Here is a 54,718-nt window from a genome sequence, read left to right on the forward strand (position 1 = left end):
GCTCCAGCCCGGCCGCATCGACGTCGGTTTCCTCGGTGCGGCCCAGATCGACCGGTACGGCAACATCAACACGACGGTGATCGGCACCGACTACCACCGCCCGAAGGTGCGACTGCCGGGCGCCGGCGGCGCGCCCGAGATCGCCGCCTCGTGCCGCGAGGTGTTCGTCGTCGCGCGCCACCACCGGCGTGCCTTCGTCGAACGCGTCGACTTCGTCACCTCGGTCGGCCACGGTCAGGGGCCCGGTGACCGGGAGCGACTCAACCTGCGCGGGCGCGGACCCGTACGCGTGATCACCGACCTCGGTGTGCTGGAACCCGATCCGGTCACCCGCGAGCTGACCCTCACCCAACTGCACCAGGGGGTCACCGTCGAGCAGGTACGCGCCGAGACGGGGTGGGAGCTGCGCGTGGCCGACTCCCTGGAGACCGTGCCGGCGCCGACGCCGGTCGAACTCGCGACGCTGCGCGAACTTCAGACGACGGCCGGACCGGGCGCCGACCAGGGCTGACCGTGGGGCGGCGCCCGCGACCATCGGGTGCGGCGGTTGACCGGCACACCCCCGGCTACGCTGATCCGGATCAGCAGGACTGCATGGAAGGGCATCGATGACCGACTCCGCCCGCGAGCCGCACTTCGTGCAGTCCCTGGAACGTGGGCTGGCGGTCATCCGCGCCTTCGACGCCGCACATCCCGAGTTGACGCTGAGCGAGGTGGCCCGGGCCTGCGACCTCACCCGGGCCGCCGCCCGACGCTTCCTGCTCACCCTCACCGATCTCGGCTACGTCCAGAGCGACGGCCGGATGTTCCGGCTCAGCCCCCAGATCCTGGAACTGGGTTACGCGTACCTGTCCAGCATCGGCCTGCCGGAGATCGCGCAACCACACCTGCAACGGCTGGTCCAGGAGGTCCACGAGTCCTCCTCCGTCTGCGTGCTCGACGGCGACGCCGTCGTCTACGTCGCCCGGGTGCCGACCAGCCGGATCATGACGGTGTCGATCACCGTCGGCACCCGCTTCCCGGCCTACCTGACCTCGGTCGGCCGAGTCCTGCTGGCCCACCTGCCAGAACAGGAACTCGAACTGCACCTCAAGCGTGTCCCCTTCGAACGGCCCACCTCCCGCACCATCGCCTCCGCCACGATGCTCCGCAACGAGCTGACCCGGATTCGCGACCAGGGATACGCCATCGTCGACCAGGAGTTGGAAGAGGGATTGCGCTCAGTGGCCGCACCGATCCGGGACCGCAACGGAAGCGTGGTCGCAGCGGTCAACATCCCGGCACACGCCAGCCGCAACTCCATCGAGTCGATCCGACGCGACCTGATACCGCCGCTGGTGGCCGCCGCGTCCCGCATCGAGGCCGACCTCCGCCTGCTACCACCGCAGGCCGGCACCGCTCGCGGCTGAGTCGGCGGCGGTCGGCGTCAGGGCAGGATCTCGACGTAGCCGTCGGTGCCGTGCACCCGGATCCGTTGCCCGTCCCGGATCAGCCGGGTGGCCCCCTCGACGCTGACCACGGCCGGCAGGCCGTACTCGCGGGCGATCACCGCGCCGTGGGTCATCAGACCGCCCACCTCCGTCACCAGGCCCGCGACGCCGAGGAACAGCGGCGACCAACCGGGATCGGTGTAGGCGGTGACCAGGATGTCGCCCGGTGCGAGGTCGGCCTGCCCGAGGTCCAGGACGACCCGGGCGCGCCCCTCGACGGTCCCGGTGGAGACCGGCAGGCCGACCAGGGCACCGGCCGGCACGTCGTCGCGCCGGTACGCCCCGCTCAGGGCCTCACCGTCGGAGGTGAGCACCCGGGGCGGAGTGAGCGCGTGGTACGACCGGAACGCCTCCCTGCGCTGCCGGATCAGCCCGGCGTCCACCCGGCGCGTGCGTGCCACCTCGTGGAACTCCCCGAACGTGAGGAAGAAGACATCCTCCGCCTCGGCGAGCACCCCGGCCCGCACCAGGCGCTCGGCCTCGCCCAGTAGGGCCTGCTTGTAGACGAGGTAGCGGCTGACGATGTCGTACTTCGGGTACTCCCGGTACCCGACGAAGGTGCGGACCCGGTCGATCATCCGCTTGGTCTCGGCGGCCCTGTCCTCCCCGTCGGGCAGGATCCGCAACCGGGACAGGATCTCCTGCTCCTTCTGCCGCGCCTGCTGCCGCCCGTTCGCCACGCGTCGCCCGGCCTCGCCCGCAGCGAAGTTGCGGACGTTGTCCAACAGCACCGGCAGCAGGGTGTTCGGGCGCTCACGCCACCGTGGCCGGGTGATGTCGATCTCGCCGACGCCCCGCATCCCGTACCGCTCCAGGTACGCCTCGATCGCGGAGCGGGCCTCTCCGCCGCCCTCGACCTCCGGCAGCCCGTCCAGGAAGCCGTCGTCGTCGACACCCTCCAGGAACGCCACCACCTGCGGGTACGGGCGGATCACGTCCGCGACGTCGAGCAGCGCCAGGCCCATCTCCGAGGTGACGTTGTCGGGTACGGACAGCGTGAGCGTGTCGGCGGCGTTCTTCTCACCCAGCCACTCCCACAACCGGTCGTTGAGCCACCAGGTGGCCTCCATCCCCGCCATGATCGCCTGCCCGCTCACCGGGTCGGCGAGGACACGCTTGTGCTCCTCGAAGGCCGCCAGCAGGAAGTCGAACAGCTCGGGTCCGGTCTTCGTCGCGATGTCCCGCCGCAGCGTCGCGATCGACGCCTGGCTGCGCTCGACCAGCTCGGCGACGACGGCCGGGTCGGTCGGGATCGGGGCGGGCGCTGCGCCGGCCGGTGGAGCGGCGACAGCGGCGTCCGGCGGCGTGGGGACGAAGTCGCCCCGGTCCAGGACGGTCTGCAACGCGTCCCGGGTCAACGGGTCGGACCTGCCGATCATGTCCAGGAACGCGGCGCGGCCCGGGCCGGCCAACAACCGGATCGCGTCGACGAACAGCCGGCCACCGGCTTCGATCATCGGGGCCATGGCCGTGCGCTGCCACACCGAGATGCCCAACGGCTTCATCGGGTCGGTCATCATCTGCTGGTGACCCACCGAGACGTAGACGTGGTTACCGCCCTCGTCGCGGTCGGGAACGGGGAACAACGTGGTGATCGGTCGGCTCTGCACGACGTGCAACCGGTCGTCGGCCAGGCACCACTCGATGTCCTGCGGCCGACCGAAATGCGCCTCGATCCGTCGCCCGAGCCGCACCAGCGCCACGACCTGCGGGTCCGTCAGCGCCGGCTGCGCGCGCCGTGCCGCGTCGACCGTCACCTGCGCGGTCCCGCCGGTCGGTAGGGCCTGCACGGCGAACTGCTTCGCGGCGACCGACCTGCCGACGACCTCGTCGGCGCGTACCCGGTAGACGTCCGGGGTCACCAGCCCGGCGACCAGGGCCTCACCGAGACCGAAGCCGGCGTCCACCGTGGCGACGGTCCGGTCGCCGCTGACCGGGTCGGCGGTGAACAGGACGCCGGACGCCTGCGGGAAGACCATCTGCTGCACCACCACCGCCATCCGCACCGACCGGTGGTCGATGCCGTTGCGTCGGCGGTAGGCCACGGCCCGCTCGGTGAACAGCGACGCCCAACAGCGCCGGACGTGCGCCAGCACCGCCGTCGGCCCCACCACGTTCAGGTACGTGTCCTGCTGCCCGGCGAACGACGCCGACGGCAGGTCCTCGGCCGTCGCGCTGGACCGCACCGCGTAGGCGGTCTGCTCCCCGTACCACGCCAGGGCGCCGGTGATCGCGGCCGTGACCTCGGCCGGGACGCTGACCCCCTCGATGATCCGGCGGATCCGCGCGCTGTGCGTACCGATCACCTCCCGGTCGTCCGCCGCCGGGTCCGCCAGATCGTCGAGCAGCGTGCCGACCGGTGCGTCCGCCATGATCCGCTGGAAGGCGTCCGTGGTCACGCAGAACCCGGCCGGCACCCGGACGCCGTCGACGCGGGACAACTCACCCAGGTGCGCGCCCTTCCCGCCGACCATCGCGATCTGCGTCGCGTCCACCTCCTGGAGATCCACCACGTACTGCTCGGTCATCGCGACACCTCCGACACCGTCGGGCACCCCGGCCCGACCTCCCCGTGACTGCCGTCAGTCGACATCAACACCCGCACGTCTGCCCCCGTTTCCGCAGCTTGTGGGCTCGGCCGGCCGATTCTGCGGCATACCCGGGGCCTTGCCGCAAGCCCCCCGGTGCGCTATATCTTTAAGAAGGGCAGGGAGAGATCTCCTTGCCCTTCGTCGTCGGTAGGGCCAGGTGGGCGGGCGCCGGACTCACCGCAGCCGGGTACGCACGCCGAGCACCGCGAGGTCCGTCTCCAGGGACCGGTCCGCATCAGGTCGAGCCCGGTGAGAAGTACCCGCAGTGTGTCGGCGCTTATCGCAGGTTCCTCTCCCGGACGGCGGTGAGCAGACGGTCCACGGCCGTCCGGTCGGGCTGTTCCGGCAGCGCGGTGGCGACGGCCGCGTCGGCGAGGGCCGCCTGCAGATCGGCGGCCCAGGCGGTGGCCGACTCCCAGGCGAGGTCGCCGCGCCGCACCGCGAGGAGCTCCTCGCGCAGATGCCGCACATCGACCAGGACCTCACCGGTACGCAGGACGTGCGCTCCGGCGACCAGTAGCCGGATCATGTGCATGGCCTGTTTGTGGTTGGTCTGGCCGGTCCGCTCCCGCCGTGCCGTCACCCGGTCGAGCTGGTCCCGGGCATAGTTGCCGTAGGTCTGGGCCACCCGCTGTGACAGGAACGCCCGCCGCGTCGCCAGCAACGCCTCCCCGTCGACCGTGATCGCCTCGATCAGCGGGGACCAGAGCACCTCCAACACCGTCGGATTGCCCTGCAGGGCCAGGACGCAGAACCGCTCGATCTCCCAGGAGAACTGCTCCTCGGCCGGTCCGTCCAGGTGGGTGGGCGGCTTGTCCAGCGGCCAGAACGCACGGGTGGGTGCCACGAACACCCCACGCCGGTCATGGTCGGAGTCCGGGCCGTGCAGTCCGTACGCGCGCGACCCGACCACGACCGCGAGGACGGTGTGCCGTGCGACAAGATCGATCACGACGGCAGGCTACCCATGAACTATGCTCCGGTGAGCGTCGCGTGCCGGTGGCAGACCGTGTCAGGCATGGAGGCGCCCTACCGAGGGAGGCCGACGGTGTTCACGTCGCATCCTTCGTCTTCGCGTGACTGAGCGCGAGACGACCAGGCTCGTCGCCTGGAGCTACGAGCTTCGCCAGGTCCACACCCGTCTCCGTGAGGCGCTCGACCTCGTTCGCACCGCAGTCGCCGACGGGACATCCGGCGAGGCGGCCACCCGTGACCTCCTGCTGTACTGCCACGGGTTCTGCGCCGCGCTCGACGGACACCATCGGGGCGAGGACGCCACCCTGTTTCCGGCGATCGAGGCGGCCCACCCGGAGCTGGCGCCCGTGCTGCGCTATCTCCGCCAGGATCATTCGATGATCGCGCACCTGCTCGGCGGCCTGCAGGCCGCCATCGAGCGGGCCGCGCCGGTCACCGAGCTCGATCGTCACCTGGAGGGTGTCGCCGCGATCATGGAGAGCCATTTCCGGTACGAGGAGCGACAGTTGCTCCAGGTGCTCGAAACACTCTCCCTGGACGCCTCACCCGACGAGGTCCTGGGTCCCCTCTGAGCCGACGTCGCAGCGGACGCCGCACGCCCGTCGTGGAAACCCCGTGGCCGTTCGGTGTCCGCTGGGACGACAATGCTCGACGCGAGGTCGGCGAGCGACGGAGAGGCTGGCGTGGGTCGACGGTTGGATGGACACCCCTGGCGGGTGCTGGTCAGTACGGTCCGGCTCGGGCGCCAGCAGTACCGCATCGTGCGCCCGGCGAGGGTGCCGGGCTCCGCAGTCCTCTACGAGGGCCGTCTCGGCGCCCAGTTCTGCCTCGATGCGCCCACCGCAAGGATGTTCGCCCTGGCCTGGGGGCTGGCCGCCCGATCGCCGTACACGATTGTCTTTCTTCCGCTGCGCCGTACCGGCTCGCACGACGATCGCGGATGGGGACGTCCGCTCGACCTGATACTGGTGCACCACCGGCTCGCGTTCCCGCCGTCACGCTGGAAACAAGTCCGTACGCGGCTGGGCCCGGGACGGCCGCACACCGTGGACCTGCCCGGCGATGCGTGGCCCTCGTTGTCGACCAGCGAGCATTCGCGAGGCTGGCATCAGGAGTTCCGTGATCATCTGCGGTGGGACATTGCCGCCGAGACGCTGGTGCTCACCGGCAGCCGCGCAGCGTTCGAGCGGGAAGCCGAGCAGGTACGCGCCCTGGCCGAGGAATGCCCGGCGCATCAAGCCCGCGTACCAAGGACGCACTGCTGCGCCGAGATCGGCATGGGCAGACTCCGGTGGCATCCCGACCGGCGTCGACCCTACGCCGAACTGCACGCCGAGTATTCCGGGTAGCGCCGGATCAGCGCCGGTGCGCATCGTCCTCAAGTAGCCCACGGGCGGCCATGAAGGCTTGCAACGTCTCGGCGTCCCCGGCGGACATCAGGCGGCGGGGGATCACCGTCGCCGGCATCCGGTCGACGTACACGACCCAGAACTCCGGGGTGTCCTTCACCCGCGAGACACCCGCCCAGGCGATGCCACCGGACTCCGAGCCGCTGCGCATCATGATGTTCTCGTCGGTGATGTCGTAGCTACCGTCCACGGCGTAGCCGCCGGAGCGGCGCCGGGCCCGCCACTGCACCCACGGCCAGTACAGCATCGCCAGCAGACCACCGATGGCCATCGCCATCCACAACGGCGTGATCTGCGCGCCCCACGACGACCCCCGCGTGACCACCAGACCGATCACGCCGACCGTCAGCAGCACCGCGCCGACGGAGGCGTACCTGCGCAGTTGGTCACGGCTCATCGCGGCGGCCACGCGGCCGGGGTAGGCGGGATCGGCGGGGATGTCGAAACGGATGTGCACGCCGCAACGATAGTGCGCCCGGCCGTCAGCCACCGCCAGCAGGCGCTCAGGCGGACGCCGACTGCGGCGGCTTGGCCTTCTGCGGATAGAACGTCTCGTGCCGGGCCAACATCGCGACGAACTCGACGATCTTCCGTTCCCGGGTCCGCGCCTGCTTCACCGCGTTGAGGCGGTGCACGAACGCGTACCGGTTGGTCTTGGTGAGTACGTCGAACATGGCCTGGGCGGCGGGCTCGGCGGCGATCGCGGCGAGAAGGTCCTCGGGCACCTCGGCCTCCGAGGACGGGGCGTACGCGGCGGCCCACCGCCCGTCCGCCTTCGCCGCCTCCACGGCGGCACGCCCGGCGGGCAGCATCCGCCCCTGCTCCTCCAACCGTGCCACGTGCGCCACGTTGCGTTGCGACCAGATGCTGCGCGGCCGGCGCGGAGTGAACCGGATGCAGGAGCTCTCCTCGTCCCGCTTCTTGGCCTGCCCGTCGATCCAGCCGAAGCACAGGGCCTCGTCGACCGCCTGCTGCCAGGTCAGGGTGGTGACCGTGCCACCCTTCTTGGTCAGGGCGAGCCAGACACCGGGTGACGTGGCGTGGTGGGCGGACAACCACGCACGTAACTCCTCGGCGTCCGCCACGATCAACTCATCCAGCTCAGCGCTCGCCATGTCAGCAGGCTAGCCCCTTCGCCGGAGTGACACCGTCACCTACCGTCGCGTCGGGCCGGCCGGCACCGCCGCGAGCAATCGCGGCGGCGGCTCACCGGGCATCACCGGTCAGCGTCTTTCGCATCTGTTGCGTGACCACCCGGTAGCCGGAACTCTGGTAGAGCCGCCGAGCACGGTCGTTGTCACCGAACACGTTCAGTTCGAGGGCCGAGACGCCGTGCCGGCGGACGACGTCCTCGCCGGCCGCCAGCAACTTGCGCCCGTATCCGGCACCACGGTGCGTCGGCTCGACCTCGATGTCGTAGAGGAACGCACAGTCAGAGATGCCCCGAGGATGGGTGAGCCCGATCCACAGCACCCCGATCGTGGTCCCGTCGTCGAGTTCGCCCTTGAGGAACAGCATGCCGGCGGTGGCGAAGCCGTTCGGCAACAGAGTCTCGTTGTTGTGGCGGGCCATCTCCAGGGCATTCTCGGCGGACCAGTTCCCGGCCGCCACCTGCTCGTCGGCGTAGGCGCGGACGAGGCCGGAGTACCACTGGCCGAACTCGATCTCGGTCATGCTCCGGACGGTCAGCTCAGACATGGAAGTGATGCTGGCACGTGGCCGCTGGAGACGGAGACCCTGTATCCCGCCTGTCGGCGGGGCAGGACCGGGCGCGGGGGGACCGGGCCGGCGGGAGTCCGCCGAGGCCCGTGGCATCCCGAACGTCACGTCCGCCCGCCCAGGACGTCCCGCAGGTCGTCGGGCAGGCCGTCGATCGCCAGGAGCGTGGGCACCAGTTCCGGCTCGGTCATGTAGGCGCGGAAAGCGTCCGCGATCGTCACGCCGTGGGCCGGCCGGTCCGTCACGGTCACCGCATCACCGGCACGGACCTCGCCGGGCTCCAGGACGCGCAGGTAGGCGCCGGGGCGGTTCTCGCGGGTGAACGTCTTGAGCCAGTGGGGCTCTGCCATCTTTGCCTGGAACGTGGCGCACGGGATGCGCCCGAAGGTCGGTTGCAGCACGAGGTCGTCGCCGATGAGCCATCTCTCGCCGATCACCGCGCCGTTCACGTCGACGTCGACCGTCGTGAGGTTCTCGCCGAAGATTCCGCCGGGCAGCACCCGGTCGAGTCGCGCCTCCCACCAGTCGTAGTCCTCGCGGGCGTACGCGTAGACGGCCTGGTCGTCACCGCCGTGGTGCGCTATGTCGAAGATCTGGTCGCCGACCAGTCCACTGTGCAGTCCGGTGGTCTTCGGTCCGGGGGCGCGGACCGCCACGGGACCGTCGACGGGTTGTTTGTTGATGCCGGTGATGCCGACCGCTTTGGCGGTGCTGCGCTCCGGCACGGCCAGGTTGACAGAGAGGATTCTGCCCATGGGCTGCAACCTATCGGCTGCCCGGGGCTCACCGCGCCGGATATTTCTCGCGTACGCGCCGAGGTCGCCGCAGTGCCCGCGACGGGCGTCGCCGGTCGTGTGTCGCGATCCTCCGGACGGACCCGGGTGTCGGGCGAACATCGCCGCCGACGACCCGACCGAGTGGCAAGCTGACATCCGTGGACAGGAAACAGGTGGCCGGTTGGCTCGCGGCCTACGAACAGGCGTGGCGGACGCCGGGGACGGACGTACTCGCGACGATTTTCACACCGCAGGCGAGCTACCAGCAGGGACCGTACCGGACACCGGTCGTCGGCCTGGAGGCCATCGCCGCGATGTGGGAGGACGAGCGAACCGGCCCCGACGAGGTGTTCCATGTGGCCAGCGAGATCGTCGCCGTGGAGGGCGACACCGCGGTGGCGCGGCTGGAGGTCCGCTACGGCGACCGGGACCCCCAGGAGTACCGCGATCTGTGGATCATGCGTTTTGCCGAGGACGGTCGCTGCGTCGCGTTCGAGGAGTGGCCCTTCTGGCCGACGCAGTCGACCGCCGACCCGGCCGCCGAGAGCTGACCGGGGGCTGCTCAGCGTCCGGTGATGCCGTCGACGAGTTCTCGCAGGATGTCGGCGTGCCCGGCGTGCCGGACGGTCTCGCTCGTCATGTGGGCCAGCACCCAGCGCAGGGTGCGCGGCCCGTCGTCCACCGGCTGGGCGGTGCGGCTGTCGATGCCGTCCGCCGCGCGGATGTGTGCGTCGCTCTCGGCGATCGCGCGGCGGTAGTCGTCGACGATCTGCGCCCCGGTGAGGTCCGGGTCGACCACCATGTCGAAGTCGACGTCGGCGTGGCGGGTGTCGCCGGCCAGGGTGTACCCGAACCAGTATCGTTCGGCGTCGGTCAGGTGTCGGATCAGTCCCAGCAGCGTCGTGTCGGAGACGACCAGACGGCGTCGTAGCTGTTCGTCGTCCAGACCGTCGACCTTCTTGAGGACGCAGGACCGGGCGAAGGCTAGGAACGCCAGCGCCGTGTCCAGCTCGCCGCCGTCGTTGAGGGGGACACCTTCGCGTTGCGACTCCAGCATGGATCCGACCCTACGTCGGGGCGGCGACCGGCGGGAGTCGGCGCAGCGCGCGCAGCGCCAGCACAGCGAGGGGTACGCCCACTGCCAGGACGGCGACGACCTCTACGGATGCGATCGTGGTGAGTGCGGTGCGCTGGACCTGGTGGTGGTAGTCGGGCAGGGTCGCGGCCCGTAGGGCGACGGTGGCCGTGGCGAGCAGGGTGAGCGCCAGTGACCATGGCAGCGTACGGGCGGGACGGTGCGGTCCGCGTACGGTCAGGTGGACGGCGATGGCGACGGTGACCGCGGCGCAGGACAGGCCCGGCCAGTCCAGCAGTCGTAGCGCGGGTTCGACCGCCTGGAGGGTGAACAGTGGTACGGGAACCAGGAGGATGCCGATCGGCAGGGCGAGCAGCCACGGTCGGCGCGACACCGGTGGGGCACCCTGGTGGAAGGCCGTCATGCCCAGGAGCAGCAGCACGTCGACGAGCCGCATCGCCCAGGGGGACACGGACAGTGGGGTGTCTCCGGCGGCCTGGGTCACGACGGTGGTGATCGCGGGAGGCACCACGGCGATCAGGGCGATGGCCTGGGCCACGCGCCGCTGCCCGAGGACCAGTGCGAGGTAGGCGGGCAGCCAGGCGTAGCCGGCGAGATTCCAGGTGGTGAGCCAGACGCTCGACGACGTGGCGAGTGTCCAGTCGGATGCCGGTACGGGCAGCCAGGGGATCTTCCCGGTGAGCCAGAGCGTGACGCCGATGCCGGCGGTGACCATGACGGCGTGGGTCAGCATCGTCATCAGGGTCGCCAGGCGCACGGCCTGACCCCAGGCGTACGAGCGGGGTGACGCGTCCGCGCCGCCGAGGCGCAGCCGGGCGGCCAGGGACACGATGCTGGCGACCTCCGACAGGCTCGGTCGTCCGTAGTCGGCCAGGTACTCGGTGGTCTCGGGGTCGCCGGTGTCCATGCTGTCCAGGAAGGCGGCGACCATGTCGTCCTCCCATTCCTGCCGGTACGCGGTGGGCAGCAGCCGCAGGACGCGCCGGTAGCGCTCCTCCAGCCGGCTCACGAGGACGTTCCTGTGATCGGGTTGCGTCGGTCGCGTAGCCGGGTCGAGGCGAGGCGCGCGTTGGCGGCGAGTCGCTGGGCCTCCGCGTCGAGGGCGTCGTGGCCGGGCTCGGTCAGCCGGTAGTACCGGCGCAGTCGTCCCTGCCATGCCTCTTCGCGGTCCAACTCGACCAGGCCGTCGCCGACCAGCCGGTCCAGTGCCCCGTACAGCGAGCCGATCTTCAGCTGCACCCGTCCCTGGGACAGTTCGGCGACCTCCGCGACGATCCCGTAGCCGTGACGGGGGGCGTCCAGCAGTGCGGTGAGGATGAAGAAGGCCGGTTCGGTCATCGCCCGAGAACTCATCCACCTAATATAGTGGAAGACAAGATATGATGGAACAGGAATCGACGACGTGCGGGAGTGGTCATGGGCGACGGTGACGCGGCAGACGCCGGAGACCTCGGCGGACCGGACTTCGCTCCGGTGGTACCAGCGGTGCAGAGCAGCGCCTTCGGCGCCCCACCAGATCATCGGGCGACCATCGTCGTGCTCGGCCCCGGATACCAGGGGTACGCCGTCCTGACCCGGACCCCGCCGCAGCCCGACCCCGACCCGCCTGCCTGACACCTCCGGGGTGCACGCCCCGGCCATGCCCTCGGCGAGGGTCTCGGCATCGAGTAGTCCCTGCTCGTCGAGGTCGTCCAGGCGGGACATCGTCGTTCGCAGCACGCCGAGGAAGTAGAGCAGTGCGGCGATGTCGGAATTGATCACACGGGTGTGGCGCGCTGCCGCAGCGGCGAACTCGAACGCCCGCTCGGACGACAACTCGACGGCGAGGCAGATGTGCGAGTGGTCGGCGGTGACGACGAGGAACTGGAGCTGCCCTTGGCGTGCCGGGTCAGGGAGGTGGCCACCTCGCTGACCCGCTCATTCGTCGACCGCCTGCCGTTCAGGGGGCCTGTGCGGGCTAGGCCGGCCCGCTGCTGGCGTTGTACGCGTTCTTGGCGGCGACCACGGCCGCCTGGAGGTGCTCCGGGCCGACGCCGTGGACGTTGAGCGGCGGGTGCAGACGCCGGACGAGTTCCGCCTCGATGGTCGTGGGCTCCGGGTCCTCGGCCCAGGTCAACCGCAGGTGCGCGGTCATCCACGCGGTCAGCCGTGCCTCGTCCTCCGGAACCAGGACGACTCGGTCGGTCCACGTCGTCCGGTATTCCTCCGCCACCAACAGCCCGGCCAGCGTACGGCGCAGCGTCGAGCTGCCCGACCGCCGCAGATGGTTGCGCAGGATCCGGCCCCGCAGGCTGGTCGCCCGACCGAGATACAGCATCCGCAGCGACGGGACGTGCTCGTTCGGCGGCCCGGGGAGATCGGGCAGGACCAGCGGGTCGGCCCACCAGGCGTAGACGCCGCTGCCCCGACTGAGCCGCTTGGTCGCGACATCGAGTTCGACCGGTGCGCCGGAGAGCAGCCGCAGGGCCGCCTCGACTCGTTCTTCGTCGGAGGGGAGGTCGTCGGGTCGTACCTGGGGAACGGTCATCGAGACCATCCTAGGTCCCAGGGGCGATCGAGGTCGGGGGCGCGGGGGTCAGTCGGCCGCCGTCTGCCGCAGCCACTGCTCGGGGTCCTGGCCCGCGACGAAACCCAGATAGGCGCTGGCCGGTGCCACGCCGGCCAGACGGCGTAACGCCGGGGTCAGCAGCCGGAGTTGCTCGACGCCGGTGGCCAGGATGTGGTTGTCGGCGGGCCGGAGCCAGGGCAGGACGTGTTCACAGATGAGGGCTCGGCGGGTGGTCTCGGCCGCGTTGTGTCCGGCGGCGTGCCAGAGGCGCCCGCTGTAGACGAGCGCGCTGCCGGCGGGCATGACCGCCGGGACGAGCTCGTGCGGTCGCGGACGGCGGCCGTCGGCCCAGCGATGACTGCCCGGCGCGATCAGGGTGGCACCGTTGCTGTCGGTGAAGTCGTCGAGTGCCCAGATGACGTTGGTCTCCGCCTCCACCTGCCGGGGGAGGGGATAGACGCCCGCGTCGACGTGCAGCGCCTGCGCACCCTGGCCCGGGTCCACGGCGGACAGGAACAGCATGCCGAACTGGTACACCTCGCCCAGACACGCGGTGACGAGGCGATGCACCTCGGGATGCAGCAGCAACGGTTCGAGAGCGCCGGGGCGACTCAGCAGGGAATAGACGCGTCGGGTGCGCCGGCCGTCGAAGTCGTTGTCGCTCCAGCCAACCCCGCGCAGCAGGTCGTCCGCGTGATCGCGAGCCGCGGCCAGCTCCGCACCGGACAACACCCCCGGCAGCACCACGAAGCCGTCGGTCCGCAGTGCGGACAGAGCGGACGCAGGGCCAGCGCCATCGATCACCGCCACGACGCCAGATCCTACGACGGCGCGGCCCGGCTGGCGGCCCGCAGCGGGGCCGCACAGGACTGATGCGGTGGGCCGGAGGGGTTTCGCCGGTCGGTGGCAACGGGTAGCGGCTATCCATGGATCGCAATCTGGCCAAGGCCCTCCAGGCCGCGTGGGAGCTGCCGGAGTTCCGGGACGGGCTGCGTCACCTGGTCGATCTCGACGAGGTGACGCACCTGCTGGCGAGGTTGTCCGTGGCGGACCAGGACCACGAGGTGGAACGCAGCCTGTTGCAGCTGCTGCGTACCGGCCTGGACACGCCCGAGATCCGGGAAGCGGTGTTGCTGCTGCTGGAGAACGACGAGGTGCGTCGCCCTCTCGTCGCCGCGGTGCAACCCCTGGTCAAGCAACCGGGTCAGGCGGCGGCCATCGCGTCGGCGGCCGAGGACCCCACGGTACGACGCGAGGTGCGCGCGGCCCTGGACAGCGCCCGAGTGCGTGAGCTGATCTGGCAGGCGATCGACGACCAGCAGAGCAACAACCGATTCGGACTGATCCGTCGGGCGGCGGTGCTGTTCGTCCGGCACGCCAGCGTCCGGCGCCTCACCTGGGCCCTGCGCCGGCACGGCCTACTCCGGGAACTACGCCGCGACTCGTGACGACGGTGCCTGTCCTGTGCGAGGTCTCGGCCACGGCAGCAAGAATGGGTTTTCAGGAGTGTGGACCGGTCACCTGCTCGAAGCGGAACTCGCGGATGAAACAGTCACGCGGTTGCGCCACGGCGAAGAGGACGCAGTCGACGACCGACTGTGCGGTCAGGTCGCTGTCCGCCCGCCGGGGTCCGTCCTGGACGAAGTCCGGTGGGAACAGGGAGATCACTCGGATCCCCTCGGTGCGAAGTCGGTGCGACAGGATCTCGGCGAACCCGGCGTGGGCGTGCTTGGCCGCATAGAACGCGGGATGCGCGCCCGACCGGTGCTGGCCCACCTCGCCACACGCGGAGATCATGTTGACGACGTCCGGCCGTGCCGACGCGCGCAGCAGCGGCAAGAGGTGCTTGGTCAACAGCACGGTGCCGGTCCCGCCGGCGGCGATCACGCTCTCGATCGTGTCGTCGTCGGCGTCTGCCAGGTCGTCACCGTGGAGGTAGGGGGCACCGTTGTTGACGAGCACGTCGAGCTGGCTCGTCCGGTCGGCCAGGGCAGCGGCGAATCCCCGCACCGAGTCCGGCGTGGCGAGGTCGCAGTGAAAGGCCTCGGCCCGGCCTGCTCCTCGCCGGTTGATCGCCTCCGCGACACGGTGTGCCGCCTCCACGTCGCGGGCCGAGAGGAAGACCTGTGCACCGCGTGCGGCGAACGCCTCGGCGAGAAGCCTGCCCGTATCACGTGCCGCGCCGGTGATGGCGACGCGCGTACCGTCAAGATCCATGGCCGCCAGTGAAGCACCTCAACTCAGGTTGAGGTCAAGGAGCGGTGTCGTGTCCGCCTACGGCGCCGGCTCCAGGACGATGACCGGGATCTGGCGGGTGGTCTTGCGCTCGTAGTCGGCGAAGCCCGGGTAGGCGGTCTTCTGCGCGCTCCAGATCCGCTCCCGTTCGTCACCCTCGGCGACCCGGGCGACCAATCCGACCGTGTCCGTGCCGATCTCCGCCCGGATCTGCGGATGCGCGACGAGATTGTGGTACCAGTCGGGATTGGTGGGAGCCCCGCCCTTGGACGCGAACACGGCGTAACCGTCGTCCAGCTTCTGGTACATCATCGGGCTCACGCGCGTCTGGCCGCTCTTGGCGCCGACCGTGTGCAACAGCAGCAGCGGCGCGCCCGCGAACTGGCCACCCACCTGCCCACCGTTGGCGCGAAACTCGGCGATGATCTTCTCGTTCCAGTCGCTCATGGATCCCCCTCGCCCCCGTGTATCGGCTCCGTGACCACGATTCTGTCAGTCCTGGCGGTCGATGACACGGCGACGCGGGTGGGCGGCGGCGGCCGATCGTCCGGAGGCGGGATTGGGTCGATCTCGGCCTCGGTCGGGCAGGACGGTGGCGGACTGCAGCTCGACCAGCAGGTCACCGCCGGGCGTGCGGAAACCGGGATAATGGTAGATCTACACTCCGGTGCCGGTGTCTGTGCGCAGTCGCGCATGCACGTGCACATCGTGCCACCCGTCGGCGTGCCGCAGGTGACCGCGCAGGGTGCCCTCGATGCCGAAGGCGACCTTCTGCGCGACCCGACACGACGCCGAGTTGGCCACCGAGTGGACCAGGAAGATCCGGTGCATCCGCAGGGTGCCGAACGCCCACGATGTCAGCGCCTGGACCGCTCGCACGGCGATACCTGTTCCGCGAGCAGCGGGCAGGACCCAGTACGAAAGCTCCGCCGACGCCTGCGACAGCATGATCGTGCGGAGGCCGACCTGACCGACGACGCGATCATCACTGCCGCGGGCGACAGCCCAGCTCGCATTGGACTCGTCCGCCCACTGTCGGGCCCAGTTCGCGATCCACTCCTGCGTCTCGTCGTCGCTGTCCATTCGGCGCATGTGCCACCGTTGGATGTCGGGACACGTGAACGCCGCCCGTACCGTGGCGGCATCCGTGTCACGCCACGGCCGTAGGACCATGCCCTCACCGGCGTCGAGGCGGGGCTGCCCGGTGTCGCGGAGGAGGCCGGCGGGCAGAGCGGGGCCGACAAGGCGGGGCATGGGTCCATCTTCGTCGATCAGGAATCGCCGCGCGCCGACCGCGATCAGGCTTCTCGGAGTACGAACGGCGTGCCGCTGGTGAACTCGGTGGCGTGAACGCCGGGCCAGGCGTGAGGATGCGGTGATGTTGCGCGTTCCGCTGCTCGTTCGGGCTCGGGATGTCTGGCGCGAGATGGCCGGCGTGCCGATCACGTTCCCCGCTGACGGCGGCGTCGAGACAGCCGTCTCGGCCGGATCGCGGCTCTGCCCACCCGGCTGGGTCGGCATCGTCGTGCTGGGCGATGCCGGCATCGTCACGGTGCCGGCCGACAGCAGGGCCGGGAATCTACGGGAGAGGCTGCGCGTCGTACCCGTGAAGGCGTTGACCGACCTTGACCGGCTGCGCTCCGTCCTGCCGGTGGCCGAGGTGCTGGGTCCGGCGAGCCTGGCCTATCTCGACGAGGACGAGTTCCGGCCGGCCGGACTCGGTGCCGTGGAGGTGGCCTCCGGTGGGCATGACGACCTGGCCGAGCTTCTGTCCGCTGCCCCAGTGAACGACGCCGACGAATGCGGGTTGGCCGAGATCACCTCTCGTGCGTTCGTGGTGCGTCGCGGGAGCCGCCCAGTCGCGGCGGCCGGTTACCGTCGCTGGCCGGGGACTGCGGCCCACATGTGCGTCCTCACTCTCCCGAATCATCGTGGGCGAGGGCTGGCTCGTGCCGTCGCCTCGGCGGCAGTCGCGGACGCTCTGCACCACCGTCTGCTGCCGCAGTGGCGGGCGCGACCGGAGCCGTCGCGTCGGGTGGCGCAGGCGTTGGGATTCCGCCAGCTCGGCGCCCAGCTCAGCATCCGGATCGCCGCCTGAGCCCCACCGCGGCACCGCCGACGTTCCTGTACCCCTAACCTGACGGTGTGGATATCGAGACGCGTCTACGGCGGATTCGTGGCTGGCTGTGGGTCGTGGTGGTGGGATTGTTCTTCAGCGGGGTGACCGCGTTCCCGCTCGAGATCGAGGTGCGTTGGCTGCTGCGGGCGTTCGACCCCTTCGCCGACCAGCTTCCGGCGCTGGTCGGCTGGATCTAGCGGGTCCACGTGGGGCTGGTCGAGACCGGCGAGCGCTATCCGTTCATGCGGTACGGGACCGACTGGCTCGCGTTCGCCCACCTGGTGCTCGCGGTGGCGTTCTGGGGACCGCTGCGTGATCCGGTGCGAAACGTCTGGGTGGTGCAACTCGGCATGATCGCCTGCGTCGGGATCGTGCCGCTGGCGTTGATCTGTGGCCCGCTGCGGGAGATCCCGTGGTTCTGGACGGTGGTGGACCTGTCCTTCGCGGTCGGGGCGTTCCCGCCGCTGTGGATTGCGTACCGGCACATCCGGGCGATCGAGGCGCAGCAGGGTGGCCCGTCCGGTACGACCCGCTGGTGGGCGCCCGACACCTCGGGCTCGGCCCGGAACTGAGGCCGCCGAAAGCTCTCGGTCTTCACCACCGCTTCGGGGACCTCTGCCGGTAGAGGATCAGTTCGTCGCGGCCGCCCGGCGGCTCAGGGGTATCGCGGGGCGTCCCGTCGGCGCTCATACTCGGCGACTGTCGGGACGACGGGGAGCACGAGCATCAGGACCAGGTACGCCACGGCGAATAGTCCGCCGGTACTTGCCTTCGTTGATCCGGCACCAGAATCGGCCACGCGGCCTGCCCTCGGCGGGCGGTGGCGCGGGGCGTGCCGGGCCCAGCGGTCAGACGTCGGCTTCGAGCGCGAAGGTGTTGCCGTCCGGGTCCTGGAACCACGCGATACGTCCACCGCCGGCCCGAGCGGTGATGCCCTTGGCGTCATGGTCGAGCCCGTCATACCGGATGAGATCGACGCCGGACGAGACGAGCTCGTCGACGATTCGGTCGATGTCATCGACGTACCATGTCGCCAGCGTCGCCGCGCTCGTGCCGGCAGTGACCGACTGGTACACATTCAGGGCCGCCACGCCGCCGGCACCATAGACGCGGCTGCCGTCGGCGATATTCGCGCTGGGGCCCGACTGCAACGCCTGTAGGCCGAGTTTGCCTTCATAGAACGCGACCGCCCGTTGGATGTCGGACACGGCGATCGACGTCCTGAGGTGGTGCTCGCTCAACGGCATGAATCACTGTCGCACACGCAGGCGGGTCAGCGGGGCGGAGTGATCGCGTGACGAGACTACTCAGGCGGCGTGCTTTCTGTCGGCGGGCGGAAGGTGAAACGGGATGTCGGTAGGCCGGGCCAGGACCTGCTGGTGACACAATCCGCGAGGTGACGTCCTCTCCACCAGAACCTCTGGACTTCTGCGGGGTGCGGCGCGCCTACGACATCGTGGCGGAGGACTATGCCGCCCACCTGCCGGACACCCGCTGGGAGTCGGCGCTCGACCTGGCGATGGTCGACGCCTGTGGGCTCGGTGACCGACTTGCCGTACCCAGACGACCAGTTCGCCGGCGTGATGTTGTGGTACTCGATCATCCATACACGGCCTGCTGGGCAGGCGCGCATTCTCGCGGAGGCAGCCAGGGTTCTCCGTCCAGCCGGTCACCTGCTCGTCGGATTTCAGTCCGGGCAGGGCACGCGCGATGCTTCCGGGGCCTACCGTCAGTTCGGCCATGAGATCGAGTTACAGCGCCATCTGTACACGGCGGACGAACTGAGTTCGTACATCGAGGCCGTCGGTCTCCGCGAGGTGTGCCGCCTGGTGCGACGGGCGCAGGGCAAGGAACGCGACGACCAGGCGATCATGCTGGCCCGAGCACTCTGAGTCCTTCCCGTCCTTCTGCCGCGAGCTAACCCGCTTGTCCTGTTGCGGCGCGCTGCGGAGGATCGGTGGATGGATCTCCTCACTGCGGAACGGCGACTCCAAGCCGCCCAGCGCGCCGCCGACGTCGAGTCCCTCGACGCGCTACTGCACCCGCAGGTCGTGGGTGCCGGACCGGACGGCGCGGTCTTCACGAAGGAAGACGACTTGGAGAGCTACCGCTCCGGTGCACTGCGAATCACCAGCCTGGTGGAGGAGTCGCTCGACGTCCAGGAAGACGGTCAGACTGGGGTGACTCGCATGGTCGCCGCGGTGGATGCCGTTCAGGGAGGTGCTGTGATGTCCGCGCGGCTGCGCTACACCCGACTCTGGGTGCGTGAGGATGGCGACTGGCGGGTGTTGGCCGCCACCTTCGTACCGGTGGTCTAGGTCCTGGCTCCGGTGGCACCTGGATCAGGTTGTTGCACATGCCGTAGCGGCATGTGGTGAGGTCGGGGCACCACAGCACGAAAGGCTCTGTCTGCGATGTACCCCTCTCTCACGCCTCCCCGGCAGGTCAAGATCGGTGATGCCGCTGCGTTCGCCGGGACCACCCCACGCGCCATCCGCCACTACCACGAGATCGGTCTGCTGCCCGAGCCCGAGCGCGGCGGGGACGGCCGCCGCCGCTACGGCTATGACGACATGACCCGCCTGCTCTGGATCCGCAAGATGGCTGATGCCGGTATCAGCCTGGACGACATGCGGGCCGCCTTCGGCGAAGCCCGGGACGAAGCTGGAGACGAAGCCCCGGACCACGCCCCGGATATCGAGTCGGTCCTGAGCAGGCTGGAGGAGACCTTGGCGGCGCAGGAGGCCGCGATCAAACGTCGGCGCGTGGCTGTCCAGCGCCTGCAGGCGGTGGGCAGCCCGCTGGGGCTGCTCTCCGAGCTGGTGGCGGACCGGCTCAGCCACCTGCCCCCGGGCGCGTTGCGCCCCTCCGATCTGGACGCCCTGCTGGTCACAGAACGGATCTTCGGGCCGCTGGGCGCCGCCATCCAGGCCGGCACGTTCATCGTGCTGGCGACCCACCCTGACCTGCGGGCCGAGGAGGACCGTCTGGAGGCGGCCGAGGCCGCCCTCGACGACGGTGTCGACCCCGACGACCCGCGCGTCGAAGAGCTCGCCGTACAGCGATGCGCTCATCTGATGGCCCTGAATCAGGCCATCGAGGCGGCTGGTCTCGACGCGGCCGAGGAGAAGATCTTCGAGATCTACGACGCCGACCTGACAGGGGAGGAGGGAACGGAGATGAATGCCGCGACGGCGATCACCAAGATGCCTTATGACTTCTCTCCTGCCCGGATGCGCTGCGTGGAACTCGCCGGACGGCTCTTCGGCGAGGCCCTCGCCGACACCCACTCCGCGGACAGCTGATCGCCTGTGCCTGGCACTGACCCGCATCGACATGGCGCTGGGCTATATCGGTGACGTCAGCATCGAGGTGATCAGGCCGCACGACGACGGAGACGACAACATGTTCCGGGACTTTCTCGCCGAGCATCCGGAGGGCGGCCAACAGCATCACGGCTACGTCGTGCGGGACTTCGAGGCCGCCTACGCGGAGATGGAGTCGCAGTTCGGTCCGGCCGAGATGGAGGGCGGTCGGGCATCGAGCGTCTGAATCGGGGGCACGTCGTATCATCACGTCCTCGGCATCTGATAGACGGGGGTCACTGATGCGAGCAGGAAAGATCGGTTGGTTGGCGGCTGCTGCCTCGCTTGTTCTGCTGTCGCTCGGCTGCGCGACGCCCGGTACGAGGGCCGGCGAGGTGGAGGCGATACCCACGAGTGCGTCGGCGTCGCCTGTCGTGGTGGCGGAGCCGACCGGTCCGCAGGCAGACGCACCTCCCCACTATGGCGACAACAACGGCTGGAAGCGACGGCACGAGCTGTCCAAGGCGGACCAGCGCACCGGGAAGAAGCTCGCCGCGCGGATCCGGCCCAAGCTCGAAGCACTACGCACGGCGGGGGACTTCGCCCCGGCGTCCACCTGGCGGGCGCTGCTCGATCTGGGTATCAAGGCGGAGGTCATCGAGGTCACCGGCATGCGGGCGCCCATCGGGCAGGACGAACCCCCGCCAGGAGCGGTGTACGCGGTTCGCTTCGCGGAGGTGGGCTGTGTGATCGGGGACGTGCGCCCCGAGCGGGTCATGGTCGAGGTCACCGGCTCGGCTGCCGAATTCGGATGCTTGGAGCCGTTCTCGCACTGAACCCATCCGGCGTCACCGAACCCGGGGTCGGGCGAGGCGTGGCCAAGGCCGGATTCGAGTCTCACGTGCCAGCGCTGGCTTATATAAGTGAAGACTGGCATGATGCTTGTTCGTGCACGCCTTCGACATCCTCGGCGACCCGGTACGCCGGCGCATCCTGGAGCTGCTCGCCGACGGTGAGCAGACCTCCGGCGCCGTCACGGACGTGATCCGGGCCGAGTTCGGGCTCTCCCAGCCGGGTGTCTCACAGCATCTGCGGGTGTTGCGGGACAGCGGGTTCGCCTCGGTGCGGGCTGTGGGCGCTCGACGGTTCTACGCCGTCGAGCCGGCGCCTCTGAGCGAAGTCGACGCGTGGTTGGACCGGTTTCGCCGGTTGTGGGAGCAGCGGCTCGACGCGCTGGAGACCGAGCTGGCCCGGGGCCGGCGGGCAGCTCGGAACTCGGTTGGCGGGCAGACCTCCCGGCGGGCCGAGTCCGGCACCGGTGCGGACAGTGCAAACTCGGCAGCGAGAGGAACGGAACATGAAAGACGTACTGGATGAACTGGCCGCCGCGCGGCGGGCCATGGGCAAGGGCAGCCTGCCCGCAGGTGAGGCGTACACCATCGAGCTCCGGCGGCGGTACGCGGCGCAGGTCGACGACGTCTGGGACGCCATCACCAGCCCGGAGCGGCTGCAACGCTGGTTGAAGCCGGTCACCGGGGATCTGCGGCTCGGCGGAAAGTACGAGTTCGACGGTGGTGAGCACGGCGAGATCCTGCGGTGCGAGCCGCCGCGTCTGCTCAGGGTGTCCTGGCTCTACGGGCCCGACGCCGACGCCTGGCCCGGCACGAGCGAGGTGGAAGTGCGCCTGGCCCCGGGCCGGGCCGGCGACACCGAGTTCGAGCTGATCCACGCGGCGGTCGTCGAGGAGCCCCTCTTCCCGACCTACGGCCCCGGTGCCGGCGGCGTTGGTTGGGACCTGGCCCTGCTCGCCCTCGCCCGGTTGTTGTCCGCTGGCGAGACCGCCGACCACGAGGCGGTCCAGAAGTCGCCCGAAGGGCGCGAGTTCATCCGTCGCAGCGCCGCGGCCTGGGGCGAGGCGCACCTGGCCGCCGGTGGTGAGCCGCAGCACGTCGCGGCCGCGGTGCAGGCCACCACGAAGTTCTACGCACCCGACCCGACATGACGGGGCTGACTGGTCCCACCGCTAGGAAGACTGTGCGATGAGATACACCAACACGATCGAGATCGCCCTGCCGCGCGAGCGCGTGGCCCAACTGCTCGCCGACCCGGCGCACCTGCCGAAGTGGCTGCGGGGCATGGTGCTGCACGAGCCGGTGGAGGGGATACACGGGCAGCTCGGGACCACGTCGCGGGTCGTGATGCAGGCGGGGAGGCGGGAGATGGAGTGCACCGAGACGATCACCCGCCGAGATCCGGCGGACCTGCACGGAATCCCGACGGACAGCGTCGTCTACTTCGACCGCGAACTCGTCGCCCCGGGCATGTGGAGCGCCGTGCGCGATCGGCTGACCGAAGTCGATCCGGAGACGACACTCTGGGAGAGCGAGAGTGAGTACCGGTTCAGTGGCCTGCTGATGCGGCTGGTGGGGCGGCTGATGCCCGGCGCCTTTCACAAACAGTCGCAGCAGCACATGCAGGACTTCAAGGCCTTCGCCGAACAGGGGAAGGATGTGCGCGAAGGCGGGAGCTGACCTGTCGCGGTGGCCGGACTGTCGCGCAGATCAGGTCGGTGCCGGGATGGGATCCGCTGGATGACGTCGATCCGGCGACCTACCCTGTGCGGATGACGGCGGATCGGGACGCTGACGACGTGCCCGGTCGGCGAGATCGGATCACGATCGTTGCCTACGACCCACGCTGGCCGGCCAGTTTCGACCATCAGCGGAACCGGATCGAGGCGGCGCTCGGGAACGGTCCGGTCGGTCGCGTCGAGCATGTGGGTAGTACCGCGGTCCCTGGACTCGCCGCCAAGCCGATCATCGACATGCTCGCTCTGGTCTCCGACTACGACCAGACCGCCGGCCTCGTGACAGCACTCGGTGATATCGGCTGGGTCCACGCCCCCGAGCCGGGCGATCACGAGCGCCGCAAGTGGTCGTTCTGCTTTCCCGACGTGGCGTGGCGTACCCACCACCTCCACATCTGGGAGGTCGGGTCACCGGACTGGCGCCGCCTCCTACCGTTCCGCGATCACCTCCGACGCCACCCGGACCTCGCCGCCGAGTACGCCCGTCTCAAAGCGGAACTCGCCGCCGTGGACGACAGCGACCGCCCCAGGTACAGGTCCGGTAAGGCGCCATTCATCCAGGACATCCTTCGACGACTGGAATCACCTACCGACGGTGGTGTTCCGTGGCGCGGTCCCGAGACTCCGTGAAAGCGACCCGAGGACGGTAGGAGGGCGCGTAGTTCGGCATCACTGTTGGTGGTAGATCTCCGGGATGGCCGCTATGACCCGGTGCACCGCCTCGGCGACGGTGAGTCTGGTCGGCAGCTTCTGCCGGAAGGTGAGGTAGTCGCGGTAGTCACGGAGAAAGCTCCCGGCGATGACGGTGACGTAGCCGGCAGACCAGAACCTCTCGACGAGGCCCGCGACGTTGCCTCGGAGCAGGTCGAATAACTCGTCGTCCATCGGGCAGGGGTTGGTCTGTCCGATGTCCTTCGCATCGATGCGCGCACTGTCGGGCATGTGGGGCAGCAGCGCCCGGATGCTGGTCGACTTACCGGCGCCCTCCTGTCCGCACACGAGGACGAGGCGGCCCGATGGGGTCGGCGGTGTCGGCATCAGGTCGACGCGCGGTTCCCGGACGAGTTGGCGTCGGCAGCTGATTCCGAATTGCCCATGTCAGGATGGTGGGCGTGGCACATGAGGCTGTCGACATCGCTGACAAGTTGTCCCGTTTCTCCGAGCACTGGTCACCGAAGGTGGTGGCGAGGCTGAACGACTACGAGGTCAAGGTCGTCAAGGTGCGCGGGGAGTTCGTCTGGCACACCCACGAGGACACCGACGAGCTGTTTCTCGTGGTGAGCGGGGAACTGACCATCCAGCTGCGCGACGGTGACGTGCTCCTGCGTCCGGGGCAGCTGTTCGTCGTGCCTCGTGGCGTCGAGCACTGCCCGGTCGCCGACGGGGAGGTGCACGCGATCCTGATCGAGCCGACCGGTGTGGTGAACACCGGCGATGCCGGCGGTGCGCTGACTGCCGGCTACGACGACTCGTTGCTCTGACCGTCGAGTCCTTGGCGTGGTGTGGCTAGCATCCCGAAGGTGACTCAGGACAAGGGTGTCGGCAGGCTCGCCGGCTTCGACGGCGTGATGCTCCTCGCGACGATGCTCATACTCTTCGGGTACCTGCTCCCGTGGTTCCGGCAGTCGCCACGGCACCTGTGGTGGTACTCCGGTTGGGAGTACGCCAGCCTGAGCAGCGGTGGGGGGTGGACGCTCTGGACGTTCGCCTTCCTGCTGGTGGCGGTCGTGACCAGTTTCTGGGCCCGGACCGTCGTCGAGGCGGCGATGGCCGCGTTGGCTGCGGGGATCGGCACCCTGGTGATGGTCTTGGCGGTGGTGGCGGCCAGCTTCGGGAACATCGGGCGAGGCGGCAACCTGAACTCCGTCGCGGAGTTGCCCTTCGGGATGGGGCTGCCGCTGATGGCCGTCGGCCTGGGCCTGCTGATCGCCACCGCCTGCCGAGACATCGCCCGCGCTTGACACTCCGAGGGCATTTCGCCTGCCCTGGCTGTCAGTGGGAGGAGCTCAGCCGCCTGACGACCACGCCTTCGATGTCATCCAGCGGCCCGAAGCCCCATAGCGGCCCGAAGCCCCATAGGCGGGAGTCGGCGCTGGCCGGATGTTCGCCGAGTAGGACGGCCATGCCGTCGGGCACGTGCCACGAGTGACCGCCGACGGCTGGAGCCACCGACTCCGGGACAGCCGGGGTCAGGTCCGGAACGTGCGGCGGTAGGTGTCCGGTGGTACGCCGACAGCGCGGTGGAAGTGGCGGCGCAGCGTCGTCGCGGTGCCCATGCCTGCGGCGGCGGCGATGGTGTCGATGCTGTCGTCGGTGGCTTCCAACAGCTCCTGTGCGCGGCGGATGCGCTGCGTCAGCAGCCACTGCAGCGGGGTGGTGCCGGTCGCCGCGCGGAAGTGACGAGCCAGATGGCGGGAACTCAGGTTGGCCTGGCGGGCCAGGTCCTCCACGGTGAGTGGTCGGTCGAGGCGCTGCATCACCCAGGGGATCAGGTCGGCCAGGGGGTGGTCGTCCTGTGCGGGTACCGGGGTGGTGACGAACTGGGCCTGGCCGCCGGCCCGGTGCGGTGGGACGACGAGGCGGCGGGCGACCGCGTTGGCGGTCGTGGGGCCGTGGTCGAGGCGGACCAGGTGCAGGCAGAGGTCCATCGCGGCGGCCTTGCCGGCGGAGGTGAGCACGCGTCCGTTGTCGACGTAGAGCACGTCCGGGTCCACCTGTACGCGGGGGTGGCGGGCGGCCAGGTGCGCGGTGTGCGCCCAGTGGGTGGTGGCGCGCAGGCCGTCGAGTAGGCCGGCGGCGGCGAGCACGTAGACGCCGGTGCACAGCGAGACCACCCGGGCGCCGGACTCGTGTGCCGCGCGGACTGCGGCGACCAGGTCGGCGGGCGGGGGTGGGTCGACGTCGGCCAGGGCGGGGACGATCACGGTGTCGGCGTCGGTCAGGCGGTCGAGCCCGCAGTCCGGTTCCAGCAGGAACCGGCCGACCCGCACGGGGTGGGTGCCGCAGACCCGGACGTCGTACCAGGGGCCGGGCACGGTGGCCGGCGCGGAGCCGAAGACCTCGTAGGCCAGGGCGAGCTCGAAGTGCAGCATGCCGTCGGTGGCGGCGACGGCGACGGCTCGGGGAGTCATGTCAGAAATTGTACGGGTCTCGTCGTTCCGGACACTGGTGGTGCGTGGTCGGCCAGGACAGGCTTCTCCGTGTGGATCACGTGGCACAGGTGGGAGCGGAGATGGCGTCGGATCGGACGGTGGCGGTGTTCGGGGCGTCCGGGCACACCGGTCGGTTCGTGGTCGCGGAGTTGTGCGAGCGCGGGTACGTCCCGCTGCTCGTCGGCCGCGACCACGGCAGGGTGCGGGCGTCGGCCCGGCCGGGGTTGGAGGTGCGGCAGGCGTCGGTCGACGATCCGGCGTCGCTGGACCGGGCGTTGGCCGGTGCGGCCGTGGTGGTCAACTGTGCCGGGCCCTTCGCCACCACCGCCGTTGCGCTGGTCGAGGCGGCGTTGCGGGCCGGTGTCCCGTATGTCGACGTGGCGGCCGAGATCGAAGCGAACGTCGACACGTTCGCGACCTTCGGGGAGCGTGCCAGGGCCGCCGGCACAGTGGTCGTCCCGGCGATGGCCTTCTTCGGTGGCCTCGGCGACCTGCTGGTCACCGCCGCGATGGGGGACTGGACGGCGGCGGACGAGGCGCACATCGCGTACGGCCTGAGCAGCTGGCACCCCACCGCCGGGACCCTGCGCGCGGGCGAGGTGTCCCGGCAGCGGCGCGACGGCCGTCGGGTCCGCTACACCGGTGGCCGGCTGGAGTACCACGACGACGCGCTGCCGACCCTGCCGTGGCCCTTCCCGGCGCCGCTGGGTGTGCAGCCGGTGATCGCCGAGTTCAGCATGGCCGACGTGGTCACCGTTCCGCATCACCTGCCGGTCGAGCAGGTGTGCACCTACATGACCGCCGTGGCGGCGGCGGACCTGTCCGCCGCCGACCCGTCGGCACCCGTCGCCGTCGACGCGCGCGGCCGTTCGGCGCAGACCTTCGTCGTCGACGTCCTGGTCCGCTCGGGGGATGCGTACCGTCGGCTGGCCGCCGACGGTCAGGACATCTACGCGGTCACCGCGCCGCTGGTGGTGGAGGCCGTCGACCGGATCCTCACCGGCCGGACCAGGGCCGTCGGCGTCGCCTCGGCGGGTGCCGTCTTCGACGCCCCGGACTTCCTCGACGCACTCTCCCCGCACCTGCGCGTGCACGTTCCGGAGGGGCCGGCGCCGCGTATCGTCGCCGGGTGAGACTGGAGCGGGTCCGGCAGGCGTGCGGGCCCTAGTCCGGCCAGGTCACGCGGGGTGGAAGGGCGAGGAAGTCGGCGTAGCGGTGCACGGCCTGCTCGACCTGTGTGCGCTGTGCCGGGTCGAGCGGGACCAGCGGCTTCACGGCCACCGTGACCCGGGTCTTGGCCAGGGTGCGTTTCCAGGTGCCGACGACCCGGCCGCCGATGACGACGGTGGCCTGGAAGACGCCGTTGCCGCCGGGGATGATGGCCTGTTTGTGGGCGGGGTCGAGCATCAGCGCGCGGTCCTTGAAGCCGAGCAGGTACTCGTCGAAGCCGGGCAGGGTCAGCACGTCGGGCGTGGGTGTGCGGGGTGCGTCGAGCAGGGCGGGCGGCAGGACCGCTTCGGTGCCGTCGACCTGGACGGTGGTCAGGTCGTTCCCGGCGGCGGCGATGGCGCGTTTCGCGTCGGTGGCGGTCAGGCCGGTCCAGCCGGCGAAGTCCTGCCGGGTGGTGGGGCCGTGGCTGCGGAAGTAGCGCAGGGCGAGGGTGGCCAGCGCCTCGTCGCGGTCGGGTCGGTGCTGGCCGGGCGCCCACTCGTCGAGCAGTGCGAAGGTCTGCTCGGCGCCGATGTTGGGGGCGATGCAGGTGACGCCGCGCTGGCTGGCGTACCAGAGCAGGTGGTAGCCGCGCTGGCCGGCGCCGTCGATGCCGGCGGCGACCAGGGCGGCCACGCAGTCGGTGCGGGTCAGTCGACCGCCGCCTGCCAGGGCGGTGCCGAGCACGTCGGCGGCGCGGTCCGCCTCGGCCTCGGTCAGGCCGAGGAACTCGCGGCGTGCTGCCGCGCCGGCCAGCGCCCGTACGCCGGTCAGCTCCAGCATCCAGCGGGCGTCGCGGGCGGGAACGAGGTGGATGGTGCCGCGCATCGGCCAGGTCCGCAGGGCCTCCCGGCCCTCCAGCGCGGCGTGCACGTCGGTCTGGGTGGCGCCGGGCAACCGTACGCCCAGCGACCACAGGCCGCTGTTGATCTCCTGGGCCTGCATGGCGCCGAACCACTCGACGACCTCGGTCACGGTGTGCGGTGTGGTGGCGGGGGTGGCGCTCAGCAGCAGGCTGGTCATCCGCAGGGCGAGTGCTTCGGTGCCGGTCAGCGCCGGAGATCCGGTCAGCGTCGTGCCGGTAGGTGCCACTGCGTCGCCTTCCGTCGTCGGTCGAGCGCAGCATAGGCCCGGGCACCGACAGGACGGCGCGGTTCTCCGGCGGGTCAGTCGCCCAGGCGGGGCTGGGGCACGCGTACCGCTGCCATGCCGGCGGCGACGGCGGCCTCGATGCCCAGGTCGGCGTCCTCGAAGACCAGGCAGGCGTGCGGTGGTACGCCGAGCAGCTCGGCGGCGCGCAGGAACGGTTCCGGGTCGGGTTTGGGGCGGGTGTAGTCGCCGGCGCAGACCAGCACGTCGAACCGGTCGAGGATGCTGAGCGCGCCGAGGGAGGCGGTGACGGCTTCCCGGGTGCTGCCGGAGACCACCGCGAAGGGGATGCGTCCGTGCGCGTCCTCGATGTGGTGCAGCACCCCGGGGATGCCGGCGGCGCTGGGCAGCAGCCGTTGGTAGTGCTCCTCACGGCGGGCGACGACGGTCTCCACCGGCATGTCGAGGCCCTGCTGCTGGTTGAGGGCGGCGACGATGTCGAGCGTGGGGCGGCCGGCCCAGGCGTAGAACAGCTCTTCGGGGAAGGCGCACTCCCACTCGTCGAGCGCCTGCCGCCAGGCGGTGTAGTGCTGGGGCATGGAGTCGACGATGGTGCCGTCGCAGTCGAACAGGTACGCCTGGAAGTCGCCGGTGGGCAGGGGCAGCATCACCGGCCCAGGTTATCCGGGGTGGCGGGGGTCGCTGCGGGCGGCTCAGAGGCGTTGGTACATGACGAGCAGGTCGACGTGGCCCTGGGTGGGGTGGCGGAAGCCGTCGGGGATGCGGCCGACCACGTCGAAGCCGAGCGAGCGCCACAGCGCCACGGCGCGGGTGTTGGTGGCGACCACGGCGTTGAACTGCATCGAGTGGTAGCCGTCGGTGCGGGCCAGGTCCAGCACGTACGCGCCGAGGGCCCGGCCGATTCCCCGTCCGGCGGCGGCCGGGGCGACCATGAAGCTGGCGTTGGCCACGTGGTCACCGGGGCCGAGCTGGTTGGGCGTCAGTTTCGCCGAGGCGAGCACGGTGCCGTCGTCGTCGACGGCGACGACGGTGCGCCCGGGTGGGGGGACCAGCCACATGTCGCGGGCGCGGGTCTCGTCGACGTCGCGGGGCCAGGTGTAGGTGTCCCCGGCGGAGACGATCTCGCGCAGGAAGGGCCAGATGCCGGGCCAGTCCCCGACGGTCGCGGTCCGGATCTGCATGCTCGCGAGCATGCCAGCAAGGTTGCCGGGCCGGTCGTCGGGGGCGGTGTCAGAGCAGGCCGGCGGCCATGGCGGTGGTGACGGCGGCGGTGCGGTCGGAGACGTCGAGTTTATTGAAGGTCCGCAGCAGGTGGGTCTTCACGGTCGCCTCGCCGATGTGCAGCTCGCGGCCGATCTCGGCGTTGGACAGCCCTCGGGCGACCAGCCGCAGGACCTGCACCTCCCGGGGTGACAGGGTGTCGCGGGCGGTGGGGTGGCGTACCTGGTGCAGCAGTCGGGTGGCCACTGAGGGGGCCAGGACGGTGCCGCCGCGGGCGGCGGTGCGGATCGCGGTGATCAGGTCGGCGCGGGAGGTGTCCTTGAGTAGGTAGCCGGCGGCGCCGGCCTCGACGGCCCGCAGGATGTCGGTGTCGGTCTCGTAGGTGGTCAGCACCACCACCCGGGTCTGCGGCCGTTCGGTGAGGATCCGGCCGGTGGCGGTGGCGCCGTCGTCGCCGGGCAGCCGCAGGTCCATCAGGACCACGTCCGGGTGGTGGGCGCGGACGGCCGCGAGTGCCTCGGCGGCGTCGGCGGCCTCGCCGACGACGGTGATGTCGTCGGTGCCGGCGAGCATGCCGGCGACTCCGGCGCGGACCACCGGGTGGTCGTCCACCAGCAGCACGGTGATCATTGGTACGGCACCTCCACCCGGATCGTGGTCCCCTCGCCGGGGGCCGAGCGTACGACGACAGCGCCGTCCACCTGCTCGACCCGGGTGCGCAGCCCGGTCAGTCCGTAGCCGCCGTCGTCGGCCGGGTACGCGTCGGCGGGGTCGAATCCCACGCCGTCGTCGCCGATCTCCAGCGTGACCCGGTCGTCGTCGCCGTGCAGCAGGACGGCCACGGCGGTGGCGTCGGCGTGCCGCCGGACGTTGGTCAGCGCCTCCTGGGCGGCGCGCAGCAGCACCACCTCCACGGCGGTGCCCGGTGCCCGGCCGGTGGTCAGGTCGGCGGTGCAGGTGACCGGTACTCCGGTCTCCCGGGTGAAGCGGTCGGCCAGCCGGTCCAGCGCCTGCTCCAGCGGGGAGCCGTCGATCTGCGTCGGGGTGAGCGCGGCGACCAGGGTGCGTACGTCGAGCAGGTTCTCCCGGGCGGTCTGCCGGGCCAGGTCGAGGTGGCGGCGGGCCTGGTCCGGGGCGCGGTCCAGGTCGGCGTCGGCGGCCTGGACCAGCATCACCACGCTGGACAGGCCCTGGGCCACGGTGTCGTGGATGTCGGCGGCGAGTCGCTGTCGTTCGGCGGCCACCCCGGCGCGGTGGGACACCTCGGCCAGCTCGGCCCGGGTCTGTTCCAGTTGGGCGATCAGCTCGGCGCGTCGGCCGCTCTCGGCGACGGTGTGTTGGGCCCAGACGCCCAGCACGCTGACCACCAGGACGGTCATCAGGGCGATCAGCAGCGGGGGGAGCACGTCGCCCAGGTCCGGGAGTCGGACGGCCAGGACGATCACGTGCACCGAGTTGAGCAGCAGCACCGCGCCGACCGCTGGGACGGCGGGCAGCACCATGAACATCTGGGGGTTGAGCACGAACAGCAGGAACGAGGCGGTGCCGCTGAGCAGGACCGCCGGCACATAGAGCAGGACCACTCCGGCGAGGTAGAGGTAGCTGCGCCAGTCTTCGACGGAGTCGCGCATGAGCCGGCGGCCGACGCCGAGGTACCAGCCGGTCAGGGCGAGGAAGAGCGCGAGGCAGCCGAGGCGGGCGGCGGGCGTACGGCTGCCGTCGGCGGCCACGGCCACGGCGACGCCGACGGTGGCCAGGGCGAAGTAGCCGTCCCAGAGCCGGAAGCGTGCGCTCCACGTGTCGGTCGGTGGGGTCATCGGGTGCGTCGACCTCGCCAGCGGAAGGTGGTCAGGCACAGCACCATTCCTCCGATGCACCAGGCGGCGAGCACGAGCGCGATCCGGCCGTGCTCCCAGGAGGGTACGACCTCCTGGGGGAGGATGGTGTCGGGCAGGAACACCGAGCGGAAGCCCTGGGCCATCCATTTGAGCGGGAACAGCGAGCCGATCGTGACCAGCGGTTCGGGTAGTTGCCCGACGGGGGTGTAGAAGACGCCGGAGATGAAGGCCAGCACCAGGTAGGGCAGGTTCATCACGGCCCCGGCGCTGCGGGCCGAGCGAGCCAGGCTGCTGGCGGCGATGCCGACCAGGGCGCAGGCGGTGGCGCCGAGCAGGAACACCCAGCCGAAGGTGAGCCAGCGTCCGGGCTCGGTGGGCAGCCTCAGGTCGAAGGCGAGCACCGCGATGGCCAGCAGCAGGATCGTCTCGCCGATGCTGACCACCAGGGCCATCAGGGTCTTGCCGACGATGTACGCCGAGGGGGGCATCGGGACGCCGCGTAGTCGGCGCAGGGTGCCGTCGTCGCGGTCGGCGGCGATGCCGGTGCCCAGGTTGACGAAGGTGGTGGAGGCGATGCCGGCGGCGATCATGCTCGGGGCGAGGTACTGGGCGGAGGTGACGTCGCTGCCCTCGTAGACGCCGTCGAAGATCGCGCCGAGCAGGGCGAGGATGACCGCGGGCATGGCGAAGGTGAACACCACGGCGTCGCGTTCCCGGAAGAAGCACCGCAGTTCGATGCCGGCGCGGTGCAGCCCGAGCCGCAGTGCGGTGGGGCGGTGGCTGGCGGCGCGGTGGGCGGTGGCGGTCACGGGGTCGCTCCGATCAGGTCGAGGTAGACGTCTTCGAGGCTGGGGCGGCTGACGGTCAGTCCGGGCACGGTGCCGCCGTAGCGGCGGGTCAGGTCGGCGACGAGGGCGGCCGGGTCGTCGGTCTCCTGCCGGCCGTCGGCCCACCGGACGACGGTGCGGGCGGTGGCGCGTCCGCCGAGGGTGGCGGGGGTGCCGTCGGCGACGATCCGGCCGCCGACGATGACCGTGACGCGGTCGGCCAGTGCCTCGGCCTCGTCGAGGTAGTGGGTGCTGAACAGGATGGTGGTGTCCTCGCCGGCGAGTCGGCGGATCAGCGTCCAGAACTGGCGGCGGGCCTGCGGGTCGAGTCCGGTGGTCGGTTCGTCGAGGAAGAGCAGCCGGGGGCGGCCGATGACGCCGAGGGCCACGTCCAGGCGGCGGCGTTGGCCGCCGGAGAGGGTACGGACCCGGGCGGTGGCCTTGTCGGTGAGACCGACCAGCTTGACGACTTCGGCGGGGTCGCGGGGTGCGGGGTAGTAGCGGGCGAAGTGGCGGACCGCCTCGGCGACGGTCAGTTCGGTCAGGTCGTCGCTGTCCTGGGCGACGACGCCGATGCCGGCGCGCCAGTCGAGGTCGACGTGGGCCGGGTCGCGGCCGAGCACCTGCACGTCACCGGCGTCGCGGTCGCGGTGGCCCTGGAGGATGTCGATGGTGGTGGTCTTGCCGGCGCCGTTGGGTCCGAGCAGGGCCACCACCTCGCCGGTGGCGACGTCCAGGTCGACGCCGGCCACGGCGGTGGTGTCGCCGTAGGTCTTGCGCAGTCCGCGGACGCGGATGACGGGGGAGTCGGTCATGTCCTGATCGTCGGTCGACGCGGGGGTGTCGCGGGACGACCGGTGGACGGAACCGTGGTGTCCGTCGACCGGTGGACAGGGCGTCGACGGCGGGGTCGGTCGAGTCCGACGAATGTTTGCCGACGCAAGCATCGGGTAGTCGCGGAAGCTTACCGACGATCACGGCAGGAAGGACGTAGGCGATGGCGGCACAGGTCAAGGTGGCGGTGATCTACTACAGCGCGACCGGCATCACGTACCAGATGGCGCAGTCGGCCCGGGAGGCCGCCGAGCAGGCCGGTGCGGAGGTCCGGTTGCGTAAGGTGCGCGAGTTGGCCCCGGACGAGGCGATCCGGTCGAACTCGGGCTGGGAGGCGCACCGGCTGGAGACCCAGGACGTCGAGGAGGCGCAGCCGGACGACCTGAGCTGGGCCGATGTGGTGATCTTCGGTTCGCCGACCCGGTACGGTCTGATCGCCGCGCAGCTCAAGCAGTTCATCGACACCACCGGGCCGCTGTGGGCGCAGGGCGCGTTGGCCAACAAGGTGTACTCGGCGTTCACCTCGACGGCGACGCACCACGGTGGGCAGGAGTCGACGCTGCTGTCGCTGTTCCACGTCTTCTATCACTGGGGCGGGATCGTGGTCGCCCCCGGCTACACCGAGCCGAGCCAGTTCGTCTCCGGCAACCCGTACGGTGCGTCGCACACCAGCAACAACGGTGAGACCGCGCCGGATCACGTGGCGTTGGAGGCGACGGCGTTGACGGCCAAGCGGGCGGTGCACATCGGTGCGGCGCTCAAGCAGGGCCTGGCCGGCTGACAGCGGGACCGGCGGTCCGGGCGGGGGCTCTCATACCCGCCCGGACCGTCGGCCGTGAACACCGCTACCCCGGATCGGGCCGGCTATGCCTACCCGGTGGTGGACAACTCGCCGGCGGGTGCCGGCAGCAGCTCGGTGAGCAGTTCGGCCAGCACCGCGACCCCGTCCGGGCTGAGGACCGATTCGGGATGAAACTGCACCCCGGCGAAGCCCCGGCCGCGTAGCGCGTGCACCGCGCCGTCGACCTCGTCTCGGGCCACCTCGACCGGGCCGTACCGGCTGTCGAGGCGGTCGGTGTCGGCGTGGGCGGTGAAGGTGGCGTAGAAGCCGACCCGGCGAGACGTGCCGGCGAGCGTGACGGTGCGTTGCAGTCCCTGGTAGGGCGCGTCGCGGCGGATGACGGGCAGGCCGAGCAGGGCGGCGAGCAGTTGGTGGCCGAGGCAGACCGCCAGGGTGGGGTGCCCGGCGTCGAGCAGCTCGGTGAGCAGGTCCCGCAGTCGGCGCATCTTGGCGGTGTCGCCGGTGGGGTCGCCGGGGCCGGGGCCCACGACGACCAGGTCGTCGGCGCGGACCGGGCCGGTGGCGTGCCACGGTCGGACGGTCACCGTCAGGCCGAGGGCACCGAGTTGGTGGGCGAGCATGCCGGTGAAGGTGTCCTCGCCGTCGACGACGAGGGCTCGGCGGCCGGCCAGGGCGGGCAGGGCCAGGGCGCCGGTCGGTCGCTGGTCGAGCCAGAAGCGGGCCAGCGGGGCGTTGCGGGCGGCCAGCGCGGCGCGTACCTCGGGGTCGTCGGCCAGACGGCGGGGTGGCTGCGGTCCGGCCTGCGGTGCCTGTGGTCCGAGGCCGAGGGCGGCCAGCACCCCGGCGGCCTTGGCATGGGTCTCGGCGACCTCGGCGGCGGGTGTGGAGTGCCGGACCAGGGTCGCTCCGACCGGTACCCGCAGCTCACCGGTGGGGGAGAGTTCGGCGGTGCGGATCAGGATCGGGGCGTCGAGGGTCTGCCGGCCGTTGTCGTCGTGACCGAGCAGCGCGAGCACTCCGGCGTAGTAGCGGCGGCCGGTGCGTTCGTGGCGGGCGATGACCCGGCAGGCGTTCTCCATCGGGCTGCCGGTCACCGTGGGGGCGAACATCGTCTCCCGCAGCACCTCGCGGACGTCCCGGCTGCCGTGTCCGGCCAGCAGGTACTCGGTGTGCGCCAGGTGCGACATCTCCTTGAGGTACGGCCCGACGACCTGACCGCCGTGTTCGGCCACCGTGGCCATCATCTTCAGTTCCTCGTCGAGGACCATGTACAGCTCCTCGGTCTCCTTGGTGTCGGCGAGGAAGCGCAGCAGGGCGGCCCGGTCGGCGGTGGCGCCGGTGTGTCGGAAGGTGCCGCTGATCGGGTTCATCATGACCAGCCCGTCGTCGACGCTGACGTGCCGTTCCGGGCTGGCGCCGACCAGCGTGCGGGTGCCGGTGTGCACCACGAACGTCCAGTACGCGCCGCGTTCGCGGTGCAGCAGCGACCGGAGGGCGGCCAGCGCGGCGGTCACCGGCGCGCCCTGGACCTGGGCGTGCAGGGTGCGGTGGATGACGAAGTTGGCGCCCTCGCCGCGTCCGATCTCCTCGGTCAGCACCCGGGCGACGACGGCGGCGTAGGCGTCGTCGGTGACGTCGAAGGCGGCGCCGGTGGTGCGGACCGGCCCCTCGGGTAACGCGTCGAGGGCGTCGGCCAGCGGTACCCGGACGTGCTGCCCGATCCGCAGGTACTCCAACGGCACGTCGTCGTCCACGCAGGCGAAGCCGCGTTCGGTGATCTGCCGGAACGGCACCAGCGCCAGCGTGGCCGGGCCGGGGACGCCGGTGGGCAGCGGCAGGTCGGCCAGCCGCGTGGCGGTGTCCACCGTGCCGGTGAACAGGTCGAGGTAGGTGGCGTCGTCGCGGCGTACCAGGGCGAACGGGCCCGGGTCGGCGCCGTCGGCGAGCGCGGTGAGCAGGTCGGTCAGTGGGTTCATCGGTCTCTCCTGGGTCCGGGAGCCGCCGTCGCGGCGGCCCACGGGCCGGGAACCAGAACCGGCGGCCGCCTCGTCGGGCGGCCGCGTGGGTGACTACGCGTGCAGGAGGGCCGCCGGGTCGGCGGGCCACCAGCAGGACAGGCACGTAGGCATGCGCACACCCTACGCGCGGTCCGAGAGGTGGGGAAGCCGTTCGGCGGACTGGCGTGGGCGGTGACGCCGGGCGGCGACGTCAGCGGGTACGTTGACCGCGATGAACATTCTCGCGCTGGACTTGGGAACCTCCTCGGTGCGGGGGCTCGTGATGGACGCTGACATCCGTCCCCTTCCGGGTGCGTTGGCGCGGCGTAAGACCGTGCTCACGGTCGACGGTGACGGTGCCGGCACCCTGGACCCTCGGCAGTACCTGGCCTGCCTGATCGAGTGCCTCGACGAGCTGCACGACCACGGTCACCTGCGCGAGGTGGACCTGATCGCGGTCAGTGCCCAGTGGCACTCGGTGCTGCCGCTGGGCGTCGACGACGAACCACTCGGCCCGGTGCTCACCTGGCTGGACACCCGGCCCGAGCCGTCGTCGGCGCTGGGCGGGCCGGTCGATCCGGTCGACTACCACCAGCGCACCGGCACCTGGTGGCACCGCTGCTACTGGTCGGTGCGTCTGCCGTGGCTGCGGGAGCAGGCCGGCACCCGGGTGGGCCGCTTCACCGGCCTGGTCGAGTACGCGCTGGGACGGCTGCTCACCGACGCGCCGATGTCGATGTCGCAGGCCTCCGGCACCGGCCTGCTCGACCTGGGCACGCTGGACTGGGATCCCGAGGCGTGCACGCTGGCCGGCACCCGCGGCGAGGATCTGCCCGAGCTGGCCGCTCGGGACTGGCGGGGTCGGTTGCGCGGCGAGTACGCCCGCCGCTGGCCGGACCTGGCGCAGGCGTCCTGGACGGCCCCGGTCGGCGACGGTGCCGCCTCCAACGTCGGCTCCGGCTGCATCGACGACAGTCGGGCGGCGGTGACCGTCGGCACCTCCTCGGCGGTCCGGCTGTTGCAGCGGATGCCCGCACACGCTCCGCAGTCGCCGCTGCCGCAGCGGCTGTGGCGCTACCGCGTCGACCACGACCACGTCGTCACCGGGGCGGCGTACTCCTCGGGCGGGAACCTGTTCGCCTGGGCGGACCGGGTGCTGCGGCTGCCCACCGGCCCGGCGCTGGAGCAGGCCCTGGCGCTGCTGCCACCTGGCGAGGGCGTACCGGTCAACGTCGGTTTCGGCGGCGATCGTCCCCCGGGTGACCGGAGTGCCGGCTCCGGTGAGCTGCGTGGACTCGGCTTCGGCACCACCTCCGTGCAGATCCTGGCCGGGCTGATGCACGGCGTGTGCGAGCAGGTCGTGGACGACCTGGTGCGGCTGGAGTCGATGGTCGGCCGGCCCACCGACGTGGTCCTCGGTGGCGGCGCGATGGCCGCCTCGCCCTGGTGGCGCCGCACCTTCGCCCAGGTGCTCACTCCCCGTCGGGTCGACTTCGGACGTCACCCGGAGATCGGGGCCACCGGCGCGGCGCTCGTGGCGACCGGCCGGATCACCGATGCCGTGGTGGTGGCCGACATCAGCCGGACGGATGATCAAGCTCCGGCGACCCCGGCATAAGGTGGCGACCGGCGGTCTCGTCCTGAACCCCTCGTAAGGGCAGGACGTTGACACTGCTCGGGGGCCTGGTTGGATGGACCGCGCTCCCCGAGGTCACGGCGGGCGCGTGGGGAGGAGGACCCTGTGGGTGCAGCACATCAGACGCCCGAGGTGTCAGCGCATCGCCGACGGCGGTTCGACGTTCGGGTTGTGCCCCACCGGCGTCGTTCCGCGTTCCGGTTGCGGGACTGGCGGATGCGGACCAAACTCGCCGCCGTGCTGGTCATCCCGTCGGTGGCGTTCCTGGTCATGGCCGGGGTGCAGACCCAGAGCCTGGTCGGGCGGGCGAGCACGCTCGGCGACTTCGCCGCGCAGGTCACCGTCGGTGAGGAGATCACCTACCTGGTGCACATGCTGCAGCAGGAACGCGACCGGACCGCCGGTGAGCTGCCCGTGCTGCGCGCCAGCGCCGACGAGGCCGGCCGCGCCGCGATGCTGGGCTCGTTGCAGCAGTACCGGGATGCCACCGACGACGCGATGCGGGCGCTGCGGGAGGTGGCCGAGCCGGTGGCCGAGGCCGACCCGGCCTGGCGCGACACCTACTCGGTGGCGTCGCAGGCGGTGCAGCAGGTCGAGTACATCCGCGGTGTGATGGCGACCGTGGTGCTCAGCGACGACACCATCCTCGGCAACTACCACCGGGCCATCGAGGGGCTGCTGACCCTGCTCGCCCAACCGGCGCCGGGCAACGACCGCCCGGACCTGGCCGACGCGGTGCTGCGGTACGTGCAGTTCGCCCGAGCCAAGGACATGTCGGCGCGGGTCCGCGCGGAGGTGTACGCCACCGCGCGCGACAGCGGCTACAGCGCCGACAACGGGGCGCGGCTGGCGGAACTGCGGGCCCGCCAGCTGACCGCGCTGGGTGTGTTCCGGATCGCCGCCAGCAACGGGCAGGTGGCCCGCTACGACGAGATGACCGTGACCCCGCTCTTCGCCGCCACCAGCGAGCTGGAGGATCGGGCGATCGCCCAGATCGCGGCCGGTCGGTTGGTGCTGACCGGCGGGCAGTGGTGGGAGGCCAGCGACAACCGCCACGAGCTGCTGCGCCAGTACGAGGCCGAGGTGCTGGCCGAGGCGGTGCAACAGGCGCAGGCGGCCAGCACCACCCAGCTACGTCAGACACTGCTGCTGATCGGTGCGATCATCACGGTGCTGCTGGTGGCGGTGCTGATCTCGGTGCTGGTCGGCCGGTCGCTGGCCCGGTCGATCCGGCTGCTGCGTTCGCAGGCGCTGCGGATCGCCCAGGTCGAACTGCCCGAGGCGCTGTCCCGACTACGGTCGGTCTCCGGTGGCGTGCCGCCCATCGAGGTGTCCCCGGCGGTGGTCCGCTCGCTCGACGAGATCGGTGAGCTTGCCGAGGCGTTCGTCGCCGTGCACCGCAGCGCCGTCGGCGTGGCGGTCGAGCAGGCGAACATGCGACGCAACGTCAACGCGATGTTCGTCAACCTCGCGCGACGCAGTCAGGTGCTGGTCGAGCGGCAGTTGGAACTGCTCGACGACCTGGAGCGCGAGGAAGGCGACCCGGACCAGTTGGAGAACCTGTTCAAGCTGGATCACCTGGCCGCCCGCATGCGGCGTAACGACGAGAGCCTGCTGGTGCTGGCCGGCACCGAGTCGACCCGGCGGTGGAACCGGCCGATCGGGCTGGGCGCGGTGCTGCTGGCGGCCAGCGCGGAGATCGAGCAGTACCAGCGGGTACGGCACGAGGCCGTGGCGGACCTGTACGTGGTCGGGCACGCCGTCGGCGAACTGGTCCACCTGCTGGCCGAGCTGCTGGAGAACGCCACCGCCTTCTCCCGTCCCGACACCGTCGTGCAGGTCATGGCCCGGGTCGAGGGCCACGGCGCGGTCCTCGAGATCGCCGACCAGGGCATCGGCATGACCGAGACCGCGTTGGCCGAGGCCAACGCCGTCCTGGCCAGCCCACCGGCCGCCGACGTGGCGACGGTGGAGCGGATGGGTCTGTTCGTGGTCAGTCACCTGGCGGCCCGGCACGGCATCGAGGTGCGGCTGCACGGCGGTGTCGGTGGCCTGGTGGCCCGGATCCGACTGCCCGGCGCGCTGCTGGCCGCGGCACCGGCACCGAGCGTCGACCCGACGCCGGCGCCGCGGATCCCGGCCGGCATGACCGCCCACCAGGGCGGACGGCCCGGCCCGGTGGAGCTGCCGGTCGCCGGCCGTCGGCCGACCACCGTGCCCCGCCAGACCCATCCGGTACGTGCCGAGACCGTGCTCGCCCCGGCGGCGGCCGTCCCGGCCGGCGGCGGTGGCTGGTGGTCCCGGGAGGGACCGTCGGGGGCCGTGCCGACGACGGGGGTCGGGCAGCCGGCCCCGCCGACGGTGCCGGTGACCGCCGGCACCAATGCCCAGGGCCTGCCGATGCGGGTGCCGATGGCGCAACTGAGTTCGGTGACCCAGCCGGCCCGTCCGGAGCAGCAGCGGCCGGTCCGGCACGACCCCGACCCGGATGCGGTCGGCGGCATGTTGTCGAAGTTGTACAGCGGTGTGCGGCGGGCCGAGGCCGAGGAGACCATGCAGATTCCCGTGCAACCGTCAGGCGTATGGAACGAAGGGGGACCAAGGTGACCACCTTGTCGCAGCAGGCTCGGGATCTGAGCTGGCTGGTCAGCGCATTCGCGGATCGGGTGCCGGGAGTGGCACACGCGATCGTGGTGTCCTCCGACGGGCTGCTGGTGGCGATATCGGACAACCTGCCCCGGGACCACGCCGACAAACTCGCCGCCGTCACGTCGGGCCTGATGAGCATCACCGCCGGTGCCGCGCAGATGTTCGACGGTGACGTGGTCAAGCAGACCGTCGTCGAGATGGGCCGGGGCTACTTCCTGGTGATGCAGGTCCGCGACGGGTCGATCCTGGCCACCCTCGCCGCGGCGGACGCCGACATCGGCGTGGTCGGCTACGAGATGGCGCGGCTGGCCAAGCAGGCCGGGGACATGTTGACCCCGGCGCTGCGCGCCGAGTTGCAGCAGGCCCTGCCGCGCTGACCCGGTCTGGCCGGGGGACCTGACGTCCCGGATGCGGTGTCCTCGGCCTACCGCAGGCCGAGGGCGCCGGGGGTGCCGCGTCGGGAGGCGAGCCACCAGGCGACGGTGGCGGTGACGGCGATGACCCCGCTGAACACGAACGGTGCCTCGATGCCGGCGCTGGCGGCGAGCGCGCCGCCGGCCAGTGCGCCCAGCGCGGTGCAGCTGTAGGTGACCATGCGGGAGGCGGCGATCACCCGGCCGAGTAGGCCGCCGGGCACGAGTCGTTGCCGGACGGACAGGGCGGCCACGTTGAGCACGGCGAACGCCGCGCTGGTGGTGACCACCACGACCACGGCGGCGGCGCGGTGCGGGGTGACGGCCAGCAGCACCGGGACACCGGCGGTGACGGCCATCGACCAGGTGAGCACGTGGCGGTGGCGGAAGCGGGCGACCAGCCGGTCGGCGGCGAACGAGCCGATCAGGCCCCCGGCGGCGCCGGTGGCCAGCAGCAGGCCGAAGCCGAACGCGCCGAGGCCGAGGGCGTCGCGGGCGTAGAGCACGAAGATCGCGAACCAGGCGGTGTCGGCGGCGGCCACGGCGGCGGTGACCAACACCAGGGTACGCAGCATCGGCTGGCGGAGCAGCCACCGCAGGCCGGCCAGGATGCCGTCGCCCTCGGCGGTCGCCGTCTCGTCGGTGGTGGGCGCGCTGGTGGTCCGGTGGGCCAGGGTCAGCGGCAGGGAGAGCATGAGCATCACGGCCAGGGCGAGGGTGGCGCCGTTGACGGCGAAGGGGATGGCCGCGCCGACGACGAACAGCATTGCGCCCACCGGGGGACCGACGAACTCGTTGCCGACGATCTCCCCGGCCACGAGCCGCCCGTTGGCCTTCTCCAGGTGAGCGTCGGCGACGAGCCGAGGTACGGCGGTCTGGGCGGCGGTGTCGCGGAGGGTCTCGCCGATGCCGAGCAGGAACGCGGCGACGACGACCAGGGCGATGGTGGCCCCGCCCAGGGCCACTGCGGTGGCGAGGGTGGCCAGCACGACGACCCGGGCGGTGTCGGCGGCGACGAGCAGGGTACGGGCGCTGCGGCGGTCGGCGAGGGCACCGGCGAGCAGCCCGGAGACGAGCCAGGGCAGGAACTGAGCGGCGGCGACGGCGGCGACGGCCAGCGGGTCGTCGGTGAGTGCCGCGGCGAGTAGCGGGAACGCGGCGACGCGGATGCCGTCACCCAGGTTGGCCAGGGCGGCGGCGCTCCAGAACGTCCAGAACGGCCGCCCTAACGGGGCGCGATCGATCATGCGGCCGACCCTAGTGCAGGGTCGGTGGCCGGCGTGGTCCCGCGTCGCTGCCGCAACGGTGCGGGTCATGGCCGGAGGTGGGCGGTGAGCAGGGGTCCCCTGCTATGCACGAGGCGTTAGCAGGGGACCCCTCCTTACACCTCAGAGGGCGTTGTCGGCGATGACCTGGCGGTACCAGTGGGCGCTGCGCTTGAGGACGCGGCGCTGGGTGGCGTAGTCGACGTAGATCAGGCCCCAGCGCTGGTCGTAGCCCTCGGCCCACTCGAAGTTGTCGAGCAGCGACCAGACGTGGAAGCTCTCCAGCGGCACGCCGTCGGTGACGGCGCGGTGGGCGGCGGCGAGGTGGTCGCGCAGGAAGGTGACCCGGCCGGTGTCCTCGACGGTGCCGTCGGCGGCGAGTACGTCGGGGGTGGGCAGGCCGTTCTCGGTCACGGTGAGCGGGATGGGGCCGTAGTCGCGGGTGACCCGGGTCAGGATGTCGTACATGCCGTCGGGGTAGATCTGCTGCCACTCCGCTTCGGAGGTGGGCCAGCGGCTGACGGTGCCGCCGTTGGCGGTGACGTAGATCGGGGTGTAGTACTGCACGGCGAGCAGGTCGATGGGGGAGGAGATGATCTCCAGGTCGCCGTCGCGGATGCCGCGCACCATGCGGCTGTCCGGTCCGAGGTCGGCCAGGACGTCCTCCGGGTAGCTGCCCTTGAGGGCGGAGTCGAGGTAGAGGCGGTTCTCGTAGCCGTCGTAGAGGCGGGCGGCCTCGGCGGCGGCGGGGGAGTCGTCGGCGGGGTAGCAGGGGTGCAGGTTGAAGGCCGGGCCGATGCGGCCGGTGCTGCTGGTCTCGCGGAGTGCGCGGACCGCGAGGCCGTGGGCCAGCTGCAGGTGGTGGGCGACCAGGTAGGCGGCGTCGGGGTCGCGCAGGCCGGGGGCGTGGTGGCCGGTGAGGTAGCCGTTCTGCACCACGGTCTTGGGTTCGTTGATGGTCAGCCAGACCGGGACGCGGTCGCCGAGGGCGTCGAAGAGGATGGCGGCGTAGTCGGCGAAGCGCTGGGCGACGTCGCGGGACTCCCATCCGCCGGTGTTCTGCAGGGACTGGGGCAGGTCCCAGTGGAACAGGGTGGCCATCGGAGAGATGCCCCGGTCGTGCAGGCCGTCGACGAGGCGGCGATAGAAGTCGAGGCCGCGTTGGTTGGCGGGGCCGGTGCCGTCGGGCTGGATGCGCGGCCAGGAGATGGAGAACCGGTAGCTGCGCAGCCCCAGGTCGCGCATCAGATCGAGGTCGTCGGCGTAGCGGTGGTAGTGGTCGGCGGCGACGTCTCCGGTGTCGCCGTTGCGGATGCGCCCGGGTGCGTGGCTGAAGGTGTCCCAGACCGATTCGCCACGGCCGTCTTCCTTGGCGGCGCCCTCGATCTGGTAGGCGGAGGTGGCCGCGCCCCAGCCGAAGTTCTGTGGGAAGGGCAGCCGGACCGCTGGGCTGGTGTCCGGTGCGGTGCGGTCGGTGTCGCCGGGCTGGCAGCCGGCGAGGGTCGCGGCGCCGGCGGCCGCGGCGGTGGTGCCGATGGCGGCGCCGGCGGGGGTGACGGCCGTGGCCGAGAGCGCCGCGTGGCGCAGCAGGTCGCGCCGGGTGAGTATCGACATGAGTTCTCCTCGTGGATGGTTGACCGCCTGAGCCCTCGGGAGCGCTCCCAATACAGGGTAAAGGGTGGGCGGTGCTCGCCAAGGGCCGGATCGTCGCAGGTCGGGGCTGCCTTGGCGGCGGGGACGGCTGGGGGTGGGAAAGATGGCGCTGCCGGTCGGGCATCGGGTCGGCGGGACCGGGGTGCGCTGAGCTCCGCAGGGCGCGGACCGGGGTGGCGCGCCCGGGGCGGTCGGCGGGCGTCGCACGGTCGGCGGGCGGGTCGACTGCCGTTGCGGGGCGCGCGTGTGACGCGCGTCTGACCCGTCGGCCTCTTTTCCCATCGTGAACGGGGGTTTAGTGTGGGGACGGGGGAGGGCAACCCCCGTCCCCACTGTGTTGCGGTACACGCACGGGCGGATTTGGCGTCCCAGTCGTGCGTGTCGCGCGGGAGCCGGGCCACGCGAGTGGCTTGAGGTCCACCTCCCTCCACTGTGGTGGGGCGGCGGCTGACGGCGGTGTCCGGGCTGGCCCGCCGTCGGCCTCTGGTCTACTCCCCGGCGCTGTGGGCACAGCCCCGGGTGATCTTCTTTTTGGAACCTTGTCGATGGAAGCGCTCCCATCGACGTTGCTGCGACTGTAACGCCCGTCACGGCTTTGTGAAAGCCCCAAAACGAGATCGAAACAAGCCGGTGTTTCCGGAAGTTCCTGTGCTGGATCTGGGAGCGCTTCCATGGCAGACTGTCGATCGACCGCGTGGAGCCAGATACGCGTGAGTGCAGGTTGCCGAGGGCAGCCCGGCTTGTCCGGTACGGCGTCCTGATCGCAGCGGGGAGCAGCAGTCGTGCGACGGCGCCCCCGCCGCTCCCGGCCTCGTGCCGACAGAGAGACCACCATCCACTTGGCGCCTCGCGGACACCCTGTCGGCGTGGCGTCGCGCCGGGGCGGCACCGTCCCCGGCCTGTCCGAGGAGACACCGCGCAGATGAAGAATCTGGCAAGACGTCGGCGCATGGCGTGGCTCGCCGCCGCGGCGCTGGCGATCGGCGGGGTGACCGTCCCCGCTGCCGCCGCACAGGCCGCACCGGCCTGCGACGTGGTCTACGCGACGAACGACTGGAGCAACGGCTTCACCGCCAACGTCACCGTCAAGAATCTGGGTGACCCGATCACCGGCTGGACGCTGAAGTTCGCCTTCCCCGGCAACCAGCGCGTCACCCAGGGCTGGTCGGCCCGGTGGACCCAGAGCGGCAACGAGGTCACCGCCGTCAACGAGTCGTACAACGGCAACCTGGCCACCGGCGCCAGCACCACCATCGGCTTCAACGGCTCCTACAGCGGCAGCAACCCCAAGCCGACGTCCTTCTCGGTCAACGGGGTCACCTGCGGCGGCGTGCCGCAGCAGCCGCCGACGGTGAGCCTGTCGGTGCCCGCCGGCCCGTTCGTGGCCCCGGCCGACGTGCCGCTGACCGCCACGGCCAGCGACGCCGACGGCACCATCACCAAGGTCGAGTTCTACCGCAACGGGTTGCTGGTCAACACCGACACCACCGCCCCGTACGCGTACACGCTGGAGGACCTGCCGGCCGGTGCGTACACGGTGCAGGCGCGGGCGTACGACAACGCCAACCTCTCGGCGGTGGCCGAGCGGACCTTCACCGTCACCGCGGCCACCGGGCCGGCGCTGGTCGCCACCCCGTCCTCGGTCAGCGTGCCGGAGGGCGGCACCTCGACGTTCAACCTCAAGTTGGACCGGGCACCCACCTCGAACGTCGCGGTCAGCCTGGCCCGCACCGGTGACTCGGACATCAGCGTCACCCCGTCCACGCTCACGCTGACCCCGAGCAACTGGAGCACCGGCGTCACCGTGACCGTCGCGGCGGCGGAGGACGCCGACACCGTCGGCGGCACCGCCACCATCACCGCCTCGGCCACCGGCTACGCGCCACTGGCGATCACCGTCACCGAGATCGACAACGACGTGCCCGGCGGCGGCGACGGCGAGTACGTGGAGCGGTTCCTCGCCCAGTACGGCAAGATCAAGAACTCGGGCTACTTCAGCCCTGAGGGCGTGCCGTACCACTCGATCGAGACGCTGATCGTCGAGGCGCCGGACCACGGCCACCAGACCACCTCCGAGGCGTTCAGCTTCTGGCTGTGGCTGGAGGCCTACTACGGGCGGGTGACCCAGAACTGGGCGCCGTTCAACAACGCCTGGACCGTGATGGAGAAGTACATCATCCCGTCCTCGGCCGACCAGCCGACCGCCGGCGCCGCCGGTGACGCCAGCTACGCCGCCGAGCACGACCTGCCCAACCAGTACCCGTCGCAGTTGGACACGTCGGTCCCGGTGGGCCGCGACCCGCTGCGCTCGGAACTGCAGCAGACCTACGGCACCGGCGACATCTACGGCATGCACTGGCTGCTCGACGTCGACAACACCTACGGCTTCGGGCGCTGCGGCAACGGCACCACCCGGCCGGCCTACATCAACACCTTCCAGCGTGGCACCCAGGAGTCGGTCTGGGAGACCGTGCCGCAGCCGTCCTGCGACACGTTCCGCCACGGCGGCCAGTACGGCTACCTCGACCTGTTCGTCAAGGAGGCCAACGCACCGGCGCGGCAGTGGAAGTACACCAACGCCCCGGACGCCGACGCCCGTGCCGTGCAGGCCGCCTACTGGGCGCTGACCTGGGCCAAGGAGCAGAACAAGCAGGCCGACGTGGCGGCCACCGTGACCAAGGCCGCCAAGATGGGCGACTACCTGCGGTACGCCATGTTCGACAAGTACTTCAAGCGGATCGGCAACTGCGTCGGTGCCAGCCAGTGCCCCGCCGGTAGCGGCCGCGACTCCGCGCACTACCTGCTGTCCTGGTACTACGCCTGGGGCGGCGCGTACGACGCCGGCCAGAACTGGTCGTGGCGCATCGGTTCCAGCCACAGCCACTTCGGCTACCAGAACCCGTTCGCGGCGTGGGCGCTGACCAACGTCAACGAACTCAAGCCGCGCTCGTCCACGGCGGCGGCGGACTGGACCAACAGCCTCAACCGGCAGCTGGAGTTCTACACCTGGCTCCAGTCGGCCGAGGGTGGCATCGCCGGTGGCGCGACCAACAGCTGGGGCGGGCACTACGGCACGCCGCCGGCCGGGACGTCCACCTTCTACGGCATGTTCTACGACGAGGACCCGGTCTACAACGACCCGCCGTCGAACCAGTGGTTCGGCATGCAGGTCTGGTCGATGCAGCGCATCGCCGAGCTGTACCTGGTCAGCGGCAACGCCAAGGCCAAGGCGCTGCTGGACAAGTGGGTGCCGTGGGCGATCGCCAACACCACGGTGGGCACCAACTGGTCGATCCCGTCGGACATGCGCTGGACCGGACAGCCGACCACCTGGAACCCGAACAACCCGCAGCCGAACACCAACCTGCACGTCGAGGTGACGGTCAAGGGCCAGGACGTCGGCGTCGCCGCCGCCTACGCCCGTACGCTGATCGCGTACGCAGCGAAGTCGGGTAACGCCGCGGCGAAGACCACCGCCAAGGGGCTGCTGGACGCCCTGCACGCCAACAGCGACGCGCAGGGTGTCTCGACGGTGGAGAAGCGGGGCGACTACCGCCGCTTCGACGACGTCTACAACGCCTCCACCGGGCAGGGCCTCTACATCCCGCAGGGATGGACCGGCCGGATGCCCAACGGCGACGTCATCGCCCCGGGCAAGAGCTTCCTGGACATCCGGTCGTTCTACAAGAACGACCCGGCATGGCCCAAGGTCCAGGCCTACCTCGACGGTGGGCCGGAGCCGGAGTTCCGCTACCACCGGTTCTGGGCACAGGCGGACGTCGCCATGGCGTACGCCGACTACGGGAAGTTGTTCCCCAACGGCTGACCGAGACTCCTCCGGGTGGGCGGTGACCCACCCGGAGGCTTCGGCCGGGCCTCGGGGGTAGAGGCAGGTACCGGCCGAATGACGGCCTGACACCCACGGTCAGGCCGGGGTGGGTCGGCCCCTCTGGCCGACGCAGCGGAGCGGGTCGACCCACCCCACCGCCCCGATTCCGGGGGCGGGTACGCAGATCGCGGAAAAAAGTGACCGCCCCGGGATCACAACCCGGCCCGGGACGGAGTAACGTACATCACCGGAGAGGCCGCTCCCCCCGTGGCGGCCTCTCCCTTATTGTGCGGGCTCTTTACCGTCCGCCCCCACAGCGGCCTCCGCGCCCGCCTCCGGCACCACCGGGTGCCGCAGCCCCGGATGACCGGCCGGCAGCGACCGGCGGATCACCGCCCAACTCACCGCCAACGCCGCAGCCACCAACGGCCACGTCATCCCCACCCGGGCCGCCGCCAGACCCAACACCTGCCCGCTCAGATACAGCGGCACGAACACCGCCAGCCGCAACACGTAGGTCGCCGTCCAGACCCAACTGGCCCGCCCGTACGCCCGCAACAACGCCGGATCACGCCGCCACCGCCCCCGCTGACCCAACGCCGTACCCACCACCACACCCAGCAGCGGCCACCGCAGCACGATGCTGGCCGCCCACGCCAGGGCACTGGCACCGTTGGCCAGCAACTGCACGAGGAAGAAATCCTCGGCCCGCCCGGTACGCACCACCACCAGCGCGGCCACACAGACCGCCAACAACCCGATCACCACCGACCGGGGCCGATCCCCGCGCCGCAGCCGCCACCCGGCCACCACCGCCCCGGTCACCAGCGCCGCCGCCACCCCCACGCGCACCGACTGGCCGGCCACCAGCCACCCCAGCGTGAAGGCCACCGGAGGCACCGTGGCGTCGATCGCCCCCTGCCGCCCACCGAGCAGATCGGCCAGCGACTCCGGCCGCTGCACCGCCGCCGGGTCGCGTTCCGACGTACCGGTCACCCTCGCCTCCTTCACCTGCGCCCCAACCTATCCCCGCGACATCGGCGGGCCACCGGTCATCCGGCCCCACCGTGCCGCTAAGTTGTCCGGGTGCGCGTGACGCCCCGGGGTGGGACTGCGGTCTGGCTCGTCGTCCTGGCCCTCATCCAGGTGGCGGCCTTCATCGCCGTGTGGCGCCTGGCCCTCTACACCGGGCTCGGCCAATGGATCGACACCGTGGCCCTGACCGGCAACCGGATCGGCCGCGACCACATCCAGGAACCCGTCGACCACATCCTCAACGCCATGTCCGTGGTGTCCCTGCTCGCGGTCACCATCACCATCGGGTTCATCGCCCTCATCCGCGGCCGGATCGCCCTCGCCGTCGCCGCCACCGCGCTGATCGCCGGCGCCAACGTCACCACCCAACTGCTCAAGTACGGCCTGGCTCGCCCCGACTACGGCATCGACCCCGAACGCGCGTTCGTCGGCAACAGCCTGCCCAGCGGCCACACCACCGTCGCCGCCTCCGTGGCCGTCGCCCTGGTGCTGGTGCTGCCACCCCGGGTCCGCGCCCTCGGCGCGGTCATCGGCGCCACCTACGCCGCCGCCGCCGGAGTCGCCACCCTGTCGGCCGGCTGGCACCGCCCCAGCGACGCCGTCGCGGCGTACCTCGTCGTCGGCGTCTGGGCGGCCCTGGCCGGACTCCTGCTGCTGGTCACCCAACGCGAACAGGCCGAGGTGGAACCAGGCGACGCGCACCGGCTCACCGCCACCCTGCTCGGCGTCGGCGGCCTCCTGGTGATCGCCGGCTGCGCCCTGGCCCTCTGGTGGCTCATCGGCGTGCGCGGCACACCCCCGCAGGCACTCGGCCGCCGCCCCCTGTTCCTCGGGTACGCCGGCAGCGCCGCCGGCATCGTCGGCACCATGGGGGTCGTGATGGCACTGGTACTCGCCTCCGTGCACCGCATCGTCCCCCGCCACCAGGGCTGACCCGTGTCCACTGACTCGTTCGAGCCGGTCCGTGACGCCTTCGCCGCCGAGTGCACCCGGCTGGGCGAGGTGCTGACCACCCTCGACGACGCGGACCTGGCCCGCCCCACCGACTGCCCGCCCTGGAACCTGGCGCAGTTGCTGGCCCACGTCCACACCGGCGTCGGCCGCCTGGCCGACATGCTCGCCGACCCGGCACCCGCCCAGGCGCGGGTCGACGCCGCCGAGTACTTCGGCGCGGCCAAGTTCACCCCGCAGGTCGACGCCGACCGGATCGCCTCCGCGCAAGCCTCGGGAGACCTCGACAGCGCGCGTCGAGTGGCCGCCGAGTTCGACCGCGCCTGGCGGGCCACGGTGGCGGCCGTCGACGCGTACCCGCCGGACCGGGTGGTGCGCACCCGGCACGGTGACGCGATGACGGTGACCGAGTTCCTGCGTACCCGGGTGCTGGAAGTCGGGGTACACGGCCTGGACCTGGCCGCCGCCCTGGACCAACCGACCTGGCTGACCCCCGCCGCCGGGCGGGTGATCGCCGACCTGCTCACCGGTGGGCGGGACGTACCGGCGGAGCTGGGCTGGGATCGGCTGACCCTGATCGCCAAGGCCACCGGCCGCAGCCCGCGCAGCGCCGCCGAACAGGCACTGCTCGACAGCGCAGGGCTGCGGCTGCTCTCCTTCGGCCGGAGTTAGGTAGATTCAATCTACGTAGATTGAATCTACCTAGACTCTGTCTACATAGATGGCGGGTGGTCGTCTCCGGTCCGTATCAAGGCGCGAGGTGCTGAGTCAGCCGGCGGTAATCGTCGCTGCTCCGGGGGCCCAGCGAGTCAACCACTGCACGAAGGCAGCCGGGTCTCGCAGCTCAAGGTCACCGTCGGATTCCCATCTCAGCCAGTCGGGGCGGAGATATCCGATCACCGCCAACCGCACATCGTCGGGTCCGAGCAGTTCGAGCCAGAGATCAGGCCACTGCATCCAGTCCATGACCTCGGTGTCGGGCCGTAGTGCCAGTGCCGTCCCCAGTTGAGCCAGCGCCTCTGCGTCACGCAGGTCGGCGAGGACGGGACGACGACCACTCCGTTTGCGATGCGGTTCACCCGGCCCGGCCGAGTCGAAGATGCGCACCCAGGTGGTCCTCTCGAACGTCTCGGCCACCTCAGCAAGTAGATCGCTGGTCACGCTCGCCATTCTTGTCGCGCAGTGGCGCGAGAGCCGGAAGGAATAGACGAACTGCCGAATGGTCAGCACGGCCTCCCGCCAAAGCGTTACTCGGGGATGAGGTTGATCGGCAGGTCTCCGTCGCCGTACCGGTCCTTGCGGGTGAGGATCGAGGCGTCATGGTCGAAGCTGGCCAGGACGGTGGGGGCGAGGTCGATCCGGCCGGTGAACGTGCGCCAGTAACTCAGCTCCTGCCAGGAACCACCGGAGGTCGGCAGCACAACGCACGCGTCGAGGGCCAGGAGTCGGCGGAGCGCGGCACGGTCGTTTCGAGTCGTCGACGCGGCGAATGCCTCCGCTGCGGTGACGGCGTGACACCGAACCGGTTGCGATCCTCGATCACCTCGTGCAGCGGCTCGCCGACGTGCACCGAGCCGGCGACGTGGGCCAACAGTGCGGAACGGTCCAGGAGCAGCCGGACCAGCCGGTCGTCGTCGGGCGTCACGGCCGGCTGCCGGCCGGACCCGGCGCTCTCGTCCTATTCCGAAGCGGCGAAGGGCGGGGCGCCGGTCTCTGGCAGGGCCTGTGTTGCAGTCGGTGAGCGCTGTTCAATCCGAGTTGAGCCAGACGAGCACACCAGGGCCGTCCGGAGTGATCACCGGCAGCCATGCCTCGTCCGCCTCGCGGATCCGGCTCTCGTCCAGCCGCAGGGCGTGCGGCTTCTCGCTGTGTCCATCACATGCCCAGTAAGAGATGCCGCCGATGATCTGGCGGAGTCTGTTCCGCTCCTCGTCCGGCCACGAGTAGTTTCCCGTGCCAGCCCCACGGAAGTCCTTCTCGAACAACTGGCGAAGTGCGTCCAGAGCGTCGGCGCTTGCCACCGGAACGAGGAAGCCCTGTACCTGCCCCTGTCGGCACGCTGTACCGCCGTACTGATGCTGGTAGAACACGCCAGTCCGGGCCTCCACGACTGCATAGAGCCACCCGCCGGCCATGCCGTCGGGGTCCAGGAAGACGAAGTGCCGTCTGCTCATGGTGCCAGTCTTCCTGGCAACCGGTCGTATACCGAACGAGATTCCGACCAGGCGGAAACGAAACCAGGGTGGTGTCCCAGACAGCCTGGCCAATCAAGATCACGCTCGATTCACGATCGAGTGGTTCCCATCGCGCCAGGAGACCACTCGATCCTGGATCGAGCGTGATCATCTGTATGGACACCCCTTAACAACCAAAAGGCACGAACGAGCGAGGCGCGGTCAGGCGGGGGAGCGGGGTGCCGGGACGTGCGGGACGGCGGTACGCAGGTGGGCCAGGACGACCGGGTCGATGCGGCCGGGCACCAGTCGTTCCTCCAGGTTCTCCATCCCGGCCCAGGCGACCAGGGCGTCCTCCGGCTCGGTCGGGTCGGCCGGGTGCCCGAGGGCGGTGAGGAGTCCGGCCACCTCGGCGGCGAGGGCGCCGGCCAAGGTGAGCAGGGTGGCCGGGTCGGGGCGGCTGAACATGCGGGTGTGCAGCGCGAGCAGGCGTTCCAGTTCGGTGATCGGGTCGGGGTGGTCGTCGACGCGCAGGTCGATGGCGACGTCGCCGGTGCCGGCGTACCCGCTGCCTTCTCGGACGACGAGCAGGGCGGCGCTCTGCTGGCCGCGGCGGTCGCCGCCGGCGGTCTGGCCGGCGCGTAGCGCGGCGACCAGGCGTTGCGCGAAGGGTAGGTCGGTGCCGGTGAGCCAGGTGTCGCGTAGGGCGTCGATGACCTCGGGGCCGGTGAGGATGTTGCCCTGGGCGGCCCAGCCGTCGCCGGTCTGGCCGCCGGCCCAGTCGCGGCAGTGCGGGCCGGTCCAGGTGGCGCCGGGGCCGGTGGCGGCGACCACGCCGAGTTGCCGGTGGTCGCGTTCCGGGTCGGCGGCGACCAGGCCGGCGACGACGTGGGCGGCGGGTACGCCGGTGCGTAGCAGGGCCAGTCCCTGGGGGCGGTAGGCGAGGTTCACGTGTGCCTGGGTGGCGATCGCGCCGAGGTCGGCCTCGGCGGCCGGGACGAGTGCTCCGGCGGCCAGGAAGCGGCTGGCCACGACGATGCCGTGCGTGCGGCCGTCGGTGGAGCGGGCGACGAGCGAGAAGGTCACGACAGCCAGGTTAGCGCTGGTCAGGGCCGTGTTGCCGGTGCCGGACGCCGGGGTGTCAGAAGGGCGGGGCGGCCGGTTCGGGTGCCTTGTTGCGGGCGCGCAGGGAATCGGTGAGCGCGACCACGCCGAGCACCACGAGGACCAGCACCTGCGAGTAGACCGGTGGGTGGTGGGTGGCGATCGGTACGGCGGCGGTCAGCAGCAGCGCGGAGATCCAGCGGGGTGCGGAGACGCGGTGGAACACCTCGTACTCGAAGCGGGCCCGGCCGAGCAGGAACACCACCGGACCGCCGAGGATCATGACGATCCAGGCGGGTTCGGGGTGGTAGAGCGGGTGTTGGATGGCCAGTTCGTAGCCGACGGCGGTGGCGGTGAGCCCGATCACCATGACCAGGTGGGTGTCGGCGGCGGACCGGCCGATGCCGGCCGGTTGCCGGGCGCGGGCGACGGCCTCGCCGAGGATCTGACCGGCGCGCTGCACGTAGATGCGCCACAGCAGGATGGAGGTGGCCAGTGCCAGCGCGAACGCCAGGGTCTGTGACGGTGGGTAGGGGCCGTCGCTGTAGGAGAAACCGGCGACCAGCACGGTCTCGCCGAGGGCGATGAGGAAGAACTGTTGGTAGCGCTCGGCGAGGTGTTCGCTGGAGATGTCCCAGCGGGAGACCGTGGAGCGGCCCAGCCCGGGTACCGGGTAGCCGTACCGGCCGAGGACGTACTCCAGGCCCAGCGCGCTGGTCCAGAGGATCACCCGCAGGTTCACCGGCAGTGTCGCGCCGACGATCCACAGCACGCCGGAGGCGGTGAAGGTGATCGCGGTGCGGGCCTTCAGGGCCCGTTCGGGGGTGCCGTACGCGAGCAGGATCAGCGGGCGGGCGACCTGCGCCACCACGTACGCGACCGCGAAGGCCAGCCCGGTTGCGGTGATCGCCTGGGGGATCGCCACGCCCATCACCATGCTGCAGACCAGGGCGATCATGACGATCAGCTGCACCCCGCCGTGGTACGGGTCGTAGCGGCTGGTCGCCCAGGCGGTGTTCTGCCACAGCGCCCAGAGCGCGAGCAGCAACAGCAGTGTCTTCAGCCCGCCGGTCACCGGCGTCCACCCGGAGGCCCCGCCGGGTTCCAGCGCCAGGTCCTCGAACGAGCGGGCGGAGATGCGGGTGAGCGCGAACACGAAGACGAGGTCGAAGAAGAGTTCCAGGAACGTGGCCCGGCCCGGCTGGGACACCGGCGCCAGCCGACCGGCGAAACGCGTCACGGTCGGCCGCCCCGTACGCCGGTCCAGCTCATCCTGCTGTCGTAGCACCGTGCGAGGCAGCTCAGCGGGGTATTCCGGGAAGCCGACCAGATCTTGCTCGGCGGGTGCGGCAGCGGGCACCATCGACCGATGACGACGCGATGGGCAATGACGGTGCCGTTGGGCGCGATCCCGCTCGCCGACCACGCCGCGATGTACGCGGCCCTGGCCGACGCCGGTTTCACCGACGTGTGGTCCGCCGAGGTCAACGGCGCCGACGCGTTCACCCCACTGGCCCTCGCCGCAGCGTGGCAGCCCCGCCTGCGGCTGGGCACCGCGATCGCGCCGGTGTTCACCCGGGGGCCGGGCCTGCTGGCGATGAGCGCCGCCGCGCTCGCCGACGTCGCTCCCGGCCGGTTCGCCCTCGGCATCGGCGCGTCGTCGCCGGTGGTGGTCACCGACTGGAACGCGGTGGAGTTCACCGAGCCGCTGCGGCGGACCCGGGACGTGCTGGCGTTCCTGCGGGCCGCGTTGCGCGGGGAGACCGTCGACGGGGACTTCGACACCTTCGCGGTCCGCCGGTTCACGCTGGAACGGCCGCCGCTGGTGCCGCCGCCGCTGCTGCTGGCCGCGCTGCGCCCGGGCATGTTGCGGCTGGCCGCCGCCGAGGCCGACGGGGTGATCCTGAACTGGCTGGCCGCCACCGACGTGCCCCGGGCGGTGGCCGAGTTGGGCGAGCGGCGCCCGCAGTTCGACGTGGTCGCGCGGATCTTCGTCTGCCCGACCGAGGACGTCGACTACGCCCGCGCCCTGGGGCGGCGGATGATCACCAGCTATCTGACCGTGCCCGCGTACGCGGCGTTTCACCGCTGGCTCGGCCGCGAGGAGGCGTTGGAGGGCATGTGGCGGGCCTGGGCGGCCGGGGACCGGCGTGGCGCGCTGGCGGCGGT

General features: G+C 71.1%; 60 protein-coding genes and 1 pseudogene (2 of these 61 cut by a window edge). 28 read left to right on the forward strand and 33 right to left on the reverse strand.

Annotated features, from left to right (window positions below):
- On the forward strand, positions 1–511 hold the 3' portion of the coding sequence (locus ACWDVW_RS15510) for a CoA-transferase subunit beta (protein ID WP_449948808.1). 299 nt of this gene lie to the left of the window's left edge; the window shows 511 of its 810 coding nt (coding positions 300–810); the start codon falls outside the window, past its left edge; the stop codon is at positions 509–511.
- 97 nt (positions 512–608) lie between these two features.
- Positions 609–1,409, forward strand: coding sequence for an IclR family transcriptional regulator domain-containing protein (locus tag ACWDVW_RS15515; protein ID WP_449948811.1), 801 nt, complete (start codon positions 609–611; stop codon positions 1,407–1,409).
- 17 nt (positions 1,410–1,426) lie between these two features.
- On the opposite strand, the gene rph is transcribed toward ACWDVW_RS15515, so the two are convergent.
- Together rph and ACWDVW_RS15525 are read right to left on the reverse strand one after the other, a co-directional pair.
- Positions 1,427–4,018 carry a rifamycin-inactivating phosphotransferase gene (gene rph / locus ACWDVW_RS15520; RefSeq protein ID WP_449948813.1) on the reverse strand — a complete coding sequence of 864 codons (2,592 nt, stop codon included), beginning with the start codon at positions 4,016–4,018 and terminating at the stop codon, positions 1,427–1,429.
- Between the two features lie 340 nt (positions 4,019–4,358).
- Complete coding sequence (locus tag ACWDVW_RS15525) at positions 4,359–5,033, reverse strand: nucleotidyltransferase domain-containing protein (protein WP_449948816.1); 675 nt, start codon at positions 5,031–5,033, stop codon at positions 4,359–4,361.
- 124 nt (positions 5,034–5,157) lie between these two features.
- Here ACWDVW_RS15525 and ACWDVW_RS15530 point away from each other — a divergent pair, with 124 nt between their 5' ends.
- Positions 5,158–5,628 (forward strand): hemerythrin domain-containing protein, encoded by a 471-nt coding sequence (locus tag ACWDVW_RS15530; protein ID WP_449948818.1) that lies wholly within the window; start codon positions 5,158–5,160, stop codon positions 5,626–5,628.
- A 111-nt stretch (positions 5,629–5,739) separates the two neighbouring features.
- On the forward strand, positions 5,740–6,405 hold the full coding sequence (locus tag ACWDVW_RS15535) for a hypothetical protein (RefSeq protein WP_449948821.1): 666 nt from the start codon (positions 5,740–5,742) through the stop codon (positions 6,403–6,405).
- Between the two features lie 7 nt (positions 6,406–6,412).
- Here the strand turns inward: ACWDVW_RS15535 and ACWDVW_RS15540 are convergent, their stop codons facing one another.
- From ACWDVW_RS15540 to ACWDVW_RS15555, 4 genes are all read right to left on the reverse strand, one after another.
- Positions 6,413–6,922 carry a YcxB family protein gene (locus ACWDVW_RS15540; protein ID WP_449948824.1) on the reverse strand — a complete coding sequence of 170 codons (510 nt, stop codon included), beginning with the start codon at positions 6,920–6,922 and terminating at the stop codon, positions 6,413–6,415.
- 46 nt (positions 6,923–6,968) lie between these two features.
- The gene (locus ACWDVW_RS15545; RefSeq protein WP_396749593.1) at positions 6,969–7,580 is read right to left on the reverse strand and encodes a YdeI family protein; all 612 of its coding nucleotides are present in this window, start codon (positions 7,578–7,580) and stop codon (positions 6,969–6,971) included.
- 91 nt (positions 7,581–7,671) lie between these two features.
- Positions 7,672–8,163: a GNAT family N-acetyltransferase gene (locus ACWDVW_RS15550; RefSeq protein WP_449948827.1), complete on the reverse strand. Its 492-nt coding sequence runs from the start codon at positions 8,161–8,163 to the stop codon at positions 7,672–7,674.
- Between the two features lie 125 nt (positions 8,164–8,288).
- Entirely contained in the window at positions 8,289–8,939 is a 651-nt protein-coding gene (locus tag ACWDVW_RS15555) for an MOSC domain-containing protein (protein WP_449948829.1), read from the reverse strand.
- 179 nt (positions 8,940–9,118) lie between these two features.
- Here ACWDVW_RS15555 and ACWDVW_RS15560 point away from each other — a divergent pair, with 179 nt between their 5' ends.
- A complete protein-coding gene (locus tag ACWDVW_RS15560) occupies positions 9,119–9,511 on the forward strand; it encodes a nuclear transport factor 2 family protein (RefSeq protein WP_449948832.1) in 393 nt (130 codons plus the stop codon).
- A gap of 11 nt (positions 9,512–9,522) precedes the next feature.
- Here the strand turns inward: ACWDVW_RS15560 and ACWDVW_RS15565 are convergent, their stop codons facing one another.
- The 5 genes from ACWDVW_RS15565 to ACWDVW_RS15585 form a co-directional block, all read right to left on the reverse strand.
- Positions 9,523–10,017: a DinB family protein gene (locus ACWDVW_RS15565; protein ID WP_449948834.1), complete on the reverse strand. Its 495-nt coding sequence runs from the start codon at positions 10,015–10,017 to the stop codon at positions 9,523–9,525.
- Positions 10,018–10,027: 10 nt separating this feature from the next.
- A complete protein-coding gene (locus ACWDVW_RS15570; RefSeq protein ID WP_449948836.1) occupies positions 10,028–11,065 on the reverse strand; it encodes a hypothetical protein in 1,038 nt (345 codons plus the stop codon).
- Complete coding sequence (locus ACWDVW_RS15575; protein ID WP_449949000.1) at positions 11,062–11,394, reverse strand: PadR family transcriptional regulator; 333 nt, start codon at positions 11,392–11,394, stop codon at positions 11,062–11,064. Before ACWDVW_RS15575 ends, ACWDVW_RS15570 begins: the two co-directional genes overlap by 4 nt.
- Before the next feature lie 619 nt (positions 11,395–12,013).
- Complete coding sequence (locus tag ACWDVW_RS15580; RefSeq protein WP_449948839.1) at positions 12,014–12,583, reverse strand: GIY-YIG nuclease family protein; 570 nt, start codon at positions 12,581–12,583, stop codon at positions 12,014–12,016.
- Between the two features lie 48 nt (positions 12,584–12,631).
- Complete coding sequence (locus ACWDVW_RS15585; protein WP_449948842.1) at positions 12,632–13,414, reverse strand: phytanoyl-CoA dioxygenase family protein; 783 nt, start codon at positions 13,412–13,414, stop codon at positions 12,632–12,634.
- A 116-nt stretch (positions 13,415–13,530) separates the two neighbouring features.
- On the opposite strand from ACWDVW_RS15585, the gene ACWDVW_RS15590 reads away from it, so the two are divergent.
- Positions 13,531–14,052 carry a hypothetical protein gene (locus ACWDVW_RS15590; RefSeq protein WP_449948844.1) on the forward strand — a complete coding sequence of 174 codons (522 nt, stop codon included), beginning with the start codon at positions 13,531–13,533 and terminating at the stop codon, positions 14,050–14,052.
- 52 nt (positions 14,053–14,104) lie between these two features.
- Here ACWDVW_RS15590 and ACWDVW_RS15595 read toward each other — a convergent pair whose 3' ends face one another.
- From ACWDVW_RS15595 to ACWDVW_RS15605, 3 genes are all read right to left on the reverse strand, one after another.
- Entirely contained in the window at positions 14,105–14,821 is a 717-nt protein-coding gene (locus ACWDVW_RS15595; protein WP_449948847.1) for an SDR family NAD(P)-dependent oxidoreductase, read from the reverse strand.
- Positions 14,822–14,878: 57 nt separating this feature from the next.
- Complete coding sequence (locus tag ACWDVW_RS15600; RefSeq protein ID WP_449948850.1) at positions 14,879–15,286, reverse strand: nitroreductase family deazaflavin-dependent oxidoreductase; 408 nt, start codon at positions 15,284–15,286, stop codon at positions 14,879–14,881.
- Positions 15,287–15,496: 210 nt separating this feature from the next.
- Positions 15,497–16,093, reverse strand: coding sequence for a GNAT family N-acetyltransferase (locus tag ACWDVW_RS15605; protein ID WP_449948853.1), 597 nt, complete (start codon positions 16,091–16,093; stop codon positions 15,497–15,499).
- A gap of 124 nt (positions 16,094–16,217) precedes the next feature.
- Here ACWDVW_RS15605 and ACWDVW_RS15610 point away from each other — a divergent pair, with 124 nt between their 5' ends.
- Entirely contained in the window at positions 16,218–16,937 is a 720-nt protein-coding gene (locus tag ACWDVW_RS15610; protein ID WP_449948856.1) for a GNAT family N-acetyltransferase, read from the forward strand.
- 47 nt (positions 16,938–16,984) lie between these two features.
- Positions 16,985–17,530 (forward strand): annotated as a pseudogene (locus ACWDVW_RS15615) (hypothetical protein).
- A 276-nt stretch (positions 17,531–17,806) separates the two neighbouring features.
- On the opposite strand, the gene ACWDVW_RS15620 reads toward ACWDVW_RS15615, so the two are convergent.
- A complete protein-coding gene (locus tag ACWDVW_RS15620; protein WP_449948859.1) occupies positions 17,807–18,205 on the reverse strand; it encodes a VOC family protein in 399 nt (132 codons plus the stop codon).
- Between the two features lie 294 nt (positions 18,206–18,499).
- Here ACWDVW_RS15620 and ACWDVW_RS15625 point away from each other — a divergent pair, with 294 nt between their 5' ends.
- The 9 genes from ACWDVW_RS15625 to ACWDVW_RS15665 all read left to right on the forward strand — a co-directional run bounded on the left by ACWDVW_RS15625 (position 18,500) and on the right by ACWDVW_RS15665 (position 23,480).
- Entirely contained in the window at positions 18,500–18,850 is a 351-nt protein-coding gene (locus ACWDVW_RS15625) for a class I SAM-dependent methyltransferase (protein ID WP_449948862.1), read from the forward strand.
- 69 nt (positions 18,851–18,919) lie between these two features.
- Positions 18,920–19,276 (forward strand): nuclear transport factor 2 family protein, encoded by a 357-nt coding sequence (locus ACWDVW_RS15630; RefSeq protein ID WP_449948864.1) that lies wholly within the window; start codon positions 18,920–18,922, stop codon positions 19,274–19,276.
- A gap of 96 nt (positions 19,277–19,372) precedes the next feature.
- Positions 19,373–20,263, forward strand: coding sequence for a MerR family transcriptional regulator (locus tag ACWDVW_RS15635; RefSeq protein ID WP_449948867.1), 891 nt, complete (start codon positions 19,373–19,375; stop codon positions 20,261–20,263).
- Positions 20,264–20,294: 31 nt separating this feature from the next.
- A complete protein-coding gene (locus ACWDVW_RS15640; RefSeq protein ID WP_449948870.1) occupies positions 20,295–20,510 on the forward strand; it encodes a hypothetical protein in 216 nt (71 codons plus the stop codon).
- Positions 20,511–20,700: 190 nt separating this feature from the next.
- Complete coding sequence (locus ACWDVW_RS15645; protein WP_449948872.1) at positions 20,701–21,099, forward strand: DUF6993 domain-containing protein; 399 nt, start codon at positions 20,701–20,703, stop codon at positions 21,097–21,099.
- A gap of 112 nt (positions 21,100–21,211) precedes the next feature.
- The gene (locus ACWDVW_RS15650) at positions 21,212–21,640 is read left to right on the forward strand and encodes an ArsR/SmtB family transcription factor (protein WP_449948875.1); all 429 of its coding nucleotides are present in this window, start codon (positions 21,212–21,214) and stop codon (positions 21,638–21,640) included.
- Positions 21,621–22,265, forward strand: a complete 645-nt coding sequence (locus tag ACWDVW_RS15655; protein ID WP_449948878.1) for an SRPBCC domain-containing protein — start codon at positions 21,621–21,623, stop codon at positions 22,263–22,265. Before ACWDVW_RS15650 ends, ACWDVW_RS15655 begins: the two co-directional genes overlap by 20 nt.
- Before the next feature lie 37 nt (positions 22,266–22,302).
- Positions 22,303–22,794 (forward strand): SRPBCC family protein, encoded by a 492-nt coding sequence (locus tag ACWDVW_RS15660; RefSeq protein WP_449948880.1) that lies wholly within the window; start codon positions 22,303–22,305, stop codon positions 22,792–22,794.
- Between the two features lie 92 nt (positions 22,795–22,886).
- On the forward strand, positions 22,887–23,480 hold the full coding sequence (locus ACWDVW_RS15665; RefSeq protein WP_449948883.1) for a GrpB family protein: 594 nt from the start codon (positions 22,887–22,889) through the stop codon (positions 23,478–23,480).
- 39 nt (positions 23,481–23,519) lie between these two features.
- Here ACWDVW_RS15665 and ACWDVW_RS15670 read toward each other — a convergent pair whose 3' ends face one another.
- Positions 23,520–23,849, reverse strand: coding sequence for a hypothetical protein (locus tag ACWDVW_RS15670; protein ID WP_449948886.1), 330 nt, complete (start codon positions 23,847–23,849; stop codon positions 23,520–23,522).
- A 113-nt stretch (positions 23,850–23,962) separates the two neighbouring features.
- Here ACWDVW_RS15670 and ACWDVW_RS15675 point away from each other — a divergent pair, with 113 nt between their 5' ends.
- Together ACWDVW_RS15675 and ACWDVW_RS15680 are read left to right on the forward strand one after the other, a co-directional pair.
- Positions 23,963–24,331 (forward strand): cupin domain-containing protein, encoded by a 369-nt coding sequence (locus ACWDVW_RS15675; protein WP_449948889.1) that lies wholly within the window; start codon positions 23,963–23,965, stop codon positions 24,329–24,331.
- Positions 24,332–24,370: 39 nt separating this feature from the next.
- A complete protein-coding gene (locus ACWDVW_RS15680) occupies positions 24,371–24,811 on the forward strand; it encodes a hypothetical protein (RefSeq protein WP_449948892.1) in 441 nt (146 codons plus the stop codon).
- 228 nt (positions 24,812–25,039) lie between these two features.
- Here the strand turns inward: ACWDVW_RS15680 and ACWDVW_RS15685 are convergent, their stop codons facing one another.
- Entirely contained in the window at positions 25,040–25,981 is a 942-nt protein-coding gene (locus ACWDVW_RS15685; RefSeq protein ID WP_449948895.1) for a helix-turn-helix domain-containing protein, read from the reverse strand.
- A 101-nt stretch (positions 25,982–26,082) separates the two neighbouring features.
- On the opposite strand from ACWDVW_RS15685, the gene ACWDVW_RS15690 reads away from it, so the two are divergent.
- Positions 26,083–27,135 (forward strand): NAD(P)H-binding protein, encoded by a 1,053-nt coding sequence (locus ACWDVW_RS15690; protein ID WP_449948897.1) that lies wholly within the window; start codon positions 26,083–26,085, stop codon positions 27,133–27,135.
- Positions 27,136–27,166: 31 nt separating this feature from the next.
- Here ACWDVW_RS15690 and ACWDVW_RS15695 read toward each other — a convergent pair whose 3' ends face one another.
- The 7 genes from ACWDVW_RS15695 to ACWDVW_RS15725 form a co-directional block, all read right to left on the reverse strand.
- Positions 27,167–28,303 carry a winged helix DNA-binding domain-containing protein gene (locus ACWDVW_RS15695; protein WP_449948900.1) on the reverse strand — a complete coding sequence of 379 codons (1,137 nt, stop codon included), beginning with the start codon at positions 28,301–28,303 and terminating at the stop codon, positions 27,167–27,169.
- Positions 28,304–28,377: 74 nt separating this feature from the next.
- Positions 28,378–28,968, reverse strand: coding sequence for an HAD family hydrolase (locus tag ACWDVW_RS15700; protein ID WP_449949001.1), 591 nt, complete (start codon positions 28,966–28,968; stop codon positions 28,378–28,380).
- Between the two features lie 45 nt (positions 28,969–29,013).
- Entirely contained in the window at positions 29,014–29,502 is a 489-nt protein-coding gene (locus tag ACWDVW_RS15705; protein WP_449948903.1) for an N-acetyltransferase family protein, read from the reverse strand.
- 49 nt (positions 29,503–29,551) lie between these two features.
- A complete protein-coding gene (locus ACWDVW_RS15710; protein ID WP_449948906.1) occupies positions 29,552–30,172 on the reverse strand; it encodes a response regulator in 621 nt (206 codons plus the stop codon).
- Positions 30,169–31,359, reverse strand: coding sequence for a sensor histidine kinase (locus ACWDVW_RS15715; protein ID WP_449948908.1), 1,191 nt, complete (start codon positions 31,357–31,359; stop codon positions 30,169–30,171). The genes ACWDVW_RS15710 and ACWDVW_RS15715 overlap by 4 nt, the downstream gene beginning before the upstream one ends.
- The gene (locus ACWDVW_RS15720) at positions 31,356–32,189 is read right to left on the reverse strand and encodes an ABC transporter permease (RefSeq protein WP_449948911.1); all 834 of its coding nucleotides are present in this window, start codon (positions 32,187–32,189) and stop codon (positions 31,356–31,358) included. The genes ACWDVW_RS15715 and ACWDVW_RS15720 overlap by 4 nt, the downstream gene beginning before the upstream one ends.
- Positions 32,186–33,022 (reverse strand): ABC transporter ATP-binding protein, encoded by an 837-nt coding sequence (locus tag ACWDVW_RS15725; RefSeq protein ID WP_449948914.1) that lies wholly within the window; start codon positions 33,020–33,022, stop codon positions 32,186–32,188. Before ACWDVW_RS15725 ends, ACWDVW_RS15720 begins: the two co-directional genes overlap by 4 nt.
- A gap of 182 nt (positions 33,023–33,204) precedes the next feature.
- Between ACWDVW_RS15725 and wrbA the strand changes: the two genes are divergently transcribed.
- Positions 33,205–33,822: an NAD(P)H:quinone oxidoreductase gene (wrbA, locus tag ACWDVW_RS15730; protein WP_449948916.1), complete on the forward strand. Its 618-nt coding sequence runs from the start codon at positions 33,205–33,207 to the stop codon at positions 33,820–33,822.
- A gap of 89 nt (positions 33,823–33,911) precedes the next feature.
- On the opposite strand, the gene ACWDVW_RS15735 is transcribed toward wrbA, so the two are convergent.
- On the reverse strand, positions 33,912–35,819 hold the full coding sequence (locus ACWDVW_RS15735) for an anthranilate synthase family protein (protein WP_449948918.1): 1,908 nt from the start codon (positions 35,817–35,819) through the stop codon (positions 33,912–33,914).
- 253 nt (positions 35,820–36,072) lie between these two features.
- Here ACWDVW_RS15735 and ACWDVW_RS15740 point away from each other — a divergent pair, with 253 nt between their 5' ends.
- The 3 genes from ACWDVW_RS15740 (at position 36,073) to ACWDVW_RS15750 (ending at position 40,502) form a co-directional block, all read left to right on the forward strand.
- Complete coding sequence (locus ACWDVW_RS15740) at positions 36,073–37,458, forward strand: FGGY family carbohydrate kinase (protein WP_449948921.1); 1,386 nt, start codon at positions 36,073–36,075, stop codon at positions 37,456–37,458.
- A gap of 234 nt (positions 37,459–37,692) precedes the next feature.
- Entirely contained in the window at positions 37,693–40,083 is a 2,391-nt protein-coding gene (locus ACWDVW_RS15745) for a nitrate- and nitrite sensing domain-containing protein (protein WP_449948924.1), read from the forward strand.
- Positions 40,059–40,502: a roadblock/LC7 domain-containing protein gene (locus ACWDVW_RS15750; RefSeq protein ID WP_449948927.1), complete on the forward strand. Its 444-nt coding sequence runs from the start codon at positions 40,059–40,061 to the stop codon at positions 40,500–40,502. The genes ACWDVW_RS15745 and ACWDVW_RS15750 overlap by 25 nt, the downstream gene beginning before the upstream one ends.
- A gap of 47 nt (positions 40,503–40,549) precedes the next feature.
- Here the strand turns inward: ACWDVW_RS15750 and ACWDVW_RS15755 are convergent, their stop codons facing one another.
- Together ACWDVW_RS15755 and ACWDVW_RS15760 are read right to left on the reverse strand one after the other, a co-directional pair.
- A complete protein-coding gene (locus tag ACWDVW_RS15755; RefSeq protein WP_449948930.1) occupies positions 40,550–41,785 on the reverse strand; it encodes an MFS transporter in 1,236 nt (411 codons plus the stop codon).
- A 141-nt stretch (positions 41,786–41,926) separates the two neighbouring features.
- The gene (locus ACWDVW_RS15760) at positions 41,927–43,417 is read right to left on the reverse strand and encodes a GH1 family beta-glucosidase (protein WP_449948933.1); all 1,491 of its coding nucleotides are present in this window, start codon (positions 43,415–43,417) and stop codon (positions 41,927–41,929) included.
- A gap of 961 nt (positions 43,418–44,378) precedes the next feature.
- Between ACWDVW_RS15760 and ACWDVW_RS15765 the strand changes: the two genes are divergently transcribed.
- The gene (locus tag ACWDVW_RS15765; protein WP_449948936.1) at positions 44,379–47,282 is read left to right on the forward strand and encodes a glycoside hydrolase family 48 protein; all 2,904 of its coding nucleotides are present in this window, start codon (positions 44,379–44,381) and stop codon (positions 47,280–47,282) included.
- Between the two features lie 285 nt (positions 47,283–47,567).
- Here ACWDVW_RS15765 and ACWDVW_RS15770 read toward each other — a convergent pair whose 3' ends face one another.
- Complete coding sequence (locus ACWDVW_RS15770; protein WP_449948939.1) at positions 47,568–48,281, reverse strand: DUF3159 domain-containing protein; 714 nt, start codon at positions 48,279–48,281, stop codon at positions 47,568–47,570.
- A gap of 90 nt (positions 48,282–48,371) precedes the next feature.
- On the opposite strand from ACWDVW_RS15770, the gene ACWDVW_RS15775 reads away from it, so the two are divergent.
- The gene (locus tag ACWDVW_RS15775) at positions 48,372–49,253 is read left to right on the forward strand and encodes a phosphatase PAP2 family protein (protein WP_449948942.1); all 882 of its coding nucleotides are present in this window, start codon (positions 48,372–48,374) and stop codon (positions 49,251–49,253) included.
- A 3-nt stretch (positions 49,254–49,256) separates the two neighbouring features.
- Positions 49,257–49,943 (forward strand): maleylpyruvate isomerase N-terminal domain-containing protein, encoded by a 687-nt coding sequence (locus ACWDVW_RS15780; protein WP_449948945.1) that lies wholly within the window; start codon positions 49,257–49,259, stop codon positions 49,941–49,943.
- Between the two features lie 96 nt (positions 49,944–50,039).
- Here ACWDVW_RS15780 and ACWDVW_RS15785 read toward each other — a convergent pair whose 3' ends face one another.
- The 5 genes from ACWDVW_RS15785 to ACWDVW_RS15805 form a co-directional block, all read right to left on the reverse strand.
- Positions 50,040–50,501 (reverse strand): hypothetical protein, encoded by a 462-nt coding sequence (locus ACWDVW_RS15785; RefSeq protein WP_449948948.1) that lies wholly within the window; start codon positions 50,499–50,501, stop codon positions 50,040–50,042.
- Between the two features lie 17 nt (positions 50,502–50,518).
- The gene (locus tag ACWDVW_RS15790) at positions 50,519–50,692 is read right to left on the reverse strand and encodes a hypothetical protein (protein ID WP_449948951.1); all 174 of its coding nucleotides are present in this window, start codon (positions 50,690–50,692) and stop codon (positions 50,519–50,521) included.
- A 327-nt stretch (positions 50,693–51,019) separates the two neighbouring features.
- The gene (locus ACWDVW_RS15795; protein WP_449948954.1) at positions 51,020–51,445 is read right to left on the reverse strand and encodes a DUF6210 family protein; all 426 of its coding nucleotides are present in this window, start codon (positions 51,443–51,445) and stop codon (positions 51,020–51,022) included.
- Between the two features lie 222 nt (positions 51,446–51,667).
- On the reverse strand, positions 51,668–52,531 hold the full coding sequence (locus tag ACWDVW_RS15800; protein ID WP_449948957.1) for a DUF1028 domain-containing protein: 864 nt from the start codon (positions 52,529–52,531) through the stop codon (positions 51,668–51,670).
- A gap of 55 nt (positions 52,532–52,586) precedes the next feature.
- Entirely contained in the window at positions 52,587–53,912 is a 1,326-nt protein-coding gene (locus tag ACWDVW_RS15805) for a low temperature requirement protein A (protein WP_449948960.1), read from the reverse strand.
- Between the two features lie 24 nt (positions 53,913–53,936).
- Between ACWDVW_RS15805 and ACWDVW_RS15810 the strand changes: the two genes are divergently transcribed.
- Positions 53,937–54,718, forward strand: the 5' portion of a protein-coding gene (locus ACWDVW_RS15810; protein WP_449949003.1) for an LLM class F420-dependent oxidoreductase. The gene runs 202 nt beyond the window's last position; 782 of the gene's 984 nt are visible here — the first part of the coding sequence; it begins with the start codon at positions 53,937–53,939; its stop codon lies off the right edge, out of view.

The organism is Micromonospora sp. NPDC003241 (assembly GCF_053589795.1).

Coding starts and splice junctions, on each gene's coding strand:
- ACWDVW_RS15710 (WP_449948906.1), bottom strand. CDS start 30,172: ATGATCACCGTGCTGCTGGTGGACGACCACCCGGTGGTCCGCGCCGGA.
- ACWDVW_RS15590 (WP_449948844.1), top strand. CDS start 13,531: ATGGATCGCAATCTGGCCAAGGCCCTCCAGGCCGCGTGGGAGCTGCCG.
- ACWDVW_RS15795 (WP_449948954.1), bottom strand. CDS start 51,445: ATGAGCAGACGGCACTTCGTCTTCCTGGACCCCGACGGCATGGCCGGC.
- ACWDVW_RS15515 (WP_449948811.1), top strand. CDS start 609: ATGACCGACTCCGCCCGCGAGCCGCACTTCGTGCAGTCCCTGGAACGT.
- ACWDVW_RS15685 (WP_449948895.1), bottom strand. CDS start 25,981: ATGACTCCCCGAGCCGTCGCCGTCGCCGCCACCGACGGCATGCTGCAC.
- ACWDVW_RS15575 (WP_449949000.1), bottom strand. CDS start 11,394: ATGACCGAACCGGCCTTCTTCATCCTCACCGCACTGCTGGACGCCCCC.
- ACWDVW_RS15690 (WP_449948897.1), top strand. CDS start 26,083: ATGGCGTCGGATCGGACGGTGGCGGTGTTCGGGGCGTCCGGGCACACC.
- ACWDVW_RS15605 (WP_449948853.1), bottom strand. CDS start 16,093: ATGCCCCGCCTTGTCGGCCCCGCTCTGCCCGCCGGCCTCCTCCGCGAC.
- ACWDVW_RS15735 (WP_449948918.1), bottom strand. CDS start 35,819: ATGAACCCACTGACCGACCTGCTCACCGCGCTCGCCGACGGCGCCGAC.
- ACWDVW_RS15630 (WP_449948864.1), top strand. CDS start 18,920: ATGGATCTCCTCACTGCGGAACGGCGACTCCAAGCCGCCCAGCGCGCC.
- ACWDVW_RS15640 (WP_449948870.1), top strand. CDS start 20,295: ATGGCGCTGGGCTATATCGGTGACGTCAGCATCGAGGTGATCAGGCCG.
- ACWDVW_RS15620 (WP_449948859.1), bottom strand. CDS start 18,205: ATGCCGTTGAGCGAGCACCACCTCAGGACGTCGATCGCCGTGTCCGAC.
- ACWDVW_RS15725 (WP_449948914.1), bottom strand. CDS start 33,022: ATGACCGACTCCCCCGTCATCCGCGTCCGCGGACTGCGCAAGACCTAC.
- ACWDVW_RS15665 (WP_449948883.1), top strand. CDS start 22,887: ATGACGGCGGATCGGGACGCTGACGACGTGCCCGGTCGGCGAGATCGG.
- ACWDVW_RS15760 (WP_449948933.1), bottom strand. CDS start 43,417: ATGTCGATACTCACCCGGCGCGACCTGCTGCGCCACGCGGCGCTCTCG.
- ACWDVW_RS15715 (WP_449948908.1), bottom strand. CDS start 31,359: ATGACCCCACCGACCGACACGTGGAGCGCACGCTTCCGGCTCTGGGAC.
- ACWDVW_RS15750 (WP_449948927.1), top strand. CDS start 40,059: ATGGAACGAAGGGGGACCAAGGTGACCACCTTGTCGCAGCAGGCTCGG.
- ACWDVW_RS15765 (WP_449948936.1), top strand. CDS start 44,379: ATGAAGAATCTGGCAAGACGTCGGCGCATGGCGTGGCTCGCCGCCGCG.
- ACWDVW_RS15655 (WP_449948878.1), top strand. CDS start 21,621: ATGAAAGACGTACTGGATGAACTGGCCGCCGCGCGGCGGGCCATGGGC.
- wrbA (WP_449948916.1), top strand. CDS start 33,205: ATGGCGGCACAGGTCAAGGTGGCGGTGATCTACTACAGCGCGACCGGC.
- ACWDVW_RS15580 (WP_449948839.1), bottom strand. CDS start 12,583: ATGACCGTTCCCCAGGTACGACCCGACGACCTCCCCTCCGACGAAGAA.
- ACWDVW_RS15700 (WP_449949001.1), bottom strand. CDS start 28,968: ATGCTGCCCCTGCCCACCGGCGACTTCCAGGCGTACCTGTTCGACTGC.
- ACWDVW_RS15635 (WP_449948867.1), top strand. CDS start 19,373: ATGTACCCCTCTCTCACGCCTCCCCGGCAGGTCAAGATCGGTGATGCC.
- ACWDVW_RS15595 (WP_449948847.1), bottom strand. CDS start 14,821: ATGGATCTTGACGGTACGCGCGTCGCCATCACCGGCGCGGCACGTGAT.
- ACWDVW_RS15660 (WP_449948880.1), top strand. CDS start 22,303: ATGAGATACACCAACACGATCGAGATCGCCCTGCCGCGCGAGCGCGTG.
- ACWDVW_RS15745 (WP_449948924.1), top strand. CDS start 37,693: ATGCGGACCAAACTCGCCGCCGTGCTGGTCATCCCGTCGGTGGCGTTC.
- ACWDVW_RS15600 (WP_449948850.1), bottom strand. CDS start 15,286: ATGAGCGACTGGAACGAGAAGATCATCGCCGAGTTTCGCGCCAACGGT.
- ACWDVW_RS15610 (WP_449948856.1), top strand. CDS start 16,218: ATGTTGCGCGTTCCGCTGCTCGTTCGGGCTCGGGATGTCTGGCGCGAG.
- ACWDVW_RS15705 (WP_449948903.1), bottom strand. CDS start 29,502: ATGCAGATCCGGACCGCGACCGTCGGGGACTGGCCCGGCATCTGGCCC.
- ACWDVW_RS15755 (WP_449948930.1), bottom strand. CDS start 41,785: ATGATCGATCGCGCCCCGTTAGGGCGGCCGTTCTGGACGTTCTGGAGC.
- ACWDVW_RS15805 (WP_449948960.1), bottom strand. CDS start 53,912: ATGGTGCCCGCTGCCGCACCCGCCGAGCAAGATCTGGTCGGCTTCCCG.
- rph (WP_449948813.1), bottom strand. CDS start 4,018: ATGACCGAGCAGTACGTGGTGGATCTCCAGGAGGTGGACGCGACGCAG.
- ACWDVW_RS15555 (WP_449948829.1), bottom strand. CDS start 8,939: ATGGGCAGAATCCTCTCTGTCAACCTGGCCGTGCCGGAGCGCAGCACC.
- ACWDVW_RS15550 (WP_449948827.1), bottom strand. CDS start 8,163: ATGTCTGAGCTGACCGTCCGGAGCATGACCGAGATCGAGTTCGGCCAG.
- ACWDVW_RS15565 (WP_449948834.1), bottom strand. CDS start 10,017: ATGCTGGAGTCGCAACGCGAAGGTGTCCCCCTCAACGACGGCGGCGAG.
- ACWDVW_RS15740 (WP_449948921.1), top strand. CDS start 36,073: ATGAACATTCTCGCGCTGGACTTGGGAACCTCCTCGGTGCGGGGGCTC.
- ACWDVW_RS15545 (WP_396749593.1), bottom strand. CDS start 7,580: ATGGCGAGCGCTGAGCTGGATGAGTTGATCGTGGCGGACGCCGAGGAG.